General features: G+C 64.2%; 53 protein-coding genes (2 of these 53 running past the window's edge). 23 read left to right on the forward strand and 30 right to left on the reverse strand.

Features of this window, described 5'->3' with window-relative positions:
• The 6 genes from thiS to ispG form a co-directional block, all read left to right on the forward strand.
• Positions 1-61, forward strand: partial view of a sulfur carrier protein ThiS gene (thiS, locus tag IYY11_RS15920; RefSeq protein ID WP_312029741.1) — the 3' end only. 89 nt of this gene lie to the left of the window's left edge; the window shows 61 of its 150 coding nt (coding positions 90-150); its start codon lies off the left edge, out of view; the stop codon is at positions 59-61.
• A gap of 13 nt (positions 62-74) precedes the next feature.
• Positions 75-863 carry a thiazole synthase gene (locus tag IYY11_RS15925; protein ID WP_196404751.1) on the forward strand — a complete coding sequence of 263 codons (789 nt, stop codon included), beginning with the start codon at positions 75-77 and terminating at the stop codon, positions 861-863.
• Between the two features lie 9 nt (positions 864-872).
• Positions 873-2243, forward strand: coding sequence for a thiamine phosphate synthase (locus IYY11_RS15930; RefSeq protein ID WP_196404752.1), 1371 nt, complete (start codon positions 873-875; stop codon positions 2241-2243).
• Positions 2240-3091, forward strand: coding sequence for an SDR family oxidoreductase (locus IYY11_RS15935; protein ID WP_196404753.1), 852 nt, complete (start codon positions 2240-2242; stop codon positions 3089-3091). Before IYY11_RS15930 ends, IYY11_RS15935 begins: the two co-directional genes overlap by 4 nt.
• A 61-nt stretch (positions 3092-3152) precedes the next feature.
• Positions 3153-3563: a VOC family protein gene (locus IYY11_RS15940; protein ID WP_196404754.1), complete on the forward strand. Its 411-nt coding sequence runs from the start codon at positions 3153-3155 to the stop codon at positions 3561-3563.
• 83 nt (positions 3564-3646) lie between these two features.
• A complete protein-coding gene (ispG, locus tag IYY11_RS15945; RefSeq protein WP_196404755.1) occupies positions 3647-4945 on the forward strand; it encodes a flavodoxin-dependent (E)-4-hydroxy-3-methylbut-2-enyl-diphosphate synthase in 1299 nt (432 codons plus the stop codon).
• Positions 4946-5106: 161 nt separating this feature from the next.
• Here the strand turns inward: ispG and IYY11_RS15950 are convergent, their stop codons facing one another.
• Positions 5107-6033 (reverse strand): uracil-DNA glycosylase family protein, encoded by a 927-nt coding sequence (locus IYY11_RS15950; protein ID WP_246720026.1) that lies wholly within the window; start codon positions 6031-6033, stop codon positions 5107-5109.
• Positions 6034-6081: 48 nt separating this feature from the next.
• Here IYY11_RS15950 and IYY11_RS15955 point away from each other — a divergent pair, with 48 nt between their 5' ends.
• Together IYY11_RS15955 and IYY11_RS15960 are read left to right on the forward strand one after the other, a co-directional pair.
• Complete coding sequence (locus tag IYY11_RS15955; RefSeq protein ID WP_196404756.1) at positions 6082-7005, forward strand: response regulator; 924 nt, start codon at positions 6082-6084, stop codon at positions 7003-7005.
• Positions 7006-7018: 13 nt separating this feature from the next.
• Complete coding sequence (locus IYY11_RS15960; RefSeq protein WP_196404757.1) at positions 7019-9001, forward strand: PAS domain S-box protein; 1983 nt, start codon at positions 7019-7021, stop codon at positions 8999-9001.
• A gap of 18 nt (positions 9002-9019) precedes the next feature.
• Here the strand turns inward: IYY11_RS15960 and IYY11_RS15965 are convergent, their stop codons facing one another.
• From IYY11_RS15965 to IYY11_RS16010, 10 genes are all read right to left on the reverse strand, one after another.
• A complete protein-coding gene (locus tag IYY11_RS15965; protein WP_196404758.1) occupies positions 9020-9247 on the reverse strand; it encodes a YbdD/YjiX family protein in 228 nt (75 codons plus the stop codon).
• Positions 9213-11306, reverse strand: coding sequence for a carbon starvation CstA family protein (locus tag IYY11_RS15970; protein ID WP_196404759.1), 2094 nt, complete (start codon positions 11304-11306; stop codon positions 9213-9215). Before IYY11_RS15970 ends, IYY11_RS15965 begins: the two co-directional genes overlap by 35 nt.
• Positions 11307-11354: 48 nt before the next feature.
• Positions 11355-11786, reverse strand: a complete 432-nt coding sequence (locus IYY11_RS15975; RefSeq protein ID WP_196404760.1) for a DUF1810 domain-containing protein — start codon at positions 11784-11786, stop codon at positions 11355-11357.
• A 150-nt stretch (positions 11787-11936) separates the two neighbouring features.
• Positions 11937-15659, reverse strand: a complete 3723-nt coding sequence (gene metH / locus IYY11_RS15980; RefSeq protein ID WP_196404761.1) for a methionine synthase — start codon at positions 15657-15659, stop codon at positions 11937-11939.
• Complete coding sequence (metF, locus tag IYY11_RS15985) at positions 15656-16555, reverse strand: methylenetetrahydrofolate reductase [NAD(P)H] (RefSeq protein WP_196404762.1); 900 nt, start codon at positions 16553-16555, stop codon at positions 15656-15658. Before metF ends, metH begins: the two co-directional genes overlap by 4 nt.
• Entirely contained in the window at positions 16555-17565 is a 1011-nt protein-coding gene (locus IYY11_RS15990; RefSeq protein ID WP_196404763.1) for a metalloregulator ArsR/SmtB family transcription factor, read from the reverse strand. Before IYY11_RS15990 ends, metF begins: the two co-directional genes overlap by 1 nt.
• Positions 17566-18138: 573 nt before the next feature.
• Positions 18139-20100: an acyl CoA:acetate/3-ketoacid CoA transferase gene (locus tag IYY11_RS15995; RefSeq protein WP_196404764.1), complete on the reverse strand. Its 1962-nt coding sequence runs from the start codon at positions 20098-20100 to the stop codon at positions 18139-18141.
• A gap of 291 nt (positions 20101-20391) precedes the next feature.
• Entirely contained in the window at positions 20392-20766 is a 375-nt protein-coding gene (locus IYY11_RS16000; RefSeq protein WP_196404893.1) for a 6-pyruvoyl trahydropterin synthase family protein, read from the reverse strand.
• Positions 20767-20768: 2 nt separating this feature from the next.
• Positions 20769-21401, reverse strand: a complete 633-nt coding sequence (gene queE / locus IYY11_RS16005; protein ID WP_196404765.1) for a 7-carboxy-7-deazaguanine synthase — start codon at positions 21399-21401, stop codon at positions 20769-20771.
• A gap of 48 nt (positions 21402-21449) precedes the next feature.
• Positions 21450-21827, reverse strand: coding sequence for a cytochrome c (locus IYY11_RS16010; RefSeq protein WP_196404766.1), 378 nt, complete (start codon positions 21825-21827; stop codon positions 21450-21452).
• A 394-nt stretch (positions 21828-22221) separates the two neighbouring features.
• Here IYY11_RS16010 and IYY11_RS16015 point away from each other — a divergent pair, with 394 nt between their 5' ends.
• Positions 22222-23109 (forward strand): tetratricopeptide repeat protein, encoded by an 888-nt coding sequence (locus tag IYY11_RS16015; protein WP_196404767.1) that lies wholly within the window; start codon positions 22222-22224, stop codon positions 23107-23109.
• A gap of 10 nt (positions 23110-23119) precedes the next feature.
• On the opposite strand, the gene IYY11_RS16020 is transcribed toward IYY11_RS16015, so the two are convergent.
• Positions 23120-24007: an MBL fold metallo-hydrolase gene (locus tag IYY11_RS16020; protein ID WP_196404768.1), complete on the reverse strand. Its 888-nt coding sequence runs from the start codon at positions 24005-24007 to the stop codon at positions 23120-23122.
• A gap of 133 nt (positions 24008-24140) precedes the next feature.
• Here IYY11_RS16020 and IYY11_RS16025 point away from each other — a divergent pair, with 133 nt between their 5' ends.
• The gene (locus IYY11_RS16025; protein WP_196404769.1) at positions 24141-24956 is read left to right on the forward strand and encodes a sulfite exporter TauE/SafE family protein; all 816 of its coding nucleotides are present in this window, start codon (positions 24141-24143) and stop codon (positions 24954-24956) included.
• On the opposite strand, the gene xth is transcribed toward IYY11_RS16025, so the two are convergent.
• The 12 genes from xth to IYY11_RS16085 all read right to left on the reverse strand — a co-directional run bounded on the left by xth (position 24935) and on the right by IYY11_RS16085 (position 34168).
• Entirely contained in the window at positions 24935-25720 is a 786-nt protein-coding gene (gene xth / locus IYY11_RS16030) for an exodeoxyribonuclease III (protein ID WP_196404770.1), read from the reverse strand. The two genes, IYY11_RS16025 and xth, sit on opposite strands and share 22 nt — an antisense overlap.
• 24 nt (positions 25721-25744) lie before the next feature.
• Entirely contained in the window at positions 25745-26293 is a 549-nt protein-coding gene (locus IYY11_RS16035; RefSeq protein ID WP_196404771.1) for a cytochrome c, read from the reverse strand.
• Between the two features lie 69 nt (positions 26294-26362).
• The gene (locus IYY11_RS16040; protein WP_196404772.1) at positions 26363-27976 is read right to left on the reverse strand and encodes a sulfite exporter TauE/SafE family protein; all 1614 of its coding nucleotides are present in this window, start codon (positions 27974-27976) and stop codon (positions 26363-26365) included.
• Positions 27977-28117: 141 nt separating this feature from the next.
• Entirely contained in the window at positions 28118-28303 is a 186-nt protein-coding gene (locus IYY11_RS16045) for a DUF2892 domain-containing protein (RefSeq protein ID WP_018406346.1), read from the reverse strand.
• Positions 28304-28396: 93 nt separating this feature from the next.
• Positions 28397-28498 carry a cytochrome bd-I oxidase subunit CydX gene (gene cydX / locus IYY11_RS16050; RefSeq protein WP_018406347.1) on the reverse strand — a complete coding sequence of 34 codons (102 nt, stop codon included), beginning with the start codon at positions 28496-28498 and terminating at the stop codon, positions 28397-28399.
• A gap of 17 nt (positions 28499-28515) precedes the next feature.
• Complete coding sequence (gene cydB, locus IYY11_RS16055; protein ID WP_196404773.1) at positions 28516-29655, reverse strand: cytochrome d ubiquinol oxidase subunit II; 1140 nt, start codon at positions 29653-29655, stop codon at positions 28516-28518.
• Positions 29656-29669: 14 nt separating this feature from the next.
• On the reverse strand, positions 29670-31241 hold the full coding sequence (locus tag IYY11_RS16060) for a cytochrome ubiquinol oxidase subunit I (protein ID WP_196404774.1): 1572 nt from the start codon (positions 31239-31241) through the stop codon (positions 29670-29672).
• Positions 31242-31260: 19 nt separating this feature from the next.
• Positions 31261-31419: a cytochrome oxidase putative small subunit CydP gene (gene cydP, locus IYY11_RS16065; RefSeq protein ID WP_196404775.1), complete on the reverse strand. Its 159-nt coding sequence runs from the start codon at positions 31417-31419 to the stop codon at positions 31261-31263.
• 53 nt (positions 31420-31472) lie between these two features.
• Positions 31473-32756 carry an NAD(P)/FAD-dependent oxidoreductase gene (locus IYY11_RS16070; protein WP_196404776.1) on the reverse strand — a complete coding sequence of 428 codons (1284 nt, stop codon included), beginning with the start codon at positions 32754-32756 and terminating at the stop codon, positions 31473-31475.
• Positions 32757-32854: 98 nt separating this feature from the next.
• A complete protein-coding gene (locus IYY11_RS16075) occupies positions 32855-33544 on the reverse strand; it encodes a Crp/Fnr family transcriptional regulator (RefSeq protein WP_196404777.1) in 690 nt (229 codons plus the stop codon).
• A 67-nt stretch (positions 33545-33611) separates the two neighbouring features.
• On the reverse strand, positions 33612-33812 hold the full coding sequence (locus tag IYY11_RS16080; RefSeq protein WP_196404778.1) for a DUF2892 domain-containing protein: 201 nt from the start codon (positions 33810-33812) through the stop codon (positions 33612-33614).
• Positions 33809-34168: an ArsR/SmtB family transcription factor gene (locus IYY11_RS16085; RefSeq protein ID WP_196404779.1), complete on the reverse strand. Its 360-nt coding sequence runs from the start codon at positions 34166-34168 to the stop codon at positions 33809-33811. The genes IYY11_RS16080 and IYY11_RS16085 overlap by 4 nt, the downstream gene beginning before the upstream one ends.
• Before the next feature lie 161 nt (positions 34169-34329).
• Between IYY11_RS16085 and IYY11_RS16090 the strand changes: the two genes are divergently transcribed.
• The 5 genes from IYY11_RS16090 (at position 34330) to IYY11_RS16110 (ending at position 39596) form a co-directional block, all read left to right on the forward strand.
• Positions 34330-34566, forward strand: a complete 237-nt coding sequence (locus IYY11_RS16090; RefSeq protein ID WP_196404780.1) for a high-potential iron-sulfur protein — start codon at positions 34330-34332, stop codon at positions 34564-34566.
• A gap of 107 nt (positions 34567-34673) precedes the next feature.
• Positions 34674-35651 (forward strand): efflux RND transporter periplasmic adaptor subunit, encoded by a 978-nt coding sequence (locus tag IYY11_RS16095; RefSeq protein WP_196404781.1) that lies wholly within the window; start codon positions 34674-34676, stop codon positions 35649-35651.
• Complete coding sequence (locus IYY11_RS16100) at positions 35648-38884, forward strand: efflux RND transporter permease subunit (protein WP_196404782.1); 3237 nt, start codon at positions 35648-35650, stop codon at positions 38882-38884. The genes IYY11_RS16095 and IYY11_RS16100 overlap by 4 nt, the downstream gene beginning before the upstream one ends.
• Complete coding sequence (locus IYY11_RS16105; protein WP_196404783.1) at positions 38881-39234, forward strand: carboxymuconolactone decarboxylase family protein; 354 nt, start codon at positions 38881-38883, stop codon at positions 39232-39234. The genes IYY11_RS16100 and IYY11_RS16105 overlap by 4 nt, the downstream gene beginning before the upstream one ends.
• 17 nt (positions 39235-39251) lie before the next feature.
• The gene (locus tag IYY11_RS16110; protein ID WP_196404784.1) at positions 39252-39596 is read left to right on the forward strand and encodes a rhodanese-like domain-containing protein; all 345 of its coding nucleotides are present in this window, start codon (positions 39252-39254) and stop codon (positions 39594-39596) included.
• Between the two features lie 137 nt (positions 39597-39733).
• On the opposite strand, the gene IYY11_RS16115 is transcribed toward IYY11_RS16110, so the two are convergent.
• Positions 39734-40318, reverse strand: coding sequence for a carbonic anhydrase (locus tag IYY11_RS16115; protein ID WP_014891715.1), 585 nt, complete (start codon positions 40316-40318; stop codon positions 39734-39736).
• A gap of 210 nt (positions 40319-40528) precedes the next feature.
• On the opposite strand from IYY11_RS16115, the gene IYY11_RS16120 reads away from it, so the two are divergent.
• Positions 40529-41413: an alpha/beta fold hydrolase gene (locus IYY11_RS16120; protein WP_196404785.1), complete on the forward strand. Its 885-nt coding sequence runs from the start codon at positions 40529-40531 to the stop codon at positions 41411-41413.
• The gene (locus tag IYY11_RS16125) at positions 41410-42273 is read left to right on the forward strand and encodes a patatin-like phospholipase family protein (protein ID WP_196404786.1); all 864 of its coding nucleotides are present in this window, start codon (positions 41410-41412) and stop codon (positions 42271-42273) included. The genes IYY11_RS16120 and IYY11_RS16125 overlap by 4 nt, the downstream gene beginning before the upstream one ends.
• A 49-nt stretch (positions 42274-42322) precedes the next feature.
• On the opposite strand, the gene IYY11_RS16130 is transcribed toward IYY11_RS16125, so the two are convergent.
• A complete protein-coding gene (locus tag IYY11_RS16130; RefSeq protein WP_196404787.1) occupies positions 42323-42775 on the reverse strand; it encodes a nucleoside deaminase in 453 nt (150 codons plus the stop codon).
• 51 nt (positions 42776-42826) lie between these two features.
• On the opposite strand from IYY11_RS16130, the gene IYY11_RS23490 reads away from it, so the two are divergent.
• Both IYY11_RS23490 and rsmD read left to right on the forward strand, forming a co-directional pair.
• On the forward strand, positions 42827-44872 hold the full coding sequence (locus IYY11_RS23490) for a pseudouridine synthase (RefSeq protein ID WP_196404788.1): 2046 nt from the start codon (positions 42827-42829) through the stop codon (positions 44870-44872).
• A 3-nt stretch (positions 44873-44875) separates the two neighbouring features.
• On the forward strand, positions 44876-45433 hold the full coding sequence (gene rsmD / locus IYY11_RS16140; RefSeq protein WP_196404789.1) for a 16S rRNA (guanine(966)-N(2))-methyltransferase RsmD: 558 nt from the start codon (positions 44876-44878) through the stop codon (positions 45431-45433).
• A gap of 28 nt (positions 45434-45461) precedes the next feature.
• Here the strand turns inward: rsmD and IYY11_RS16145 are convergent, their stop codons facing one another.
• A complete protein-coding gene (locus IYY11_RS16145) occupies positions 45462-46061 on the reverse strand; it encodes a hypothetical protein (protein WP_246720027.1) in 600 nt (199 codons plus the stop codon).
• A 65-nt stretch (positions 46062-46126) separates the two neighbouring features.
• Entirely contained in the window at positions 46127-48808 is a 2682-nt protein-coding gene (gene mutS / locus IYY11_RS16150; RefSeq protein WP_196404791.1) for a DNA mismatch repair protein MutS, read from the reverse strand.
• Between the two features lie 122 nt (positions 48809-48930).
• On the opposite strand from mutS, the gene IYY11_RS16155 reads away from it, so the two are divergent.
• A complete protein-coding gene (locus IYY11_RS16155) occupies positions 48931-49947 on the forward strand; it encodes a DUF3616 domain-containing protein (protein WP_196404792.1) in 1017 nt (338 codons plus the stop codon).
• Positions 49948-50073: 126 nt separating this feature from the next.
• Here IYY11_RS16155 and IYY11_RS16160 read toward each other — a convergent pair whose 3' ends face one another.
• Entirely contained in the window at positions 50074-51000 is a 927-nt protein-coding gene (locus IYY11_RS16160) for a hypothetical protein (RefSeq protein ID WP_196404793.1), read from the reverse strand.
• Positions 51001-51290: 290 nt separating this feature from the next.
• On the opposite strand from IYY11_RS16160, the gene IYY11_RS16165 reads away from it, so the two are divergent.
• The 3 genes from IYY11_RS16165 to IYY11_RS16175 all read left to right on the forward strand — a co-directional run bounded on the left by IYY11_RS16165 (position 51291) and on the right by IYY11_RS16175 (position 55447).
• Positions 51291-53585: an NADP-dependent malic enzyme gene (locus IYY11_RS16165; RefSeq protein ID WP_196404794.1), complete on the forward strand. Its 2295-nt coding sequence runs from the start codon at positions 51291-51293 to the stop codon at positions 53583-53585.
• A gap of 145 nt (positions 53586-53730) precedes the next feature.
• Positions 53731-55035 carry a UDP-glucose/GDP-mannose dehydrogenase family protein gene (locus tag IYY11_RS16170; protein WP_196404795.1) on the forward strand — a complete coding sequence of 435 codons (1305 nt, stop codon included), beginning with the start codon at positions 53731-53733 and terminating at the stop codon, positions 55033-55035.
• A gap of 25 nt (positions 55036-55060) precedes the next feature.
• The gene (locus IYY11_RS16175; RefSeq protein ID WP_196404796.1) at positions 55061-55447 is read left to right on the forward strand and encodes a YybH family protein; all 387 of its coding nucleotides are present in this window, start codon (positions 55061-55063) and stop codon (positions 55445-55447) included.
• A 106-nt stretch (positions 55448-55553) separates the two neighbouring features.
• Here the strand turns inward: IYY11_RS16175 and hemA are convergent, their stop codons facing one another.
• Positions 55554-56459 carry the 3' portion of a 5-aminolevulinate synthase gene (gene hemA / locus IYY11_RS16180; protein ID WP_196404797.1) on the reverse strand. 381 nt of this gene lie beyond the right edge of the window, so the window shows 906 of its 1287 coding nt (coding positions 382-1287); the start codon falls outside the window, past its right edge; the stop codon is at positions 55554-55556.

Consider the following 56459-nt stretch of genomic DNA (forward strand, 5'->3'; position numbering starts at 1 on the left):
CGAGACGCGGCTTCGTGAAGGCGACGCCGTCGAGATCGTGACGCCGAGACAGGGCGGGTGAGCGAGTGTGACGCATGAATGACCCGGTGAGGCTTTACGACGGCGCGCTGTCCTCGCGGCTGCTGCTCGGAACGGCGCGCTATCCGTCGCCGGCCATTCTCGCCGAGGCCATTCGCGCGTCGGGCTGCGAGATCGTCACCGTCTCGTTGCGTCGCGAGGCTGGCGGGGCGCGCGCGGGCGAGGCCTTCTGGAGCCTCATCCGCGACGTCGGCGCGCGCGTGCTTCCCAACACCGCCGGCTGTCGCACCGCCAAGGAGGCGATCGCGACCGCGCAAATGGCGCGGGAAGTCTTTGCGACTGACTGGATCAAACTGGAAGTGATCGGGGAAGAGGACACGCTACAGCCTGACGTCTTCGGGCTCGTCGAGGCGGCGCGGGCGCTCGCGGACGAGGGCTTCAAGGTCTTCCCCTACACGACCGACGATCTCGTCGTGGCGGAAAAGCTGCTCGACGCCGGCTGCCGCGTGCTGATGCCCTGGGCGGCGCCCATCGGCTCCGGGCGCGGGGTCAACGACGCTTTCGCCTTGCGGGCGCTGCGCGCGCATTTTCCCGACACGCCCCTCGTCGTCGACGCGGGGCTTGGCGCGCCGTCCCACGCCGCGCTGGTGATGGAGATGGGCTATGACGCCGTGCTGCTCAACACCGCCGTTTCCCGCGCCGGCGATCCGGTCTTGATGGCGCGGGCCTTCGCCCTCGCCATCGAAGCCGGCCGCGCCGGTTTTCGCGCGCAGCCGATGACGCCGCGCGACATGGCGGAGCCTTCGACGCCCCTCATCGGCCGTCCCTTCGACAGACTGGCGTAGGAATAGCTGGTGGCGGCGCTGAGGCTCGATCCCTTCTATCTCATCGTCGACGACGCCGATTGGCTTTCCCGCCTGCTGCCGCAGGGCGTTAAGCTCGTGCAGCTGCGGGTGAAGGATCGCGCCGAGCCCGACGCGCGCGCGCAGATCGCGACCGCGCGGGAAATGTGCGCGCGACATGGCGCGCAGCTCGTCGTCAACGATTATTGGCGGCTTGCGATCGAGGAAGGCTGCGATTTCGTCCATCTCGGACAGGGCGATCTGGACGCGGCGGACATCCCGGCGCTGCGCCGCGCCGGCGTCAGGATCGGCGTTTCGACGCATGACCAAGCCGAGCTTGACCGGGCGCTGTCGCTTAGCGCGGATTATGTCGCGCTGGGGCCGATCTATCCTACGCTGCTGAAACAAATGGCTTTTGCGCCGCAGGGCCTCGCCCGGCTAGGCGCATGGAAGGCGCAGATCGGCGAGACGCCTCTTGTCGCCATCGGCGGACTGACCCCGGAACGCGCCATCGCCGCGCTCGCCGCGGGGGCGGACAGCGCCTGCGTCGTCACCGACATTTTGCGCAGCGCTGAACCAGAGGCGCGCGCGCGGGAATGGCTCTCCGCGACGCAGCCCTGGCGCGACGGCGAGGGCTTTTTCGCGCCCGACTACGACGGCGCGCGCGTGTGTCCATCGCCCAATCATGGCGCGCGGCTGCGGCCGATCTCGTCGCTGGTGCTTCATTACACTGGGATGCCGACGGCGGAATCGGCGCTCGCCCTGCTCTGCAATCCGCGCTCGGAGGTCTCTGCGCATTATGTCGTCAACGAAGATGGCGGCGTGCTGCAGCTCGTGCCGGAGTCGCGGCGCGCCTGGCATGCCGGGATAAGCTTCTGGGCTGGCGAGACCGACATGAACTCCGCCTCGATCGGAATCGAAATCGTTCATCCCGGCCACGACGACCCGCGTCCCTATCCGGCGGCGCAAATCGAGGCGACGGCCGCGCTCGCCAGGGACATGTGCCGGCGCCATGCGATACCGCCCGAACGCGTTCTGGCGCATTCCGACATCGCGCCTGGCCGCAAGCGGGACCCCGGCGAGTTCTTTCCCTGGGAGGAACTCGCCCGCCTCGGCGTCGGGCGGGTCGCCGATGAGAATCTCGGCGCTGGCGCGACGACGATCTCGCTCGGCGACGCGAGCGCCAAGGTCGCCTCGCTCCAGCGCGACCTCGCAGCCTACGGCTATCGCGTCGAGCAAACCGGCGTCTATGACGCGCAGACGGTCCAGGCGGTCGAGGCGTTCCAGCGCCACTTCCGCCCCGCGAACGTCGATGGCCGGGCCGACGGCGAAACGCGCGTGGCGCTCGCGAACCTCCTCGCGACATTGGGAGAACGCGTATGAAGGCCGTGGTCGTGACCGGCGCCTCGACCGGCATCGGCGCGGCCTGCGTCGATTTATTGGTCGAGAACGGGTTTCTGGTTTTCGCCTCAGTTCGCAAGGACTCTGACGCGGCCACGCTCACGGCGCGGCACGGCGCGTCCGTCATTCCGCTCCTCTTCGACGTGACCGACGCCCAATCCATCGCGGCCGCCGCGCGCGACGTCGAGACCCGGCTCGATGGCGAAACGCTCGCCGGGCTGGTCAACAACGCCGGCGTCGCCGTCCCTGGCCCGCTGCTGCATCTGCCGATCGACGACTTTCGGCGCCAGATGGACGTCAATCTGATCGGCCAGCTTCGAATCATCCAGGCCTTCGCGCCCCTGCTCGGCGCTGGCGCGCAGCGGCGCGGCGCGCCCGGCCGCATCGTCAATATGAGTTCGGTCGCCGGTCGCTTCGCCGCGCCTTATCTCGGCGCCTACGCCGCCTCGAAATTCGGGTTAGAGGGCATGTCGGACGCGCTGCGCCGCGAGCTGATGGTCTATGGCGTCGACGTCGTCCTGATCGAGCCGGGAATGATCGCCACGCCGATCTGGGACAAGGCCGAAGCGACTGATCTCGCGATGTTCGAGGGCACTGCCTATGCCGGTCCAGGCCGGAGGATGCTCAAATGGCTTGTCGAGGCAGGCCGCCGCGCGCCCGGTCCCGAGGTCGTCGCCAGCGCCGTGTTGCGGGCGCTGACGGCGCCGCGCCCGCCCCTCCGCATCCCGGTCGTAAAAAATCGCTTTACGGACTACACGCTACGCAGCCTATTGCCGGGGCGGTTCGTCGACTGGCTGACGGCGCGCCGGCTCGGCCTGCTGCCGAAATAGCAACCGCCCGGGACTGATTTTCCGATCGTCCGCAACGATGATGAGCTGAAAAGGAGAGGCTATGTCCAACGCCAATGACTGTGGCGCGCCGCCGAAACATGGCGCGGTCTGCTGGAACGAACTCAATGTCCACGATGTCGAGCGCGCCAAGAAGTTTTACGGCCAGACTCTCGGCTGGAGCTTCGAGGGAACGCCCATGGGGGGCTCCACATACTGGATCATCAGTTCGGAAGGCGCGCGGGTCGGCGGCATATTCGAGATGAATATCCCGGAACTGGCGAGCGTTCCGGAACATTGGCTGACCTATATCGGCGTCGATGACGTCGATGCCCGCCTGGAGAAGGCCAAGGCCGCCGGCGCGACGATCTGCAAGGACGCCTTCGAGATCCCCGGCGTCGGCCGCATGGCCGTGCTGCAACAGCCGGGCGGCGCCATCGTCGCCTGGATGACGCCGAAGCCGCCGGGCGCCTAGGCGCGGCACAGCGTGCGACGCTTGACCTTGCGGCCGTTACGGGCGACCTATCGGCCTCCGCAACGACCGCCGAAACGACCCCCATGAACGAAGCCGCATCAGAGACCCGTCTGCCCGACCCGGTCGCCGCCGAACCGGCGCCCCGCCACCGCACATGCGCCGTGGCTGTTGGCGCGGGCCCCGGCGCGGTGATCGTCGGCGGCGGCGCGCCGGTCGTCGTTCAGTCGATGACCAACACCGATACGGCGGACGTCGAAGCGACCGTCACGCAGGTTCTGGCGCTGGCGCAGCAGGGCTCGGAGCTGGTGCGCATCACCGTCGATCGCGACGAGGCGGCGGCCGCCGTGCCGCATATTTTCGAGAAGCTCGCGCAGAAGGGATGCCACGTCCCGCTGGTCGGCGATTTCCACTACATCGGCCACAAGCTGCTCGCCGATCATCCCGCCTGCGGCGAGGCGCTCGCCAAATACCGCATCAATCCGGGCAATGTCGGCTTCAAGGAAAAGAAGGACAAGCAGTTCGCCTCGATCGTCGAACTTGCCGCCAAGCACGGCAAGGCGGTGCGGATCGGCGCCAATTGGGGCTCGCTCGACCAGGAGCTGCTCACCTATCTGATGGACGTCAACGCCGCTTCCGACAGGCCGCTCGACGCCCGCGCCGTGATGCGCGAGGCGCTGACCCGTTCGGCGCTGATGTCGGCGAAGCGCGCCGAGGAGATCGGCCTCGCGAAGGACCGCATCGTCATTTCGGCGAAGGTCTCGGCGGTGCAGGATCTCATCGCCTGCTACCGGATGCTCGCGCAGCGCAGCGACTATGCGTTGCATCTCGGCCTCACCGAGGCCGGCATGGGCTCGAAAGGCGTCGTCGCCTCCTCGGCCGCGCTCGGCGTGCTGCTGCAGGACGGCATCGGCGATACGATCCGCGTGTCGCTGACGCCCGAGCCCGGCGGCGACCGCGCGCTCGAAGTGCGCGTCGCCCAGGAAATTCTGCAGACCATGGGCTTTCGCACCTTCGTGCCGCTCGTCGCGGCCTGCCCGGGCTGCGGGCGCACCACCTCGACGGTGTTTCAGGAACTCGCGCGCGACATCCAGGCGCATATCCGCGAGCGGATGGCGGCCTGGCGCGCGCAATATCCGGGCGTCGAGACGCTCAATGTGGCGGTGATGGGCTGTATCGTGAACGGTCCCGGCGAGTCGAAACACGCCGACATCGGCATTTCGCTGCCCGGAACGGGGGAGACTCCGTCCGCGCCGGTCTTCATCGATGGCAAGAAGGCGATGACTTTGCGCGGCGAAGGCATCGCCGAGGAATTCACCCGCATCGTCGATGATTACATCGTGCGCCGCTTTGGCGGCGGCGCGAAGGGCGAAGCGGCGGAGTAGGCTACGCCCCCACCCCAACCCTCCCCCGCTTCGCGGGAGAGGGAGCAGACTGCGCCTTCATCCCGATTTCGTACTGCGCGATCCTGTTCGCGCAATGCGGATCGTTAGGGTCCCCTCTCCCGCGGAGCGGGGGAGGGACAGGGAGGGGGCGAGACCACCAATCAGCATTGCTCTTGTTCCAGCGCCTCCGCGGCCCGTCGCAAATCGCGCCAGGCGGCGGGCTTCAGCGCCGCGCTTTTGAGCATCGCCTCGAGACTGGAAAAGACGAAGGCGCGCGCGACATGCGCGCCGCAGCGCGCTTCAAACGCCTTGCCGCGCAGCTTTCCCACCGGCTCGTTCGTTGTCAGCATGATCCGCGCCGGCGCTTCGCCAAAAATCAGCAGAACGTCCGGCCGCGCCAATTCGACCCGGCGGCGTGCGAAGGGCGCGAAGATCGCCGCTTCATGCGGGGACAGCGCGCGATCGCCAGGCGGGCGCCAGGGCGAAACATAGGCGAGAGCAGCGCCGGAGCGATCAAACCCGATCGCCGCCAGCATATTGTCGAGGAGCCTCGCCGAGAGCCCGCTGAACGCCTCGCCGCTTGTTTCTTCCGTCACGCCCGGCGCGGCGTCGAACGCCATGAGTCGCGCTCCGGGCGCGCCGGCGCCGAACAGAAAATGCTGCGCCATGTCGCGAAACGGCGCATGCGGAAAATCGGCCAGACGCGCGGCGAGCTCGTCAAGATCGCCCGCGCTGGAGGCCTCCTGCTCCGCGGCGCGAATGGCTTCATCAGGCGCGGCGATCGTCGGCATGGCGCGGGGCGGGCGTTCGACGGCCGTCGGCTGCGGCAAGGTTCGAAGCATCGCCGTCGATTCGGCTAGCTCGGTCAGCGACGCCGTGCGCGCGCGCGCGCTGTCCGCATAGCGGTCGTGCGGCGCCTCGTCGAGCGCGAGATCGACGCCGCTTTGAACGTACCAGTCGAGCAAAGCCCTGAGGGCGTTGGCATTTTCCGGAAAGGCGGCGCGCATGAGATTGAGAGTAAACGAAGCTGGCGCGAGATCAACCGATGCGGTGCGGAGCCGCACATTTTGCGGCGGCGATACGCGCAATCTATATTGCGCAAATCAAAGCTTTCTCTTGATGAAACCGATCGGCCGATGCTCGAGACCGTCGCCATTGCCGAAGACGAACAGGACTTGCGTGAGCTGCTCGCCGAATTCCTGTCGACGAACGGCTATCGCGTTCTCGCGGCGCCGAACGCCGCGGAATTCCGCGCCATGGTGGAATTCGAGGCGATCGATCTCGCCATTCTCGACATCAACATGCCGGGCGAAGACGGGCTGTCGCTTGCAAGATGGCTGAATGCGCGCGGCTCGACGGGCATCATCTTCGCAACAGCGGTCAATTCCGCGATCGACCGGATCGTTGGGCTCGAATCGGGCGCCGACGACTATGTCACCAAGCCGTATCACATGCGCGAAATGCTGGCGCGTATCCGTGGCCTGATGCGGCGCAGAAAGATGACGCGCGCCGCCCTCGCCGGCAAAAGGCTGGCGGCCATCGCGTCGATCGACGTCGTCGGCTACACGCGCTTGATCCATCACGACGAACATAACGGATTGGCGCTCATCGACCGGTTCTTTCGCGACGTCGTCACGCAATCGCTTCCTCGCCGCTCGGGAAGTTTATTCAAGATGCTCGGCGACGGCGCGCTGATCGATTTCGCCAGCGTGCACAACGCGATCGAATGGGCCGTCGAATGCCAGACGGAAACGCGCGCTTATGCGACGGCGCATGGGCACGCGCAAACGCTGCAGTTGCGCATTGGCGTGGCGGTTGGCGACGTGATCGTTCGAAACGGAGACCGCTTCGGCGAAGTCGTGGCGCTCGCCGCACGAATACAGGAAGCCGCGCCGGCCGGTTCGGTGATGATTTCGGATGTGGCGCACGCGATGACGCGCGGGAATATACGCAAGGACTTCGTGGCGCGACGGCACGCGCTCAAAAACATCGCCGAGCCGGCGCAGTTGTGGCTGCACGAGATCTCCAGCGCGGCGCTTACTGAGCGCGCATCAAATTGAGAAAGCGCCTCAAATGAATATCCAGCAAGGGGCGACGCAAGCGCCGGGGACCGGCGGCGCGCTGCTGCAGGCGTTGTTCGACGCGATGCCTGGCCGCGCCGCCTTTCTCGACGTGGAGCTACGCTATCGCTACGTCAATCGCGCGTTTCTCCTGGCGCTCGGAGCGACAGAGGATCGCGTCGTCGGCAAGTTCGTCGACGACGTTTTGGGCGCCCAAGCGGCCAGTCTTTACAAAGCAGCGATGCAAAATCTTTCGGCGAACGCGCCGCAACGCCTGCGCCGTTTCGTTGACGACGCGGACGGCGCCCCCGGTTGGATCGAAGAGGAGCTCAGGCCGTTCACGCCGGGCGGGGTCATGCAGGGCGTCGTCTGCGTCGCGCGCCCGCTGGCCGACGCCGAACAGCAGTGCGAAAGCGATCGGCTGGAACTACTGGAATCGCACAGGACGCGGGAGGCGATTCATGCGGCGGTGGTCGACTCCGCTCTCGATTGTATCGTCGTCATCGACGCGCAAGGCCGTGTCGTCGAGTTCAACCCCGCGGCTTCGGCGACATTCGGCTATTCGCGCGAGCACGCGATCGGCAAGACTGTCGCCGAACTGATCGTCCCCGTGGAAATGCGCGATCATCACAACAGCGGGCTTGAGCGCTTCCGAGCGGGCGGGCCGGCCTCCGTTATCGGGCGGCGCGTCGAATTGGAGGCGATGCGCGCCGACGGTTCGCGCATTCCCGTCGAATTGGCGATCACGGCGGTTGGCTCGGGCCCAAGCGCGCTCTTCACTGCGCATCTTCGCGACCTGCGTCCGGCGCGAGAAGCGCAGGCGCAAATCGAAGGCCAAAGAGAAGCGCTCTACCAAAACGAAAAGCTCGCAGCCCTTGGGTCGCTCCTCGCCGGAGTGGCGCATGAACTCAACAATCCGCTCTCCATCGTCATCGGACAGGCGCTCATGCTGCGCGAGGCGGCTCAGTCGCACGCGAGTTTCGACAAGCATTTTGAGGAATTTGCGGAACGCGGCGTGAAAATCGAGACAGCCGCCAACCGCTGCGCGCGAATCGTCAAGGTTTTCCTGGCCATGGCCCGTCAGCGCGAGGCAGAACGCGGAAGGGTGGAGATTCCCGATCTCGTCGACCGGGTGCTCGAACTCCTTTCGTATGGGCTGCGGACAGCCGGCATCGAGGTGACCAAAGACGTTCCAGCGGACCTGCCGCCGCTCTTGGCCGACAGCGACCAGTTGCATCAGGTGCTGCTCAATCTTGTGGTGAACGCCAAGCAGGCGCTCGAAGCGCAGCCGGCGCCCCGGCGGATTTCGATCGTCGCGCGCGCCGATCAAGCGGCCCAGACGCTCGATCTCCACATTTCCGACAATGGGCCGGGCGTTCCAGACGCTATCCGCAACCGCATTTTCGATCCTTTCTTCACGACGAAGCCGCAGGGAGTGGGAACCGGAATCGGACTCGCCGTTTCGCGCGGTCTCATCGAGTCGCACGCAGGCTCGCTCACTCTGGAGCCGCCGCAGCCGGGCGCGGGCGCTGTTTTCGCGATCAGGCTGCCGATCGAGGTGGGCATCGAAAGCGCCGCCGTTGACGAACATGCGGCGGCGGCGACGCAGCGACCGATCAAGCAGAGGCGTGCCTTAATCATCGACGACGAAGTCGAAATCGCAGGCCTGCTCGGCGAAATTTTGCGACGGCTCGGCTTCGACTGCGAGATCGCGACGAGCGGCGACCACGCGAAACAAGCGATCGCCGCGCGGCCGGCGGACCTCATTCTCTGCGACATTCGTATGCCCAACGGCGACGGCCCGGCTTTCTACGACTGGCTCAGCGTCGAACATCCGCAGATGACCAACCGCATCGCCTTTGTCACCGGCGACGTTTTGGGTCCCGGCGCAGATCGCTTCATCGCGCGTTCGGGCTGTCCAATCATCGAGAAACCCTTTACGCCGGAGGATATCCGCCTCGTCGCTGATTTGTTGTGCGACGACGCGGCGGCGTGAATCGGCTCGCGACGAATTTCAACAGCAGCGAAACGCGCGCTCGCCGCCCGCGCCAAAACGCGCATTCTCCCGCGAGCGGAAAAATTCGTCGCGCGTCATGATCGGCGCGTCTTCGTGCCGCGCGCGAAGATGCGCGACATAGGCGTCGTAATCGCCCTGCCCGACCATCAGCTTCGCGCCGTCGCGCAGCTTGCGCGCGAGACGATTGAGATCAAGCCCCGGCAGGCTGCAGATCGTGCAATTCATCCTCGGTCTCCCGCGTGGTGACATGTTGCGCGGCGCGCGCGGCGCGAATGGCTCGGATGGCGAAGCCGAGCATCGCCAGAACCAGCGTCACGTAAATCGCGCAAAGCGTGGCGTCGACATAGTCGTTGAAGATGACGCGCTGCATCTCTGCGAGAGTCTTCGCCGGCGCCAGCAGCTGATCCTTATCGGCGGCCGCTGCGAATTTTCTGGCGTGCGCCAGAAAGCCGATGCGCGGATCGTCGTGGAAGATTTTCTCGAAGGCCGCGGTCAGCGTGCAGATATAGAGCCACGCCGTCGGCGCGATGGCGACAATGGCGTAACGCTCGCGCTTCATCCGATAGAGCACGACGACGCACAGCGTCAGCGCGATCGCCGCGAGCATCTGATTGGCGATGCCGAACAGCGGCCACAGCGTGTTGATGCCGCCCAGCGGATCGATCACGCCCTGATAGAGGAAATAGCCCCAGCCGCTCACGGCGATGGCGGTGGCGGCGAGGTTCGGCGCCCAGGCGCGCGTATTGCCGAAGGCCGGGAAGAAGGCGCCGAAGAGATCCTGGATCATGAAGCGCGCGACGCGCGTGCCGGCGTCGATCGTGGTCAGGATGAACAGCGCCTCGAAGAGAATGGCGAAATGATACCAGAAGGCTTTCGCCGCCGAGCCGCCGATGGCGGAGGAGAGGATATGCGCCATGCCGACGGCGAGCGTCGGCGCGCCGCCGGTGCGCGACAATATGGTCTTCTCGCCGACTTCGGCGGCGACGCCCGAAAACGTCTCCGGGGTGACCGCGAAGCCCCATGAAGAGATCGCCGCCGCGGCGGAATCGGGCGTCGCGCCGATCAACGCCGGGGCGCTGTTCATGGCGAAATAGACGCCGGGCTCCAGCACGCTTGCGGCGATGAGCGCCATGACCGCGACGAAGGATTCCATCAGCATCGCGCCATAGCCAATGAAGCGCGTCTGCGTCTCGTCGGCGATCATCTTCGGCGTCGTGCCCGACGACACGAGCGCATGAAAGCCCGACACCGCGCCGCAGGCGATGGTGATGAACAGGAACGGGAAGACGCTGCCGGCGAAGACCGGACCCGTGCCGTCGATGAAGCGGCTGACCGCTGGCATCTGGAGATCGGGCCAGACGATGAAAATGCCGACCGCGAGCGACATGATTGTGCCGACCTTCAGGAAGGTCGACAGATAGTCGCGCGGCGCGAGCAACAGCCACACCGGCAAGACGGAGGCGACGAAGCCATAGCCGATCAGCATGAAGGCGAGGGTCTCGGCCTTGAAGGAAAAGAGCGGCGCAAGGAGCGCGCTCTCCGACACGGTGCGGCCGAAGGCGATGCTCAAGAGCAGCAGAACGAAGCCGATCGCCGACATTTCGCCGATGCGCCCGGGCCGCAGATAGCGACCATAGACGCCCATGAAGACGGCGATCGGCAGCGTCGCGAAAACGGTGAACGCGCCCCAGGGACTGTCCGCGAGCGCCTTGACGACGACGAGCGCCAGCACCGCCAGCAGAATGATCATGATGGTGAGAATGCCGACCATGGCGATGACGCCCGGCACGCGGCCCATCTCGGTCTTGATGAGATCGCCGAGCGAACGCCCGTCGCGGCGCGTCGAGATGAACAGGACGAGAAAATCCTGCACGGCGCCGGCGAAGATGACGCCGGTTAAGAGCCACAATGTTCCCGGTAGATAGCCCATCTGCGCCGCGAGCACGGGACCGACGAGCGGTCCTGCGCCGGCGATGGCCGCGAAATGGTGGCCAAACAGCACCCATTTGTCGGTCGGCACATAGTCGAGACCGTCATTGCGGCGAAGCGCGGGGGTGCGACGGCGCGCATCGAGCCCCAGCACCCGCTCGGCGATGAAGCGCGAATAGAAGCGATAGCCAATGGCGTAAGTTCCGATCGCCGCCGTGACGAGCCACATGGCGTTGACGTTCTCGCCGCGCGAGACCGCGAGCGTGTAAAGCGAGAACAGCACGAGGGCGAACACGAGCGCCCAGGGAAACAGCTTCAATGTCTGGCGGCTGTCGGCGATGTTGATGATCGACATTATGACCCCGAATAGCGCCGATTCTCGGCACGTCGAATTCAACGAAACTTATAATTTCGCGAGGGTCAAGGGATCGCGGCGGTCGGCGAAATATTTGTGCAGAGCCTCGCCGAAAAGCGGCTCTTGCGGCGCCGCCGCCGCAAACAAGGTCATCGACGAATGAAACTTCAAATCATCGGGAGAGCCCAAGATCTCATGCGCGCTGCGTCCCTCGATCTTGTTGACGAGTCCGACGCATTCCTTCAGCCGCGCGCACAATAAGGGATGATCGAGATAGGCCAGCGCCTCGGCGAGCGAATGGATGGCGTAGCGCTGCGCCATGGCGCTTGCGCCGAGCCCTTCGAGCTGCGGAAAAACGAACCACATCCAGTGGCTGCGCTTGCGGCCGGCGGCGAGCTCCGCCGTCGCGGCCGCATAGATCGGATCCTGCGCCGCGACGAAGCGGGCGAGATCGTAGGCATCGCCCGAAGCGCCCGTCATGACCAAATCCGCTGATCAACTCCGCTGTCCTTCCCGACGCGCGCAACGGCGTGATCGTGAATCCAGAGCAAGACCAACATTCTTGAATTGGCTCTGGATTCCCGGTCGGACCTGTGGTCCGCCGGGAACGACAGGGCAGTCGATTCGATATCACTCCGCCGCTTGCGCGGCGACGGGCGCGTAGTTGAGAATGGGCGCGAGCCAGCGTTCGACCTCGCGCGCCTCCATGCCCTTGCGGCGGGCGTAATCTTCGACCTGATCGCGCTCGATCTTGGCGACGCCGAAATAATGCGCGCTCGGATGCGCCAGATAGAGCCCGCTGACGGAAGCGGCCGGCGTCATGGCGTAACTTTCGGTCAGCTTCACGCCGGTGCGCCTTTCGACGTTGAGCAGATCGAAGATCGTCGCTTTTTCGGTGTGATCGGGCTGCGCCGGATAGCCGGGCGCCGGACGAATGCCGGCGTAGGGTTCGGTCGTCAGCGCTTCGGGCGCGAAATTCTCTTCCCGTGCATAGCCCCAAAACTCTTTGCGCACGCGCTCATGCATGCGCTCGGCGAAGGCTTCTGCGATGCGGTCGGCGAGCGCCTTGACCATGATCGAACCATAGTCGTCATTGGCGCGGGCGTAGCGGGCGGCGATTTTTTCTTCTTCCGCGCCGGCGGTGACGACGAAGGTGCCGACATAATCCGCCTTGCCGCTGTCCTTAGGCGCGACGAAGTCGGCGAGCGCGAGATTGGCCTTGCCGTCGCGTTTGGGCAATTGCTGGCGTAACATGTGCAGCGTCGCGATCCGCTCATTGCGCGACTCGCCATTGTAGAGCGCGATGTCATCGCCGATGGCGTTCGCCGGCCAAAAGCCGATGACGGCTTTGGGCGTGAACCAGCGCTCCTCGACAATCCGCTTCAGCATGGCGCGGGCGTCGTCGTACAGCGTGCGCGCCGCCTCGCCGCGCTCGGGATCGTCAAGCAGCGCCGGATAGCGCCCCTTGAATTCCCAGGTCTGGAAGAACGGCGTCCAGTCGATGTAGGGAACGAGCTCGCCGACGTCGTAGCTGGCGAAGGCGCGCGCGCCGCTGAAGGAGGGCTTCGGCGGTTGATAGGCGGCCCAGTCGATTTTATAGGCGTTGGCGCGCGCCTGCGCGAGCGGCACCCGCAGCTTGTCGGCCTGGGCGCGGGCATGCGCTTCCGCGAGGCGCTCATACTCAAGGCGGGTCTGCGCCACATAATCGGGGCGCGTCTTGTCGGAGACGAGCGCCTGCGCGACGCCGACGGCGCGGCTTGCGTCGGTGACATAGACCGCCTGGCCGCGTCGATAATTGGGACTGATCTTCACCGCCGTATGCACACGGCTCGTCGTCGCGCCGCCGATGAGGAGCGGCGTGTTGAGACCTTCGCGCTCAAGCTCCGAGGCGACGAAGCACATCTCATCGAGCGACGGCGTGATGAGGCCGGAAAGACCGATGAGATCGACCTTTTCCTTCTTGGCGACTTCGAGAATCTTCGCGCAGGGCGTCATGACGCCAAGGTCGATCACCTCGAAGTTGTTGCAGCCGAGCACGACGCCGACGATATTCTTGCCGATGTCGTGAACGTCGCCCTTCACCGTCGCCAGCAGGATTTTGCCGGCGGTGGAGCGCTCGCTCTTGTCGGCCTCCATGAAGGGCATGAGATAGGCGACCGCCTGTTTCATCACGCGCGCCGATTTGACGACCTGCGGCAGGAACATCTTGCCCGCGCCGAAGAGATCGCCGACGACATTCATGCCGGTCATCAGCGGGCCTTCGATCACGTCCAGCGGGCGCGTGGAGCGCTGACGCGCCTCTTCCACATCCGCTTCGACGTAATCGGTGACGCCGTTGACCAGCGCATATTCGAGACGCTTCTCGACGGTGTTGTCGCGCCAGGCGGCGTCTTTTTCCTGGGTTTTTCCGGCCGCGCCCTTGAACTTTTCAGCCAGTTCGACGAGGCGCTCGGTCGACTCCTTGCGGCGATTCAAGACGACGTCTTCGCAAAGCTCGCGCAGCTCGGGATCGATCTCGCCATAGACCGCAAGCTGGCCGGCGTTGACGATGCCCATGTCCATCCCCGCCTGAATGGCGTGATAGAGGAACACCGAATGCATCGCCTCGCGCACGGGTTCATTGCCGCGGAACGAGAAGGACAGGTTCGACACGCCGCCCGACACATGCACATGCGGCAGATCGCGTTTGATGACGCGCGTGGCTTCGATGAAATCGACGCCGTAATTCTCATGCTCTTCAATGCCGGTCGCGACGGCGAAAATATTGGGATCGAAGATGATGTCCTGGGGCGGAAAGCCGACGATCTCGGTCAAGATCTTATATGCCCGCGTGCAAATCTCGGTCTTGCGTTTGAGCGTGTCGGCCTGGCCCTTTTCATCGAAGGCCATGACGACGACGGCGGCGCCATAGCGACGCACCTTTTGCGCGTCGGCGATGAATTTCTCTTCGCCTTCCTTCATCGAGATCGAATTAACGACGCCCTTGCCCTGCAGACATTTGAGGCCGGCTTCAATCACCGCGAATTTGGAGGAATCGACCATCACCGGCACGCGGGCGATGTCGGGTTCGGCGGCGACGAGGTTGAGGAATTCGACCATGGCGCGTTCGGAATCGAGCAGGCCTTCGTCCATATTGATGTCGATGACCTGGGCGCCGTTCGCCACCTGATCGCGCGCAACGTCGAGCGCCGCGGCATAATCGCCATTGGTGATGAGCTTGCGGAACTTCGCCGAACCGGTGACATTGGTGCGCTCGCCGACGTTGACGAAGGGAATGTCCTTGGTCAGCGTGAAGGGCTCCAATCCAGAAAGACGCAGCATCGGCTCGATGGTCGGTATCGCGCGCGGGGCGACGCCTTTCACGGCGCCGGCGATCGCGGCGATATGGTCCGGCGTCGTGCCGCAGCAGCCGCCAAGCACATTGACAAGACCGGCGGTCGCGAATTCGCCGACGAGCTCCGCCATATATTCAGGGCTTTCGTCATAAAGCCCAAACTCGTTCGGCAGGCCGGCGTTGGGGAAGGCGCAGACGCGCGTATCGGCGATGCGGCCGATCTCGGCGATATGCTGACGCATCTCGCGGGCGCCGAGCGCGCAGTTGAAGCCGATCGAAAACGGCTTGGCGTGGGCGAGCGAATTCCAGAAGGCGACCGCCGTCTGACCGGACAGCGTCCGGCCCGAGAGATCGGTGATGGTGCCGGAAATCATGATCGGAAAGCGGGTTCCGACCTCGTCGAACGCGTCCTCGAGCGCATAGAGCGCCGCCTTGGCGTTGAGCGTATCGAAGACGGTTTCGACGAGCAGAATGTCGGCGCCGCCTTCGATGAGGCCGAGCGCGGCTTCCTTATAGGCGGCGCGCAGTTCGTCGAAGGTGACGGCGCGAAAGCCCGGATTGGATACGTCGGGCGAGATCGACGCGGTGCGATTGGTCGGGCCGAGCGAACCCGCCACGAAACGGCGCACGCCGGTCTTCGCCGCGACTTCGTCGGCGGCCGCGCGCGCCAGCCGGGCGCCCTCGCAATTGAGTTCGAACGCGAGATGCTCAAGCCCGTAATCGGCCTGAGCGATGGTCGTCGACGAAAACGTGTTGGTCTCGATGATGTCGGCGCCGGCTTCGAGATAGGCGACATGGATCGCCTTGATCGCGTCGGGTTGCGTCAGCGTCAGCAGGTCGTTGTTGCCGCGCAGATCCTTGGCGTGATCTGTGAAGCGCGCGCCGCGGAAATCGGTCTCCTCAAATTTGTGGCGCTGGATCATCGTGCCCATCGCGCCGTCGAGAATGAGAATCCGGCGCGAGGCCGCCTCGTCAAGAGCCTTCAAAATATTCGGGCCGTGAGATGTCTCGAAGGTCATGCAAGAGCCTTTTCGCGAAGAGGACGAACGCCGAGCAAATGGCAAATGGCGAAAACGAGGTCGGCGCGATTATTTGTGTAGAAGTGGAATTCATTGACGCCGGCGCGCGCCAGACTCATCACCTGTTCGACGGCGGTCGTCGCGGCGATGAGCGCGCGCGTCTCCGGGTCTTCGTCCAATCCGTCGAAGCGCTCGGCGAGCCAGCGCGGCACGCTCGCGCCGGCCTTTTGCGCGAAGCCGGCGACCTGCTTGAAATTGCGGATCGGCATGATGCCCGGCACGATCGGAATGGTGATTCCGCGCCCCCGCGCCTTGTCGAGAAACTTGAAGTAGACGTCATTGTCGAAGAAGAACTGCGTGATGGCGCGCGTCGCGCCGGCGTCGACCTTCGCCTGAAGCGCGTCGAGATCCTGTTCGATGGAGGCGCTTTCCGGATGGCCTTCGGGATAGGTCGACACTGAAATCTCAAAATCGCCGATCCGGCGAATGCCGCTCACGAGATCGGTCGAATTGGCGTAGCCTTTCGGATGCGCCTCAAAATGCGAGCCGACACCGGTCGGCGGATCGCCGCGCAGCGCCACGATATGGCGAACGCCGGCGTCCCAATAGTCGCGCAGGATCGCGTCGATGTCTTCGCACGCGGCGGAAACGCAAGTGAGATGCGCGGCTGGCTTCATTTCAGTCTCGCGCACAATGCGCGCGACGATCGAATGGGTGCGCTCGCGGGTGGTGCCGCCGGCCCCATAGGTGACGGAAACAAAATGCGGTTTGAGCGCCGCCAGGCGATTGATCGTCTGCCAGAGTTGCGTCTCCATCTCCGGCGTCTTGGGCGGGAAGAATTCATAGGAGATCGCAAACTGATTTGGCGAGGCCGTGGGATGAAGAGCGTTAAACATCAGGCTGTCTCATAAGATGCTGCGGGAATGGGATCGGCGATGACGCGCGGATCGCGCGCCAGCCACAAGGACACGGTGAGCTTGGCGCCTTCGTTCGCGTCGGGCGCCAGTTCGCGGCGCTGAACGACGTCAAGCCCCGCCTGCGTCAACAGCCCGGTGATTTCGGCGTCTGAAAAACCAAGACGGCGGTGCGCGTGCTTGTCGCGCAGCGCCTCTTCCTGATGCGGGGCGAAGTCGACGACAAGCAGACGGCCGCCAGGGGCGAGGACCCGCGCCGCCTCGCGCAAGGCGCGGCCCGGATCGTCGAGAAAATGCAGAACTTGATGCATGATCGCGAGGTCGATGGAGTTGCGCTCGATCGGCAGCGCATAGATGTCGCCCTGGCGCAGCTGGACATTGTCGAAGCCGGTCTCTTCGAGACGGCCGCGCGCGACGCCGAGCATGGCGGAAGAAAGATCGACGCCGACGGCGCGTTCCGCCTGCGGCGCGAACAGCTCGAGCATCCGGCCGGCGCCGGCCCCAAGATCGAGCAGGTTGCGCACTGGTCTGTCGCCGACGACCTGACGCATCGCGTCTTCGACGCGCTCCTCGGAAACGTGCAACGCGCGGATGCGATCCCATTCCTCGGCATGCGCAGCGAAATAGCGGGCGGCGTTCTCGGCGCGCGCGTGACGCACTTGGGCGAGTCTCGCGCGATCGCCGGCGAGAAGGGCGTCGTCAGCCTCGAGCCAACCGACGATGGCGCGCGCGAGGGCGCCGGCTGGCCCCGCCGGCGACAGCCGGAAGAACGCCCAGGCTCCTTCGCGGCGGCGCTCGATCAGGCCAGCCTCGACAAGGAGCTTGAGATGGCGCGAGACGCGCGGCTGAGACTGGCCCAGGATCGCCACGACCTCGCTGACCGTCAGCTCCGACTGGGCGAGCAACGCTAGAAGACGTAGGCGCGTCTCCTCTCCGGCGGCGTTCAGCGCCGCAAGCGTCGGGTCGAGGGCCAATTTGGCGACGGACTTCATGAGCGCTCCGTTAGACATAAAGATATCTATATACGTCAAATTGACCGGGCGCAACCATGGTCGGGGTTTTTTGACGGCGGAATGCTCTTGACCGAATCCCAAACCGGGTTCATCTTTTCGTTACATCGCACCTGTCGATCCGACAGCATGGTCGGCAGGCTCGCTCGGGCGGGACCTCGATGCGAACGCGATCCAGGATAGGCTCAGACACCCCCTGTTGGTGGGCCGAACCGAGCAACAACGTTGCGAGAGGAGCATGACGCCACCGGGTCAGACTATTTGACCGGCGTTTGGTTCCGGTCACTGGGCGATCAGGAGCAGCTGCCTGATCCGTCCATCCTCCGAGATAATCGACGACTTTCCGGGCGGCCGAAGGCAAAGGCCAAGCATCGGGCGCCCGCTCACAGACTGGACAATCCAGACTAGCTTCCAAGAGAAGCAAATGGCCCCGTGCGCTCTGCGCCACGGGGCCTGTTTTATTTTCCATCAGCTAAAAGTCAGGGCTTCGAGCGAAAGCCGAACGCGACGTTCGGCCCTTCGCCTTTCGAGGCTAGGAACCAGCGGCTGGTCCGGCTATGCCGGCGCCTTCTCTTCTTCCTTGCTGACGACCTCCAGGAAGGTCTCCGCCGCCTCGCGCCGCTCGAAGACATGCGGCTGCAGACCGCGTTTGGAGAGCGCCTCTTTCATTTTGAGCCGCGCGAAGGCGCTCGTCGCATAGCGGGTCGTGGTCAGATAATAGCGCTGGCTCATATAGTCGATCATTTCGGCGTAAGCGTCGTAGAGCGCCTCATTGATCTTCCAGCCATCGTGATTGACGACCGAGTTGACGCGCTTGCCCACCTTGTCAGACGCCTCGATCAGCGTCTTGCGCAGATCGTCGATGTCCTTCTTGGTTCGCGCGTGCCAGCCTTCGAGATTGACGAAAAGGATGTTGCGGTCCGCGTCGTAAGTGACGCGATCGGACATGTTGAGATTGATCAGGTCGGCGAGCAGTCCCATCGGCTCATCGATGAAGATGCGCTTATCCATCTCTTCAGCGTGTTCGATGATGGGCTTGAAGTCCATATGCGCCAGGATGTCTTTGTCGATATCGATCCCCGGCGCGACCTCGATCAGTTCAAGCCCCTTGTCGACGAGTTTGAACACGCAGCGCTCGGTCACGTAATAGACCGGTTGCTTGCGCTTTTGCGCGAATTTGCCGGAGAAGGTGATCTGTTCGACGGCGTTGAGGAACTTCTTGTTCCTGCCTTCCTGCAGAATGTTCACCTTGCCGTCGGCGATTTCGACGCGCAGTCCGCCGTTGGTGAAGGTGCCGGCGTAGACGACGAGACGGGCGTTCTGGCTGATGTTGATGAAGCCGCCGCAGCCGTTGAGGCGTCCGCCGAATTTCGACGTGTTGACGTTGCCCTGCAGGTCGCACTCGGCCATGCCGAGACAGGTCATGTCGAGACCGCCGCCGTCATAAAAGTCGAACTGCTGATTCTGCTGGATGATGGCGTCGGCGTTGGTCGCGGCGCCGAAGCTCGAACCGGAAGCGAGCACCCCGCCGATCGCGCCGGCTTCCGTCGTCAGCGTGATGTAAGGTGTCATCTTTTCTTCGTTGGCGACGGCGGCGATGCCTTCCGGCGCGCCGACGCCAAGATTGACGACGCCGTTCGGCGGCAGCTCGAAACTGGCGCGGCGCGCGATGACCTTGCGCTCATCCAGCGGCATCTTGGCGAACTTCTCGACCGGCACGCGGACTTCGCCCGAAAGCGCCGGATCGTGGATCACGCCGTAGTTCATGCGATGCATTTCCGGCGGATCGGCGACGACCACGGCCGAGACGAGAATGCCCGGGATATGCACGTCTTTCGGCTTGATCGAACCTTGTTCGACAATGCGCTCAACCTGCGCGATGACGAGCCCGCCACTGTTATGGGCGGCCATGGCCTGCGCGAGATTGTCGAGCACGAGCGCCTCGCGCTCCATCGAGATATTTCCGGAAGGGTCGGCCGAGGTGCCGCGAATGAAGGCGACGTCGATCTTGGTGGCGATATAGAACAGCCACTCCTCACCCATGATGTTATGGTATTTGACCATGTCCTCCTTGGTGCGGTCATTCACCTTGCCGCCGCCAAAGCGCGGATCGACATAGGTATAAAGGCCGACTTTGGAGAAGAGGCCCGGCTGGCCGGAGGCGCAGGCGCGGTAGAGCTGCGAGATGACGCCCTGCGGGAGATTGTATCCGCAGATCTTATTCTCCTGCGCCGCCTGGGCGACCTTCGGCATGCGGCCGAAATTGGCGGCGATGACCCGGCGCAGCAATCCTTCGTGATGAAAGCGCCCCGTGCCCAGGCCCTTGGAGTCGCCGGCGCCCGCGGTCATGATCAGCGTGAGGTCGCGCGGATGCTGGCTCTCGACGAAGCGCTTTTCCAATGCGGCGTGCAGAGCCTCGGGAATGCAGCTCTGGACGAAGCCGGTGGTGGTTACGACGTCATTGTCGCGAATGAGCGCAATCGCCTCGTCGGCGGTAATGACTTTGTTGTTCGCCATGTCCTCAGGGTTCCCTCGCTCCCCACTCTTTATTGGTTGCGGACTGTTGACGTCGCCGCTGTGGTGGGCGTTTTGCACAAAATGAGCGCTCAACCGTAGAGACCGGGCCGCTCTTGCGCAATAGCGGCGATGCGCCGCAGTTCGGCCGCAACCTCGCCCGCGCGCGGGGGATTGGCCGTTAGAGCGCTTCCCGGTCACATGAAATCATGTGATCGATAAGGAACCGCTCAAGATCAAAGTATTGGAGCAGGTTCTCATCGAAAAAGTCTGTCAACTTTTTCGGAACTTGCTCTAGTCGCCGCGGTAGACACACCCTTCAAAACAGCTGTCGCGAAAGACGCCAACTTCGGCAAGACCCGGCACTGTCGGCGAGAGGTCGCGCCAGATGTAGGCGCAGAGATTTTCGAGCGTCGGCTTCCCGAGGCCTTCGAGGTCGTTGAGAAACGAGTGATCGAGGCGTTCGCGCAGCTCCGCGAGCCTACGGCCAAGCTTGCCGAGGTCCATCACCCATTGCTCTTCGAGGGTGGGCGCGCCGCGCAGGGTCACGCGCACACGAAAGGAGTGGCCATGCAGATTGCGGTATTTGCCGCCCTCTGGCGCCTCCGGATCATAGAGCGCGTGCGCCGCCTCGAAATAAAACTCCCGAAAGACCTCGAAACTCGACACCGTCACTTCACCCCGATCGCCTTGTGGGTTTGCAAAGACAGACGCCAGCGCGGATGCGCCAGGCAGTAGCTGACCGCGGCATCCGTATTGCGCGAAACATCCGGCCCGTCCATGGGCTGCAGCAGAAAATGCGCGAAGTCGAGCCGCTCATAAGCGGCCGGGTCAACTCCCTGCTGGGGGAAGACCAGCTTCAATTCCGCGCCGCTTGTCTGGGCCAGCGGCGCGCCGCCCTTGGGCGACACGCAGATCCAGTCGATCCCGAAGATGACGGGCAGCGTGCCGTTCGTCTCGATGGCGATCTCGAAGCCTTGCCCATGCAGCGCCGCGACCAAGGCCTCATCGATCTGCAGCATCGGCTCGCCGCCGGTCAGCACCGTGAAGCGTCGTTCGCGGCCCTCTCCCCACAGCGTCGCCAAATGGTCCGCAAGCGCTGTGGCGTCGGCGAACTTTCCCCCGCCCTCGCCCTCGAAGCCGACGAAGTCCGTATCGCAGAATTGGCATTGGGCGGCGGCGCGATCCTCCTCGCGCCCGCTCCACAGATTGCAGCCGGCGAAACGGCAAAACACGGCGGCGCGGCCCGCGTTGACGCCCTCGCCCTGCAGCGTTTTGAAGGCTTCCTTGACGATGTAGGCCATTTGCCCGCTCTAGCGCGGACGCCGCGCGGCGTAAAGCGAGGCCGCCTCTTACCCGTTCTTGGGAAGCTCCTTGTCCTTACCGTCAGGTTCAGGCGCTGGCTGCGGGCGCGGGTCGAGGCTGCGGATATAGGAGACGATGTCGTCGATCTCCTTGCGCGACAGATGCATGTCGGGCATCGGCGGATGCGGATCCATCAGGAAATGGCCAAGCTTCTTCCTGTCGGTTCGGCGCTGGGAGATATCGAAGAAGGACGGCGCGTCGGCCGAGGCGCTGGTCTGATCCGACGTCACCACATGGCAGGTCGCGCACCATCGTTTCGCGACGATCGCGCCGCGCTGAGCGTCGCCCGCCGCGAGCGCCAAATTTGCGAAAGCGGCGCTTGCGCCGACGAGAGCCATTGCGAGCGTAAGGCGTCGAAGCTGCATGTGGTTTTCCTTAAGCGGGAGCCGTCGATTCGCTTCGCATGAAAGCACAAGCGCGGCTCGCTGGGTATCGGCGCCTCTCATGCGAGCTTGCGTCAGGACGACGCGTGGCCTCGAGCCGCTGCTGCATTTTTGCAACAGACATGTGTTCTGATTGCAACAGTACGGCGGATTAGCATCTTGCCCACGATTGTCGCTATGGCAGCCCCTTTTCAGACACAAAAGCTGAGCTAAGGTGACCGGGTCACAAGCTCATTCGAGATGCGGAGACAGGCGCCGAAAGATTTTCCTTTCGGCCGCAGGTTCCTTCTTTCCCTCTCGCTGATTAGCGGTGACGGCTGGCGTATGGCCTCAAAGGACGTCGGGCGTCTTCTGGGTTGAAGGAAGTCGAAACATTATGGTCGGAAGCGTTCATACGGGCGTGATTTCAGCCTTTAGGCGCAAGAGGCGCACGGCGTTGCCGATCTGCCTATTTGCGACGAGCCTTGGCATGCTGGTGACGGCTTTCGTCGCGCCGGCGCCGGCGCTTGACGCGCCTCGCACCGCCGCCAGGGCCGAGGCGCAACCTCTGCCGATGTTCAAGGATCCGCGCGAGGCGCTGCGCGCCGGAGTCGAGAGCTACCATGCCGGCGACGCCGCGACCTCGGTGACGGCGCTACGCTATGCCGCGGAAGGCGGTGAGCCGCTGGCGAAGTGGAAGCTTGGCAGGATGTACGCCGAAGGCGACGGCGTCGTTCGCGACGACGCCAAGGCATACGAATATTTCGCGCAAATCGTCGATCACTACGCCGACGACGAGCCCGATCCCCGCGAGCGATCGATGGCGGCGAGCGCCTTCGTCGCCGTGGGCGTTTACCTGCGTGACGGCGTTCCAAGCGCAAAGATCAAGCCCGATCTCGATCGCGCGTTCGATCTGTTCCGTTATGCGGCGACCTATTTCCGCAACGCCGACGCGCAATACAATCTGGCGCGCATGTATCTCGAAGGAGCGGGCGTGAAGAAGAACGTCCGCCAGGGCGTGAATTGGCTGGAGCTCGCGGCGCGCAAGGGCCATCCGCAGGCGCAGGCGATGCTCGGCCGGATGATGTTCACCGGCGAGGCGAGCGGCGAGCCGGAACGCGCGCGCGGATTGATGTATCTGACGCTGGCGCGCGACGCTGCGGGCGGCGCCACTCGCGACCAATGGATCACGGATTTGCATGCCGAAGCGCTGAATTCCGCCAGCGACGCCGACCGTAGCGCGGCCGTCACCATGCTGGAGGGCTATCTGCGCGAACGCAACTGACGTTCAGATTTCAACCGGCTTGGGCCGCAGCGCCTTTGAACTTCACCGGGATGCTCAAGAAGCGTGCGCCATCGCCGCGCGGCGGCGGAAACTTGCCGGCGCGAATGTTCACCTGAATTGAGGGGAGCAGCAGCCGCGGCGCGGCAAGCTCCTGGTCCCGCTTCTGTCGCCCGGCGACAAATTCCTCTTCACTGACGCCGTCCTTGATCTGCACATTCTTGGCGCGCTGCTCGGCGACCGTCGTCTCCCATGCGTAGACGTCTCTACCGGGCGCCTTGTAGTCATGACACATGAAGAGCCGGGTCTGCGGGGGCAGGGAAAGAATGCGGCGGATCGACCGGTAGAGCGCTTGCGCGTCGCCGCCGGGGAAATCCGCGCGCGCCGTCCCATAGTCGGGCATGAACAGCGTGTCGCCGACAAACACCGCGTCGCCGATCTTATAGGCGACGTCGGCCGGCGTGTGGCCGGGCGTGTAGATCGTTTCGCCCTCGAGTTCGCCGATGTTGAACCGCTCGCCATCCTTGAAGAGGTGGTCGAAGCATCCGCCGTCAGCCTTGACGTCCTCAGCCCCGAACACCGGCTTGAAGATCTTCTGGACCTTGTCGATGTGTTCGCCGATGCCGATCTTCGCGCCCGTCGCCGTTTTGACGATTTGGGCGGCGGAAAGATGGTCGGCGTGCGCATGGGTTTCGAGAACCCAATCGATTTTTAATCCTTCCCGCGCCGCCTCGGCGAGGATGGCGTCGATTGAATGCGAATCGGCGACGCCGCTCGCCGGATCATAATCGAGCACGGGATCGACGATCGCCGCCCGCTTCGTCGCGGGGTCGCTGACGATATAGCTGATCGTGTTGGTGGGCTCGTCAAAGAAGGCCCTGACGGACGGCGCCTGCGGCATCGATCTCTCCTTCTTGCAGCGCTCAAGCGCTTCTCTTCGTTCGCGCTTTCGCCTTTTCCTGCTTGCGCCGTCAGATATATATGCGTTATAGCTAAATAAGCAAGTGCTAATATTATACGCGCGAAGGAGCGACATGCTGACGGCTCTTCCTCTGGACGCCGTGCTGGGTCTGGTTTCCGGCGGTCTCGTCGGCTTTACGCTGGCGCTCGTCGGCGGCGGCGGCTCGGTGCTGGCCGTGCCGCTTCTCGTCTATCTTGTCGGCGTGCCCAATCCCCATATCGCGATCGGCTCGAGCGCCGCGGCCGTCGCCGTCAACGCCCTGATGAGTCTCGCCAATCATGCGCGCGCACGGACCATCAAATGGCGCTGCGCCTCTGTCTTCGCAGTGTTCGGGGTTGCTGGCGCATTCGGCGGATCGACGCTCGGCAAGATCATCGACGGCGAGAAGCTGCTGGCGCTGTTCGCGCTGCTGATGGTCGTCGTATCCTATCTGATGCTGCGGCGCCGGGGCGCGCTAGGCTATCCGGCAGTCAGGCTCAACCGCGAGAATTTCCCCCGGCTCGTCGGCGCCGGCGCCACGGCCGGCGCGCTGTCGGGCTTCTTCGGCATCGGCGGCGGCTTCCTGATCGTGCCGGGGCTGATGTTTGCGTCCGACATGCCGATCCTGAACGCCATCGGCTCGTCGCTCGTCGCCGTCGCCGCCTTCGCGGTGACAACTGCGGCGAACTACGCTTCTTCAGACCTCGTGGACTGGGAGCTTGCCGGGACGCTCGTGCTCGGCGGCGCGTTTGGCGGGCTGATCGGCGCCGCCGCGGCGCGACATCTGTCGAAGATGCGCGGCGCGCTCAGCGCCATCTTCGCGACGGTCATCTTCGCGGTGGCGCTTTATGTGCTCTGGCGCAGCGGCGGCGCGCTCGGGCTACTCGATCACGCGGCGAAATCGGCGTAGATCGCGACGTGATCGGAAGGTTTCTCGCCGGCCCGCATCGATTTGACGATCTCCACCCGCGCTAGCCGATCAGAAGCTTGCGGCGAGAGCAGAAGATGATCGATGCGAAGCCCCTTGTTCTTCTGCCAGGCGCCGGCCTGATAATCCCAGAACGTGTAGAGCCCGCCTTCATCCGACGTCGCCCGAAGCGCGTCCACGTAGCCGAGATTGACCAGGCGCTGATAGGCGGCGCGGGTCTGCGGCAGGAATAATGCGTCGCCGAGCCACGCGGACGCCTCATAGACGTCGCGCGCCTCCGGGATGACATTGTAGTCGCCGGCGAGCACCGTCGGCTCTTCGAGGCCAAGCAGCGCCTCCGCATGGCGCGTCAGCGTCTCCATGAAGGCGAGCTTGTAGAGATATTTCTGCGTGTGCGGCGGATTGCCGTTCGGCGCATAGATCGAAGCGACGCGCATGACGCCGCCGGCGCCGTCGGCGATGACCGCTTCAATGTAGCGCGACTGCGCCTCGCCGTCGAAGCCCGGCAGACCGAGAGTGACGTCCTGAAGCGGCGATTTGGAGAGGATCGCGACGCCGTTGAATCCCTTCTGCCCGTGGACCGCGACGTTATATCCCGCGTCCTCGATTTCGAGTCGCGGAAAAACATGGTCCTCGCACTTCGTTTCCTGCAGGCACAGCGCGTCCGGCGCGGCCTCGCGCAAAAAGGCGAGAAGCGGCGCGAGGCGTTGCCTGACAGAATTGACGTTCCAAGTCGCGATGCGCACCGTCGGCTCCCAACGCCGCGCGCGTCAATCGAGACGATAAGTGGCGTGGCAGGCGTTGCAGGCTTGCACGACTTGCGACAGTTCGGCAAGCGCCGGACGCATGTCGCCGCCGGGCCCGATCTTGGCCGCCTCCTGCGCGAATTTGCTCGCCTGCTCATGCATCGTCAGACCAAGCGCGCGCATTTCGTCGGGCATGTGATGCGCCATCATCGCCGGCATATCGCCGAGTTCGCCGCTCTTGGCGTTCGGCTTGCACGCCGCAGCGCCGGGCGACGCCATGCTGAGATGCGCGTTTGCAACCTTTGCGGCCGCCGCGCCGTCGCCCTTGCCCAAGGCCGCCAGGATCTCGGCGACCGCCTCGGCATGTCCGCGCATATTGGCGAGCATATGCGCGCGCATCGGCGCCGGAAGGTCGACCTCCTGGCGCGTGTCGCTCATCTTCGGCGACATTTTCATATGCTCTATGTTCATCTGCTTCATATGCCCGCTGTGATCGTCTGTGTCGTCGCCTGCGATAGCGGCGGCGGCGAACAACGAGAGCCCGCATGCCGCGGCGAAGAGAAATCTTCCCATTCTGGCCTCCCCTTCATGTGACAACGGCGAGCGTAGCGCGCCAGGCGCCGCCGCGCGCGGGACGAATCGTCACGGCTGGATGTTCGGCGGCAAATTGATGATCTGTCCTTGGCGCAGCTTCTTGCGATTCAGCGCCGGATTGGCGGCGGCGATGTCGCGCCAGCGCTTTTCGTCGCCATAGAGCCGCTTGGCGATCGCGCGCAGCGTGTCGCCGCGTCGTACCGTATAGGTCTTCTGCGCGGCGGCCGACGGCGGCGGGCGTGGCGTCGCTTGCGGCGCGCCCTGATCTGCCGAGGCGGGGGCGGATGGCAGAGATGGCGCGGCCGGCTTTGCGTCGACGACGACGAACTCCCCGCGCATCATGCCCATCCAGCAACTCCAGGGAATGACCCCCGTCTTTTCGGGCGTGAATTCGATCGTCTGCAGCCCCGGCTTGATATCGAATTCGAGCTTCAGGGAAGGCACGACGATACGATGGTTGCAGTTCGTCACTTGCGTCGCGTTGATCACCCATTTGACCGGAACGCCGCGCAGCAGCGTGAAGCGGGCGGGCGCAAAGCCAAGGCCATTGGCCTCCATCTCGATGGTTTGAGTCTTCGGCGCGGCAGGATCCTGCTGTGGCTGGGCGAGCTCAACGGGCGCCGGGCTTCGCCAGCTCGTCACTAGCGACGCGAGATCGGCGCCCGAGCCTGTAAGGATCAATCCGCGATTGATCATCACCGCGCCGAGCGCGACGACGATCACGCCGGACGCGGTCAGCAGACGATGCGTCACGGCGCCCGAGAGCACTGTCGTCAGCGCGCCGAAGGCGAGCATCACCGGCAAGGTTCCAAGGCCGAAGACGAAGAGCGTCTTCGCGCCTTCAACGGGGCTGCCGGTCCCGGCCGCCAACACATACATCGCCTGCAACGGTCCGCAGGCGATCATCAGACCGTTGAGAAGACCGATCACGAACGGTCGATGGCGCGCGCCGCCGGCCTCTCGATTGACCCAGTTCTGTAGCGGCCGAGGCAGTCCTAACCGAAAGCGGCGCAGCGGCGCGAACAGCCCGAGCATATTGAGCCCGAAGATGAGCAGGAAAGCGCCCGCCGCGACTCCGGCGACGCCGCGCAGCACGGGCGTGAAAGCGATGAAGGCGCCGAGCCAGCCGAAGGCGGCGCCGATCGCCGTGTAGGACAGCGTCTTTCCGGCGCCATAGGAGAGGTGCGAGACAAAGGACGAGCGTCCCGCCCGCGCATCGGCTGCGGCGTAACTCACGACAAAAGCGCCGCACATGCCCACGCAGTGGAAGCCTGTCAGGAGCCCCAAGAGAAACAGGAGTCCGAGACTCATATGCTGAGCGATGTCAGGCTCGCCCTCGGCGCTGATCCAGCGCGTATCGAAGAGAATCAAACCGGCGAGGGCGGCGAGGGCGGCGACGATGATCGCCAGTCTGACGAAAGGCGAACGCCGGCGCTGCGCCTCTTCGGTCAGAACGACGCGATAGCCGTTCTGCTCGACGCTGTTGCGAATCGCGCTGAAATTGGTCGCATCGGCGTCATAGTCGACGACGACCGTCTCGGTGGGATAGCTGGCAGAGACCCTGCGCACGCCGACGAGCTTCCTGATCGCCGCTTCGATGACATGCTCGCAGCCGTGGCAGTGCATGCCGCGGGCGTGAAAGGTGATCGCCGTTTCGTTCATCTAAGGTTTAACGCCTCGCCGCGCAGCATCGAACCAGGACCGACGCTTCGGCGTCGGCCGCACTGCTCATTCCGTCTTCACGCCGTGGCCGTGCGCGAGACGGAATTCCTTACAAAGTTGCTTGCCGAATTACTTGCCCACTTACTTGCCGAGCGTATCCATGCCCAGGAGCTTATAAGCGGGGCAAAAGTTGACGAAGGCCGTCGTCAGTGGAATGAGCCCGACGAGTCCCCATAGCGACTGCGGACCGATGAAGACCAGGCTGAGCAAGAGGAGTCCGGCGACGATGCGGATGATCCGATCGGTCCTTCCGATATTGGCTACCATGATTAATCTCCCTTCTCCCGCGGCGATCGTAATGTCAGGCTATCGCCTCGCATGAGATCGCACAGCGACTAAGTCTCGCTTGAGGCGCGGCTGCTATTTCTGCCTGTCGTCGTCGTCGAGTTCGAGCCACATGGCGTTGAGAATGGCAAAGGCGCAGGCGAGCCCAAGCCCCAATATCCATGAAAAATACCACATCGCACGCTTTCTCCCGCTCAATAATAGTAGTCGTCGCCGCGACGGATCGCCGCCTCGGTCACTGCGCCGCGCAGCACGTAATAGACCCAGCTGGTGTAGGCAAGGACGATCGGCAGAAAGACGATCACCGCGATGAGCATGAGCGAGAGCGTCCCTTTGCTCGACGACGCGTCCCAAACCGTCAGGCTTTGGCTCGGGTCAGTCGATGACGGCAGCAGGAAGGGGAACATGCTGAAGCCCGCCATCGCCGCGACGCCGGCAACCGCCAGGCTGCTGGCGAGAAGCGCGAGTCTTTTCGTCGACAAGGCGAAAGCGAGGGCGGCGACAAGCGCGCCCGTGTACGCCAGCGCGGGCGCAGCGATCATCCAGGGGTAGGCGCGGTAATTGTCGAGCCAGGCGCCGGCCTCCCGCGTCACCGTCTTCGACAATGGATTGGACGGCCCTGCGTGGTCGATGACGCCGACGATCCGATAACCTTCGACGCCGAGCATCGTCCACAATCCAGCGGCCGAAATGAGAAGAACAAGCAGGATCGCGGCGAGCGCGCCATATCGGCGGGCGCGGACGGCGACATCGCCCTCGCTCTTGACGCTGAGCCAGGCGGCGCCCTGCATTGCAAGCATCGTCACGCTGACGAGTCCGCAGAGCAGACCGAAGGGATTGAGGAGGCCGAGTAGGCCGCCCTCATAAGTCGCGCGCAGCGTCTGATCGAAATGAAAGGGAACGCCCTGCAGAAGATTGCCGAAGGCGACGCCGAAGATCAGCGCAGGGACAAATCCCGAAACGAAGAACAGCCAGTCCCAGGTCTCGCGCCAGCCGCGCGCTTCCCTCTTGCCGCGAAAGACGATGGCGACCGGCCGCAGGATGAAGCCGATGAGGACAAGCAGCATTGCGAGATAAAAGCCGGAGAAGGACACCGCATAGAGCGGCGGCCAAGCGGCGAAAACGGCGCCGCCTCCGAGAATGAACCAGACTTGATTGCCCTCCCAGACGGGTCCGATTGCGTTCAGCGTCACACGCCGCTGCGCGTCGTTGCGGGCGATGAAGGGATGCAGCATGGCGACGCCGATATCGAAACCGTCGAGGACGGCGAAGCCCGCGAGCAGGACGCCAAGCAGCGCCCACCAGATGAGACGAAGCGTCATATAGTCGAACATCGCTTTCGCCTTTCCTATTGGTTCTGCGCCGACGCCGGCGCGGGAAGCACGGGCGCGCCGGAGGGATGAGACTCATCCGACTGTGGGCCGATGCGGACATATTTGACGATCAGCGCGACATCGATGATAGCGAGCGCGCTGTAGAACAGCACGAAGGCGGCGAGGCTCGCCGCGACATTCGACGCGGGGATGTTGGAGACGCCGAGGAACGTCGGCATCGTCGCGTCGATGATCCACGGTTGCCGGCCATATTCGGCGACGATCCAGCCGAGTTCGGCGGCGACCCAGGGCAGCGGCAGGCTATACATGACCATGCGCAGGAACCACGGCTTCCCGCAGCGGCGCTTGCTCGACAGATAGAACGCGACGGCGAAAAGCGCGATGAAATAGAACCCCAGCGCCACCATGATGCGGAACGACCAGAACAGCACCGGCACGTCGGGAATCGTCGTAAGCGCAGCTTCATGTATCTGCGCGTCGGTCGCATTCTCGATGTCTGGGCGAATGCGCTTGACGAGCAGCGAATGGCCGACGTCGCGCATAGAGGCTTCGAGTTCCGGCGGAACCGCCGCGTTGGGATGGCCGCCTTCTTTCGCAAGCCACTGATAGCCGGCCATGCCATTGCGGATGCGCGTCTCCGCGCGCGCGACCAGCGCTTTCACGCCTTCGACCGGCTTATCGAGCGAGCGCGTCGCAATCAGACCCAGGAGATAGGGTATGCGAATTTCGTCTTTCGTCGTTTCACTCTTGAGATCGGGAAAACCGAAGACCGTAAAGGACGCCGGCGGCGTCTCCGTCTCCCACATCGCTTCGATCGCGGCGATCTTCATCTTCTGGTTCTCGCCCGCCGTATAGCCGCTCTCATCGCCGAGCACGACGACCGAAAGCGCGGAGGCGAGACCGAAGCTCGCCGCCACCGTCAGCGAGCGGCGAGCGATATCGACATGACGACGGTTCAAAATGAAATAGGCGGCGATCGACATGACAAACATCGCGCCCGTGACATAGCCGGCGCTGACCGTGTGCACGAATTTCGATTGCGCCACGGGATTGAACAACACTTCGGAGAAGGACGTGAGCTCCATGCGCATCGTCTGCGGATTGAACGCGGCGCCGACCGGGTTTTGCATCCAGGCGTTGGCGACGAGAATCCAGAGCGCCGAGAAATTGGCGCCGAGCGCGACCAGCCAGGTGACGACGAGATGCTGGACCTTGCTTAAGCGTTTCCAGCCGAAGAAGAACAGGCCGACGAAGGTCGCCTCAAGGAAGAAGGCCATCAGGCCTTCGATGGCGAGCGGCGCGCCGAAAATGTCGCCCACATAGTGCGAGTAATAGGCCCAGTTGGTGCCAAATTGAAATTCCATGGTGACGCCGGTGGCGACGCCCATGGCGAAGTTGATGCCAAACAGCGTGCCCCAGAACTGCGTCGCCTCTTTCCAGACTTTTCGTCCGGTCATCACATAGACGCTCTCCATGATCGCGAGCAGCAGCGCGAGGCCCAGAGTCAGCGGCACGAACAGGAAGTGATACATCGCCGTCAGCGCAAACTGCAGGCGCGAGAGCGTGACGACGTCGAATTCGAACATTTTGAACTCCTGATCGATGTCAGCGCGGCGCAGTGGCGGACAGCGTTTCCGCCATCTGCGCCGGCGTCACCCTAATGCGATGCGCGGGGCCGAAGAACGCGATGTAAAGCGCAACGAGCGCCAGCAGTTTGAACCCAAGCGCGATGGCGATCTCGCGTCCTAATGGCCTTGTGCGCATCGACTCGTCCCCTAGCGTTGCATGCCCTAGCGTTGCATGGCTGCGGCGCCGCCTTATGACAGTGCGCGGCGCAGCCGTTCGATGCCGAGCAGTTTCATGATGTACCGCTCATAGACAGGCTCGCTCTGTCCCTTGCGGACCTTGCGCAGGAAGTATTTCTCATAGGCGATCTTCGCGAGATGCACCCACCGCCCCTCGCTCGACCAGTTGACGTTACGCGGCGGAATCTGCGGCTTTGCGACGAAGGCGACGCCCTTGTCGCCGAAATCCGCCAAGCAAACCGCATTCCACGTGCCTTCTTCTTTTGCATCGCGCCCAGCGATCAGCGCGGCGATATTATGCGCCGTCGCCGTCACCATCGACTCGATCATGTAGCCGGTCTTCGGCGTGCCTGTCGGCACCGGCGTCGCCTCGACCGGGGGGATCGCAACGCAGACGCCGACGCCGAAGACATTGCGATATTTCGGATTGCGCTGGTTCTTGTCGATGATGACGAAGCCGCGCGGATTGACCAGTCCCTCGACGCCCATCAGCGCATCGACGCCTTTGAAGGCGGGCATCACCATGGCGAATTTGAACGGCACTTCGTGCTCTTTCTTGACCTGTCCCTGGTCGTCGAGCTCGGCGCATTTGAGAAGGCCAGGTTCGATGGCGGTCGTCTTGGCGTTGACGATCCATTTGATGTCGCGATCGCGGAACGCCGATTCGAGCATTCCCTTCGTATCGCCGACGCCGCCCAAACCCAGATGGCCGACATAGGGCTCGGACGTGATGTAGGTCATCGGCACCTTGTCGCGGATGCCGCGCCGACGCAGATCGGTGGAAAGGATCATGGCGTATTCATACGCCGGACCAAAACAGGAGACGCCGGGCGCCGCGCCGACGATGATCGGACCGGGATCCTTGCAGAAATCCTCATAGGCCTTGGACGCCGTCTCGGCATGCTGCAACGTGCAAACTGAATGCGTGTGTCCGCCATGTGGTCCAAGCCCCGGCACTTCCTCGAAAGCGAGCTTGGGGCCCGTCGCGATAACGAGATAGTCGTAGGCGACGCTCTCGCCATTCTGCAGTTCGAGACGGTTTTCGTCGGGCAGAACGCGCTTCGCGCCAACGGGAATGAAATTGATCTTCTTCTTCTTGAAGACCGGCGCGAGCGGCACCTTGAGGTCTTCCGGCTTGCGCCATTGCACCGCGAGCCACGGGTTGGACGGCGTGAACTGGAAATTCTCGAGTTCTGAAATGACCGTAACCTGATGTTGCTTTCCTAGTCCCTCGCGGAGTTCGATCGCGGCGGCGACGCCGCCGATCCCCGCGCCCATGACGACGATATGAGCCATTTCACTCCCCCCTTTGCGCTTGGCGCGCATTAAGTTTCGCGCTGACGGTTGCGCTCATTGGCGACGACATGCGCGCTTGGCGCGCGCCTGTCCGCGACTTAGTCACGCTGTGCGTCGCAGAGCGAACGCAATGCCGCGAGATTGACGATCTCGGCGCCGCCGCGCGACAATTTCACCCAGCCTGAACGCTCGAACGATTTCAGCGTACGGCCGACGACTTCACGCGCGGTGCCGAGATCCGCGGCGAGCGCCTGCTGCGTCGCCGCGATCTTGTCGCCGGCGCCGCGCAGCGCGAGAAGACGTTCGGCCAAGCGAACATTGATGCGCGTGCAGACAATCTCCTCGATGCGCGACATCAGCGAGGCAAGACGCTTGCCGTAGCCGTCGAACACCAGCGCACGGAAACCTTCCGACGCGTTCATCAACGCGCTAAAACGATCGGCGGGCACAACAAAGGCGATGACGTCAGTTTCCGCGACCCCCTCGGCCGCGTAGGCGTCGTCCGAAAGCAGCGAGGCTGTCGTCAGAACGCAGGTTTCGTTCGCGCCGACCCGGTAAAGCACGATTTCCCGGCCCGATTCGGTCACCCGCTGCACCCGCACGGAGCCCGAGACGATCAGCGGAAAATGGACGCATTGATCGCCCGGCCGAAACAGCACGGCGCCGCGCGGAATTTGCTTGCGCACCGCGGAGTCCCGCAGAAGCGTCTTCGTCGCCGCGTCGAGGCTGCGCAAGGAAGGCGTTTCGTCGATCCAATCGGACGGCATCGTCTGCCCTTCGTCGCTCACGATCCAAAGTCTTCACTTAAGCGCGCTGCGAACGATTAACGCACCCATGCTGAACGTCGATGACGCCCTAGAAGGCGGCGCCTGATTTGGCGCCGTACCGCTTCAGCGCCATCGCCAATGGGCAGAGGCCCGTGAAGGCCGCCTGCAACAGGTTGACGCCGACGAAAGCGGTGAGCAAGAGCCACCACGGACTGAACAACTGCGCCAAAAGCAGGCTCAGGAGAACCATGGTCCCGGCGAAAGCCATAACAATGCGATCAATGCTCATCGCGTGAGTTCCTTCGATTTGGCGCGCGCGCGTGGTTTGGCCGGCTTGCCACACTGCCCGGCGCAGAACATTTCATAGAGCAGTCCGATGATCCGCGAGACATTGCCGTCGGCCAGGGAATAGTAAATCGTCTGCGATTCGCGGCGGGTCTTGACGAGCTTGTCTTCGCGCAACCGCGCCAGATGCTGCGAGAGCGACGATTGGCTCAGTCCAATCGCCTCCTGCAGCTTTGTCACTGACAGCTCGCCACCGTGCAGCTGACAAAGCACCATCAACCGATGGCGGTTTGCCAGCGCCTTGAGAAAGCTTTCGGCCTCCGCAGCCTTTGGCGCGAGCGCGAGCAGATTTACATTCATGATCGCTAAATTACGATTATCGAATATACTTGTCAAGCGCGCGCATCGGCGCCGCCGAAGAGCGTTTATGTCGCATTCAAGCCGACAGGAATGCGGTATATTACATACTTCTAATTTAATGAAATCGTCCGAGAACGGACGAATTGCGAAGGGAGAGTGAAATGGCTGAATGTCTCGCGCCGACGCGCCGCTCCTTGATGTTGCTGTTGGGCGCGGCCGCCGCTGGACTGAGCACAACGAGCGCGCAAGCGAAGTCGAGCAAATTGGCGGCCGCCTATCGCGGCGCCCCGAACGGGCGGCAAAGTTGCGCGAACTGCTCCTGGTTCAACGCCCCGTCAGGCTGCGGCGTGGTGAGTGGGCCCGTCAGCGCGCGTGGCTGGTGCAATCTTTGGGGCTGACGCGGCCGCATGGAATTCGGCGGCTGCGCGCCGCTCTCTCCTTCCCGAACTTAAATTCGCTATTGCTAATTTAAGTTGTGTGCATATAACTGGGCTGCATGAGATCAATGTGCCGCTTCCATTTTGCGCCGACGGCGCTCCTCGCCGCGCTTGCCTTGTCCTCGGGCGTCAAGGCCGGAGAGGTCACGATCCGGGTCGCCCCCGTCGAGGACCTTAAAGCCGTCGTCGCCTCGGTCGAGCCGGCGCATCAATTGACGGCGCGGGCGCGCATCGGCGGCACCGTGAGCGCGCTCAAGATCAAAGAGGGCGATGACGTCGCCGGCGGCGCGGAGATCGCGTCGGTCGTCGATCAGAAGCTTTTTCTGCAGATGCAGGCCCTCGATCAGCGCATCCGCTCTCAGCAGGCGCAGCGCGAGAAGGCGCAGGGCGATTTCGATCGCGCGCAGGAACTGTTTCGGCGCGGCGTCTATACCAAGGCGCTCTTTGATCAGGCGAAGACGGCGCTCGACGTCGCCGACCGCAACCTCTCGGCCCTGCGCTCCGATCGCAGCGTTATCGAGCAGCAGGCGGCGGAAGGCTCGGTGCGCGCGCCGGGACCAGGGCGCATCCTCACCATTCCGGTTTCCGTGGGGCGCGTCGTCATGCCCGGCGAAACCATCGCGACGATCGCCGAAGACAAATATATCCTGCGTCTGCAATTGCCTGAGCGCCACGCGCGCTTCATGCGGGCCGGCGACAAGGTCGAGATCGGCGCGCGCGGCCTGCACGAAGAGGCGGGCGGCGGGCGCAAGCAGGGTCGCGTGCGCATCGTCTATCCCGAAATTCAGGGCGGCCGCGTCATCGCCGACGTCGACGTCGTCGGGCTCGGCGACTATTTCGTCGGCGAACGGGCGCGGGTTTATGTCACGACGGGCAAGCGCGACACGATCATCCTCCCGCGCAGCGCGGTCTATCGACGCGCCGGCGTGGATTTCGTCCGACTCGCCTCCGGCGAAGAAGTCGTCATTCAGCTTGGCGAAGCGCACGGCGACGGCGTCGAGATTCTTTCCGGCCTCCATGACGGCGACCTGGTGTCGACGCCATGAGCGCAGAGTTTCGCCCCGGCATTTCCGGAACGCTGACCCGCACCTTCATCAATTCGCCGCTGACGCCGCTGCTGTTGATCGCCTCGATCCTCGTCGGGCTGATCGCGCTGCGCTCGCTGCCACGCGAGGAGGAGCCGCAGATCTCGGTGCCGATGGTCGACATCATGGTGTCGGCCAACGGCTATAAGGCTGAAGACGCGATCGAACTCATCACCCGCCCGCTCGAGGACATTATCAAGGGCGTCAACGGCGTCGAGCATGTCTATTCGCAGACGCGCGACGACAATGTCGTCGTCACGGCGCGCTTTTATGTCGGCACGCCGCAGGACAACGCCGTGCTGCGCATTCACGACAAGATACGCGCCAATATCGGCGAATTGCCGAAGGGCATTCCCGAGCCGCTGATCGTCGGCCGCGGCATAGACGACGTGGCGATCGTCGTGCTGACGCTGTCGGCGAAGCCGGAGCGCGCCGATCGATGGACCGACAACGGCCTCTATCAGGTCGCCGAGGAATTGCAGCACGACCTCACCAAGGTCAATGACGTCGGCTTAAGTTACATCGTCGGCGGCAGTCCCAATCAGATCCGCGTCGAACCCGATCCGGAGCGCCTGTCGCAATCTGGGGTGACGCTCAATCAGCTCATCGACAAGCTGACCAACGCCAACCGCTCCTTTCTCGTCGGCGCGTTTCGCGAGGCCAATCGCGCCGTGCCGGTCGTCGCCGGCCAAACCCTGCAGGGCGTTCCCGATGTCGGCCAGCTGCTGCTCACCACGAGAGACGGCCGACCCGTCTATGTGAAGGACGTCGCCGATGTGCGCGTCGGCGCGGCGGAGCCCGACCGGCTCAGCTGGACAATGACCCGCAACGCCGCCGGCGGTCTCGATAAACGCCCCGCCGTCAGCATCGCCATCGCCAAGCGCAAGGGCGCCAACGCCGTGATCGTCGCCGACGAGATCATGCATCGGTTAGAGGCGGTCAAGGGCCGCATCGTGCCCAACGACATCGAGATCGCGGTGACGCGCGACTATGGCGAGACGGCGACCGAAAAGGCCAATGAGCTGCTTTTCCATCTGGCGCTGGCGACCGTTTCGATCGTCGCGCTCATCGTGGTGATGGTCGGCTGGCGCGAGGGCGTCGTCGTCTTCGTCATCATCCCGACGACCATTCTGCTCACGCTCTTCGCCTCATGGCTGATGGGCTACACGATCAATCGCGTCAGCCTTTTCGCGCTCATCTTCTCGATCGGCATTCTGGTGGACGACGCCATCGTCGTCGTCGAGAACATCGTGCGCCATTGGCAAATGCGCGACTCCCGCAGCCTGATCGACACGGCTGTGGAAGCCGTGGCGGAGGTCGGCAATCCGACCATCGTCGCGACGCTGACGATCGTCGCCGCGCTGCTGCCGATGATGTTCGTCTCGGGTCTGATGGGTCCCTATATGAGCCCCATTCCCGCGAACGCTTCGCTCGCGATGATCTTCTCGTTCTTCGTCGCCATGACCATCACGCCCTGGCTTTTGCTCAAGGTCGCCGGCAAGCGTTTCGCGCAGGAGCGCAGCGACGGCGTCGATCATGCGCATGAACGCGGCCCCATGGGCAATTTCTATGTGCGCGTCGCGACGCCCTTGCTGCAGGGCCGAAAGCGCTCGCAATGGTTTCTTGCGGCCGTCGGTCTCGCCACGCTTCTCTCCATGGGGCTTTTCGTGACGAAAACCGTCCGCGTGAAGCTGCTGCCTTTCGACAACAAGTCGGAGATCGCCGTCGTCGTCGATCTGCCGCGCGGCGCTTCGCTCGAAGAAACGGATCGGGTGCTGACGGCGGCGGCCGAGCGTCTCAAAGACATTCCTGAGCTGACTTCCGTTCAGTCCTATGCGGGCGCGGCCGCGCCTTTCAACTTCAATGGCCTCGTGCGGCATTATTATATGCGCAAGGCGCCGGAGATGGGCGATCTGGCGATCAATCTGCAGCCAAAGAGCGAGCGCAGCCGCGCGAGCCATGCGATCGCGCTCGATATTCGCAAGCGGCTCGAAGGCCTGCCCGCGCCGGAGCATACCGCGATCAAGGTCGTCGAAGTGCCGCCGGGCCCGCCCGTGCTGTCGACGCTGCTCGCCGAAGTCTATGGGCCCGACGCGCCGTCGCGGCGCGATCTCGCGGCGAAAGTGCGCAAGGCTTTTGACGCGGTCGATTTCGTCGTCGATACGGACGACAGCTTCGGCCAGCGCGCCGAGCGCCTGCGCTTCGAGATCGATCAGGAAGCGCTGGAATATCACGGCGTCGAAGAACGCGCCGTCTACGACACGATCGGCGCCCTGGTCGGCGGCGTAAAAATCGGCTTTTCGCAAAAGGGCGGCGGCGCCAAGCCCATCGATATTTCCGTCGCCTTGCCGCGCGGGGCGATGACGCCCAGCGAACGCATCCTGTCGACGCCGCTCCCTGCCGGCGGCACCGCGCGTCAGGGGGCCAATGTCGAACTCGGCGATGTCGTCAAGGCGACGCGCGAACTCGGCTCCTATCCGATCTTCCGACATAACGGCCGCTTCGCCGAAATGGTCAGCGCCGAGGTCGCCGGACGTTTCGAAGCGCCGATCTATGGGATGCTCGCGGTCGAAGACGCGATCGACAAGATCGATTGGGGCGCCTCAGGTTCGCCGACGATCAAATATCACGGCCAGCCGCTCGATGATTCCAAGCCCACGCTGCTTTGGGACGGCGAGTGGGAGGTGACCTATGTCACCTTCCGCGACATGGGCGCGGCCTTCATCGTGGCGCTGCTCGGCATCTATCTTCTCGTCGTCGCGCAGTTCGGATCGTTCAAGCTGCCGCTGGTCATCCTGGCGCCGGTGCCGTTGACGCTCGTCGGCATCGTCATCGGCCATATCCTGTTCAACGCCGCCTTTACCGCCACCTCGATGATCGGCTTCATCGCGCTTGCCGGCATCGTCGTGCGCAATTCGATCCTGCTCGTCGACTTCATCCGGCATTTGCGCGCCGGCGGCATGAGCTTGCGCGCGGCGCTGATCGAGGCGGGCGCCGTCCGCTTCAAGCCGATCTTTCTCACCGCCGCCGCGGCGATCATCGGCGCGGCCTTTATCCTCACCGATCCGATCTTTCAGGGCCTCGCCATTTCGCTGGTCTTTGGCCTCGCCTCGTCGACGGCGCTGACCTTGCTTGTCATCCCCGCGATCTATGTCGTCTTGCGCGACGACGAAATCCCAAGGAGTGCGTCATGATCGAAGACTGGGCGGCGCTCGCCAAGAAGCTCGCCGCCGACATAAGAGAATTGCGCGTCGGCTCGCCTGAGGTGATGAAGGCCTTTTCGGCAATGGCGATCTCGGCGGGCGCGCAAGGCGCGCTCGACCCCAAGACAAAGGAACTGATCGCGCTTGCGGTCAGCGTCGCGGTGCGCTGCGACGATTGCATCGCTTTCCACGCCAAGGCCGCGTCACAGCGCGGCGCGACGCGCGAGGAGGTGATGGAGACGCTCGCCATGAGCATCTACATGGGCGCCGGACCGTCGGTGATGTATGCGAGCCACGCGCTCGCCGCCTTCACCCAGTTCGACGCCGAAAAGCAGGCCTGAAAAGAAAGGAACGAACAATGGCTCTGGGCTCTCTCTTGTCGAAACTCGCGGGCGGCGGCGGCGCGGCGCCGACGATCGAGCATGAGGATTTCTGCCGCGTCGTCGCGGACAAATCCTGCGCCATCGTCGATGTGCGCGAACCGCATGAATATGGCGCCGGGCATGTGCCGGGGGCCAAGAACATGCCGCTCTCGAGCTTCGATCCGACAAAGCTTCCGAAGGGCGACGTTGTCCTCATTTGCCAGGCGGGCGGGCGTTCGGCCAAGGCGCTGGCCCAGGCGCAGGGCGCCGGACGAAAGGATCTTCGCCACTATGCGCCGGGCACCGGCGGCTGGCGCGCGCGCGGTGGCGCGGTGGAATAACGAGCCGCGCGATCAGCGTTGTTGTCGCGTTCTGTCATCCCCGACGCGCATGGCGCGATCGGGGATCCAGAATAGAACTAATTGCGACAGTCGCGATCGCTTCGCCAAGCGAACGTCGCGAGCTACGCCAATGCGCGTTACGCCGCCTTGCCGAGTTTGGTCGCTTCGGACACCTCGTTGATCTTGCCGGTCTTCACATCATAGATGTAGCCGTAGATCGGGATGTTTTTCGGCACCAGCGGATGCGAACGGATGCGCGCGACATCCTGCGCGACGCTTTCCTCCTGATTCTCGATCGTGTGCCACTTGATGAAGTGGCCGGCCGCGCAACCGCCGCCATGTTGCGGGTTCGACCAGTTCTCGCCGTCGAAACTCGCCGTCGCGAGATTGTCATCCAGCAAGTCGCTCATGATCTCGTCGCAGAAGAGCTCCATGCCGCAATTGGTGTGGTGAATGACAAACCACTCCTTGGTGCCGAGCAGCTTATGAGAAATGACGAGCGAGCGAATCGCGTCATCTGACGCGCGGCCGCCGGCGTTGCGAATCACATGCGCGTCGCCTTCCGACAGGCCGGCGTATTTCGCGGGATCGAGACGCGCGTCCATGCAGGTCAGGATCGCGAAACCGCGCGCCGGCGGCAGCGCAAGTTCGCTCTTGCTTCCGAAATTGGCGGCGTAAGCATTGTTCGCGGTCACGACCTCGTTGACGATCTGGCTTGCCATGTCTCTCTCCCGTGTTGCCGTGTTGCTCTTGAAGTTTTTTTGACCTTTCTCAACATTGAAGCGCTTCAGCTTCCTTTTCAAGCAGACAAGACGCACGATCTTCGTGACATAGTCGCTTGACGATCAGCGATATATATTTCGGGAGCGTCGGCGCTGATACTGTATAACGTTCGCGCAGCTGCGCAGGTCTAAGGGAGATGAGTGTAACGCATGTCCGATTCCGCAGAGTTTTTTCCTGGTTTCGCTTCGCATTGGATCGATGCGCCGGCTGGAAAGATATTCGCCCGCGTCCACGGCGAAGGCCCGCCCCTGGTTCTGTTGCACGGGTTCGGCGAGACGCATGTCGCCTGGCGCGAAATTGCGCCTGCGCTCGCAAAGCGCTTCAGCGTCGTCGCGATGGATCTGCGCGGCTATGGCTGGTCGGCGGTTCCGGCGAGCGAGAAGGGCGAGAACTATAGCAAACGGGAAATGGCCGCCGACGTCGTCACGGTCATGGAGTCGCTCGGCCATGTGCGCTTCGCGCTCGTCGGTCACGACAGGGGCGCGCGAGTCGGCCAGCGGCTTGCGCTCGATCAGCCGGGCCGGATCGATAAGATTGCGCTCATCAATATCGCGCCGACCAACGATGAGTTCGGCGACGCGGATTTGCAGCGCGTCGGACGCGCGCGATTCCTCGCGGCTGACGCGCCCAAGCCCGAAGAGCTGATCGGCCTCGATCCGATCGGCTTTCTCGACGATGCGCTGATGAACGCAACGAAAGCGAAATCGCTGGAGCCGTTCGGCGCGGATGCGCTCGCGGCCTATCGCCAGGCCTTCAACGACCCGGCGCGCATTCACGCTTTCTGCGAGGACTTCCGCGCCGGCGCGACCATCGATCGCGAGCACCTTGCGGCCGATAAGGCGGAGGGCAAGAAGCTCGTCATGCCGACGCTCATCGTCGCCGGCGATGCGACCTTCCCGGCGAACGGCCCCTCGCTCGTCGCCGCGTGGGGCGAATGGGGCGATGATGTCGCCGAGGCCCGCGTCGACTCCGGCCTCTATCCAATGGAGGAGGCGCCGGCGGGGACGCTTGCCGCCCTGGAGAAATTCCTGTGAGCCTCTATCGCGGCAAGACCGTCGCGCTCGCCCTTGGCGGCGGCGGCGCGCGCGGGCTTGCGCATATCTGCGTGCTCGAAGCGCTCGACGAACTGGGCGTGCGGCCGGTGGCCATCGCCGGCGCCTCGATCGGCGCCATCGTCGGCGCCGCTTATGCTGCGGGCTTCTCGGGCGCGGAGCTGCGCGCCCACACTCAGGCCATTCTCAAGAGCCGCATCGGACTCGCGCGCCGGCTGCTTCATGCGCGGGCGCGGGGGCGAAAGCGGCTGCTGTCCCGCGTCGCGCATCCGCTGCTATTCGACGGCGAGCGCTTTCTTCACGCGTTCTGGCCCAAAGGCATGCCGGAACGCTTCGAAGATCTAAACATTCCGCTGCAGGTCGTCGCGACCGATTTTCGCCGCCGCATCGAAGCGGTTTTCGCCACGGGTCCGCTGGGCCCCGCCGTGGCTGGGTCGATGGCGATCCCGGGCATCGTGCGCGCCGCCACGAGCGATCACGGCTATTTCGTCGATGGCGGATTGGTCAATCCTCTTCCCTATGACCATCTTTGGGGCCTTGCCGACATCGTCATCGCCGTCGACGTCTCCGGCAATTTCGGCGTCGAGACCGGCAAGGGGCCGCCGTCCGCCTTCGAGACGATGATCGTCGCGAGCCAGATCATGATGAACGCAATCAGCTCGCGCATGATCGCCGAGCGGCCGCCCGACGTGCTCATCCGGCCGGAAGTGCATCAGTATCTCGCGCTGGACCTCTTCAAGGCGTCGCGCATTTTCGCCGCCGGCGACGCCTGCCGCGACACGCTGCGCCAGGGACTGGCGCAGGCGGCGCTGCGGTTAGAGGCTCGGAGCAGGATCGGTTGACGCGGATCGCAGATGGATCCGCCTCAAACGTGAATTCTGCTCCCTCCCTCTAGCGCCGGGCCTGAAAGAAGTCGCGAAGAAGCTGCGCCGCCTCGCTTTCGCGAATGCCGCCATAGACTTCAGGCCGATGATGGCAGGTCGGCTGCGCGAAAAACCGCGGCCCGTGCTCGACGGCGCCGCCCTTTGGATCGCTCGCCGCATAATAGAGCCGGCGAATGCGCGCGAAGGAAATCGCGGCCGCGCACATGGCGCAAGGCTCGAGCGTCACATAGAGATCGCAGTCGACGAGGCGCTCCGAGCCGATCGCGGCGCAGGCTTGGCGAATCACAAGCATTTCGGCGTGCGCCGTCGGATCGCGATCGCGCAGCGTGCGGTTGCCGGCGGCGGCGATGATTTCGCCATTGTGCTTAAGCGCTGCGCCGACCGGGACTTCGCCCGCCGCCGCCGCCGCGCGCGCCTCACCGAAGGCGGCGCTGTAAGGGTCCTCGCCACTCATTTGCATCTCTTAAGCGATCGCGCTTCAAAGCGCGCTTGGCGCCTGCTATCAGAACCCATGACCGAAAAGAACCGAAATACCCGCGCCGGCTCCCCCGGCGGCGATCGGCCCTTGCGCCGGCCCGCCAAGAAGACGTCCGCGCCGCACGCCGCCGCACGCCAAGACGCAAGGCCAGCAAAGCCCGGCTTCGACAAACCGCGCTCGGACAAGCCTCGCATGGGCGAACCGCGCTCGGACAAGCCGAGCATGGACAAACCGCGCTCGGACAAGCCTCGGTTTGACAGGCCTCGCTTGGACAGGCCCGCCGCGCCACGCGCCCAAGGCGAACGCGACAAGCGTCCTGACAAGCCCCCCGCCAAGCAGCGCGCCGCTGCGCCCGCGCCCCGCGAAAAAGCCTTCGAAGGCGAGCGGATCGCCAAAGTCATGGCGCGCGCGGGCGTGTGTTCGCGCCGCGACGCCGAGTTCTGGATCGCGGAAGGTCGCGTCGCCGTCAACGGGCGCGTGCAGACGAGTCCCGCGTTCAATGTGCGCGACAACGACAACATCACGATCGACGGCGCGCCAATGCAGGCGCGCGAGCGCACGCGGCTCTTTCTGTTCCATAAGCCCACCGGCTATGTCACCACGGCGCGCGACGAAGAAGGCCGCGCCACGGTGTTCTCTTATCTTGAGGAACGCCATCCGGACTTGCCGCGGCTCGTCAGCGTCGGCCGGCTCGACATCAATACCGAAGGTCTGCTGCTGCTCACCAATGACGGCGGCCTCGCGCGCACGCTCGAATTGCCCGCGACCGGTTGGACGCGGCGCTATCGCGTGCGGGCGCATGGGGCGATCGATCAGGCGCAACTCGATTCCTTGGGCGACGGCGTGACGATCGACGGCGTCCATTATGCGCCGATAGAGGCGCGGCTCGAACGCGAGCAAGGCGCCAACGTCTGGATCGCGATGAACCTCACGGAAGGCAAGAACCGCGAGATCAAGCGCGTCATGGCGCATCTCGGGCTCGACGTGACGCGGCTCATTCGCGTGTCATACGGGCCCTTCCAGCTCGCCGATCTCGCGGAAGGCGCCGTCGAAGAAGTGCGACTGAAAACGCTGCGCGAGCAGTTGGGCAAATCTCTTGCCGAACTCGCCGGCGTCGATTTCGCCGCGCCGCTGCGGGAGATGGCGCCGGCGGAACAGCAGGAGATTCGTCAGCGCGCCGAGAAGCGTCCGCGCAAACATGTCTCCACGCTGCGCAAAGAGCAGGACGAGCAACGCGACGCCGGACCGCGGGCGCGCGTTTCGCGCGGCGCAGTCGCCGACCGCAAGGGCCGCGCCGTCGCCGTCGAGCGGGTGACTCCGACGAGGGCTCCGACGAGGCGGCGCGACGAGACGGCGCCGCCGCCGTCGCGCAACGCCCGGCGCTTCGAGGCGATGCGCGCCGATGGCGCGCCGCACCAGCCGAAGGCGCGAACCGAACGCCCCTCGCGCGACAGCAGCCCGCGCGGCGAGCGTTTCCCGCGCGAGGACGGGCGCCGCCGCGACGAGCGAGCCGCCCCCGAACAGCGCCGTGCGCCGCGCTTCGATGATCAGCGCGGGGCGCGTCCACCGACGCGAGCGCCGCGCGAGCGGAGCGCCGAGGGGCGCGACGAACGTCCGCGCACGCAGAGATTCGAGAAGCGGCCGGACGACCGCGCGAGCGGTCAGAGAAATTATCGCACGGCTAATCGCGATGACGCGCGATTCGACAAGCGTCCGCCGCGTCGCGACGGGGACGAGGCGCGACGGGACACGCGCGGCGCCAGCGCGACGCGCCAGGAACGGCCGCGGACATTCGACAAGCGCCCGCCCCGCAGCGGCGAGCGCGACTTTTCGGCGGGCGACCGCGCCCCCCGCGAGCGCAAATTCGATCAGCCCCGCTCGGGCGGAGACGCGCGGCCCTCGCGCAGCGGCGGCCCGTCTCGGGGCCCGCACAAAGGTCCACGCAGCGGACCTGGCACAGGTCCCGCGGGCGGCCGAGGCGCGCCGCGCAAAGGGCCGCCCAAAGGACCCTTCAAGGGACCGCGCAAAGGACCGCCCAAGGGACCCTTCAAGGGGCCACGCAAGCCGCGCGGCGCTTAGACCATGCGCATCGTCGGCGGCGCGTTGCGCGGTCGGGCGCTTTCGGGACCGCGTTCGCAGGCGATTCGACCAACGTCCGAACGGCTGCGCGAATCGGTTTTCGACATTCTCGCGCATCGCTTCGGCGATCCGATTGCGGGCGCGACTGTCGTCGATCTCTTCGCCGGCGCCGGCGCGCTTGGACTCGAGGCCGTGTCGCGCGGCGCGGCGCGGGCGCTTTTCGTCGATGACGGCGCCGAGGCGCGCGCGCTGCTGCGCGCCAATATCGAAGCGCTGGGACTTGGCGGCGTCACGCGCATCTTTCGCCGGGACGCCACGAAGCTCGGCGCCGCGCCGGCAGGCGAAACATTTTCGCTCGCCTTCCTTGACCCGCCTTACGGCAAGGATCTCGCGACGCCAGCGCTCACCGAGCTTGTCGATGGCGGCTGGCTTACGCCGGACGCCATCGTCGTCGTCGAAGAAAGCGCCAAGGCGCACATCGACCTGCCGCCGAATTTGCGGCGCGAAGACGAACGCCGCTACGGCGACACGCAATTCGTCTTCGCGCGCTATCTTGCGTGAGCTGCGGCGGACGCCGCCGCAACGTGTCCTACTCAAAGGCGACTTGGACTTTCGTCACCGCGCGATCGAAAAGGCCGGTCGGCAGATAGCACAGCGGATTCGTGGCGAGCGGCGCTTCCTTGCAGTGCTCGTGATCGCTTGTCCAGGCATAGCCTGACTGCGCCATGCACCCCAAAATATATTTGCGGATCAGGTGATCTGGGTCCAAGCGGCGATTTTCGGGATAGGCCGACTCGCCGTCCAATTCGCAGGCGGACGTTTTAATCTGCTGCGCTTTGAAGAAGGACGAACTGGAGCCGATCAATCCGGCTTCAGCGCCAACCACCATGATCAGTCCTCCGACAAAGGCCATGACAGCCGTGACCTTACTGACCTTAAACTGTCCGTCGAGCAATGAGAGCACGCCGCCCGCCGCCAAAGCGACGCCGACGAAAATCAACACGAGAATCATGACCCGTTCTCCAACGTCAGAGTATTTGGCTGCGCCGTCAATGAGAAACGGACATGCGTAGCGAAGGCCGCAGGCGGCGCCGGTGTATAGTCCCGATCCTTGCGCCTTCGTTCGACACGTCTTGGCGTCGACGGAAAAGACGCAACAGGGCTCGATGGATTTGAGTGTGTGCGCCAAACGCCCAGCGGTCTGCGACTTAGTCACGAGCCTTGAAGTTTGGCTTCAAGCCGCAAAAAACGCTTTCAGAGTTTTTTCTTCAATTCGTAGAGCGCGGCGAGCGCTTCGCGCGGCGTCATCTGGTCCGGATCAATCTCTTGAAGCGCGTCGCGCAACGCGTCCTTCGGCGCCGACGCCTCGGTGAGGCGTGCGAAGAGCGGCAGATCGTCGATCAAGGTTTCGACCGGCGCGCGTCGGTCGGCCGCTTCCAACTCTGCGAGAATCGCATGCGCGCGCGCGACGACGCTCGCCGGCAGGCCCGCGAGCTGCGCGACATGCACGCCATAGGAGCGGTCGGCCGCGCCTTTGATCACCTCATGCAGAAACACCACGTCGCCGGCGTGATCGGTCACCTTCATCGTCAGATTGACGAGGCGCGGCAACCGCTTTGCAAGCTGCGTCAATTCGTGGAAATGGGTGGCGAAGATCGCGCGCGAGCGATTCACTTCGTGCAGATGTTCGATCGTCGCCCAGGCGATCGAAAGTCCGTCGAATGTCGCCGTGCCACGACCAATTTCATCGAGAATGACGAGCGAACGCGGGCTCGCGCCGTTCAAGATCGCCGCGGTTTCGACCATCTCGACCATGAAAGTCGAGCGCCCGCGGGCGAGATCGTCAGACGCGCCAACGCGCGAGAACAGCCTGTCGATGACGCCGATGCGGGCGGACCGCGCAGGAACGTAGGAGCCCGTCTGCGCCAGGAGCGCGATGAGCGCGTTCTGGCGCAGATAGGTCGACTTGCCGGCCATGTTCGGCCCGGTGACGACAGCGATTCGGCCACCCTCCGTTCCGCAAAGATCACAGTCGTTCGCGGCGAAAGCCTTGCCTTGCGACTGCAGCGAAGCTTCGACGACGGGATGACGCCCGCCGACAATCTCGAAATCGAGCGAGGCGTCGATCAGCGGGCGCGTCCAGCCGCGCTTCTCTGCGACTTCGGCGAGCGCGGCATAAAGATCGAGCCGCGCGAAGGCCTCGGCGAGGCGCCGCAAGCCTTCCGCGCGCGCGCAGACGCCCGCGACCAACGCGTCGAATATCGCCAGTTCCCGCGCCAGCGCGCGATCGGCCGCCGAAGCGATCTTTGCCTCGAGTTCAACGAGTTCGCGCGTCGAGAAACGCATCGCGTCGGCCATCGTCTGACGATGCGTGAAGGTCGCGTCGAACGGCGGCCGCAGCAGCCTTTCGCCATGAGCCTGCGAGACCTCGAGAAAAAAGCCGAGAAAATTATTGTGCTTGATCTTAAGCTTCGTTTCGGTGAGCTGCGCGTAGCGTCCCTGCAGCTCGGCGATCACCTTGCGGCTTGCGTCGCGAAGCCGTCTCGCCTCATCCAGCTCGGAGTCGCGTCCTTCGCGAATGAAATCGCCGTTACGCTTATCGAGCGGCAGGCTGTCTTTCAAAGCTGCGGTGATGTCGTCAGCGAGCGCGATGTCCCCTTCAGAAAAAATCTGAGCTTCCGCCGCGATCTCCGACGGGGGATCAAGGGACGCAAAAAGCGTCGCAATGTCTTGCGCAGCGTCGAGCGCGACGCCGACGCTTGCAAGATCGCGCGGACCGCCGCGCTCCAGCGACAGACGCGACAAGGCGCGAGAAAGATCCGGCGTGCGCGCGAGCTTGGCGCGCAGCGCGGCGCGCAGATCGGACTTTTCGAGAAAGAAGGCGACGCCGTCGAGACGCGCTGCGATCGATCGCGCGTCGGTCAAGGGCGCCGCGATCCGATCGGCCAAGAGTCTCGCGCCGCCGGGCGTGACGGTGAGATCGACGACCGAAAGCAGCGAGCCCTCGCGCGCGCCGGACAGCGTGCGCGTCAGCTCGAGATTGGCCCGCGTCGCGCCGTCGATTTCAAGCGTCGTCAGCGCGCGCAGACTGGTCGGACGGGAAAGCGCCGGGCGCTGTCCCTTTTGCGTGCGCTCGACATAGAAGATCGCCGTTGCGGCGGCGGCGAGTTCGCAGTCGCTGAAGGCGCCGAAGCCGTCGAGCGTCGCGACGGTATAGAACGCCATGAGGCGTCGCGCCGCGTCAGCGCCGTCGCCAATGTCGCGGCCGATCGGCGCGATGGGCGCGCCGGCGCCCTCGAAGAGCGTCGACAGAGACGCGTCGCGGCACAGCGCGTCGACAGCGACGATTTCGCGGGGCTCCAGGCGCGCGATCTCGGCGCCGAGCGCACTCTCTTCGCGCTCACAGACCGTAAAGGCGCCGGTCGAAATATCGACGCTCGCCAGGCCGTATCGCCAGCGCCCGTCCTCCCCCCGCAAGCGCGCGATCGCCAAAAAGGCGTTGTGCCTCGTGGGATCAAGCAGCGCGTCTTCGGTGATCGTGCCGGGCGTGACCAGCCGCACGACGTCGCGCCGCACCACCGATTTTGGCCCGCGTTTTTTGGCTTCCGCCGGGTCTTCGATCTGCTCGCAGACGGCGACGCGATGTCCGAGCGCAATGAGTTTTTGCAGATAGTCGTTGGCGCGCTCGACCGGCACGCCGCACATCGGAATGTCTTCGCCAAGGTGCCTGCCGCGCTTTGTCAGCATGATGCCAAGCGCCCGCGACGCGGTCTGCGCGTCTTCAAAAAAAAGCTCGTAGAAATCGCCCATGCGATAGAAGAGCAGGCAATCGGCGTTCGCCGCCTTGATCTCGATATATTGCGCGATCATCGGGGTTACGCGCGTCTGCGCCTGGTCATCGCGGTTTTGAGCAGGAACGGGCGCTGCGTGTTTCATGCCAGCCAGTGTAACGACGTCGCGGCGCAAGCGCCACGCGCGGCATGCGCTTGCATGTGGACGACGCGTCCGCCCGGGCCTAGATTCGCCGCTTGCTTGCCGGATTGCGATTGGAGACTTCGATGATCGCCGCCATTTGCCGTCCTATCACATTCGCCGCAGCCGCCGCTTGGCTGTGTTCGGCCGCTTTCGCCGCGGAGCGTGTCGCGCCGGAATCGCCAACGCCATGGCAGGTCGACAAGCATTACTTCGGCGCGAAAAAGGCGAATGAAGCCTTCAGCGGCTTTGCCTGCGGAACGAGCGGCATGTGTGTGCTGGCCGTCGATGAAGGCCGACAGGGCGCCTTCATGCGCATCAAGGGCGATCGACTTGTTTATGTCGGCGAGCCCTTCGACTTCAGCGGCGTGGAGAAGGAGCTCGACGCCGAAGCTGCCGCCGTCGACGACGGCTATTTTTACGTGGCCGGATCTCACGCCGCAAAGCGCGAAACATGCTGCGACAATTCTGACAGCCGACGAGTCTACCGGCTGACGGCCGACGAGAATGGCCATCTCGAAACAATGGCGCACAGCGAGCGGCTGTGGGACGCGATGCGCAGCCTGCCTGAACTTGCGCCCTATGCCGTTCCCGGCGACTGCCGTTGCGACAGGGCTCCGGGCCACAACCGCGTCGACATCGAGGGCATGGCGGCGGCGAACGGGCGGCTCTATTTCGCCTTGCGCGCGCCGAATGTGGAAGGAAACGGTTACATCGTCAGCGTCGACGCGAGGGCTCTTTTCGAGAGCGGCGATCTTAAACCCTCTCTCGCAACGGTTCGGCTGGGCGCCAACAAGGGGTTTCGGGATCTTATAATCGCCGACGGCGAAGCGCTCGCGCTCGTTGGACCCAGCGACGGTCTATCGTCAGCGGACTATTCGATCGTCGCCCTGCGTGGATTGACGGCCGGTGCAGCGGTGCAACCAAGAAAACTCGCAACGCTCGATCTGCAGAATGCGCCGCTCGGGAAGAAAGGCGCACTCATCAAGCCCGAAGCCATCGCCCTGCTTGAACTCAACCCAAGTCGCTATCGCTTGCTCGTGCTTTCGGACGGCGGCAAAGATGGCGCGCCGCTGGTCTTCGACATTCCCCGCGCGCCATAAGAAAGCCCCGGAAGAACATCTCCCGGGGCTTTCGCGGGTTAGCGCCACAGCGCCAGCAGGATGATGATCGGTATCGGAATCCCGAGCATCCACAGCAAGACAGACCGGAACATTTCCTACCTCCATTTAGAAGCGAGAGAACGCCGCGACGCCGACGTTTTCATCACGATGGCGTCCGCCGAGCGTTGCGCCGTACCACGCCGCCACCGCGCCGAGCAGCATTGTCGCTGCGGACAGGAACGCGAGCAGGATGCCGGTCTTGCGCGCGGTCTCGGCCGTCTCCTTCGCCTTCGCCTGGTCTTCACGCAGGCGTTCGGCGCTCAGATCCACGCGCCGTTCGGCTTCCTGCGGCGCCAGGCCGGAGCGCGAAGCAAGAACATTGACGAGATAGGCGTGATCTTCTCCGGAGATTTCGCCGGTCGCCAAGCCGCGCTCGACGATGCGCTTCACGATCGCGCGCGGATATTCTGCCGGCATCGTCACGCCCCGTGCGTTCACGTCGCCATCGCCGCGCAACAGAAAATCGACCCGCTCCTCGACTGGAGTCACCGTGGTCGCAAGCGTCGACGTCTCGCTTCTCGCGCCTTCCGAAGACGCCGCTGCGGCAACGCCCGTCTTGGCGAGCTGGAAGATAGAAGCGCCTGCGATCAGCGCGAACACCACGATAGCGGCGGCCCAGAGCACGAGGCCATGGACCCCGTCGCGGACTTCTACCTCTTCTTGCGAAACATCTCCGGCGCGCCGGCGAAGCCTTCCCGTGACGTAGCCGCCGACCGCAAAGCTCGAAACGGTGATCCAAAGCACCCAGAGCGTCAACGCGATCAGATGAACAACCAAGGACGCGCCGCCATAAGGCGATGTCATCGACAGGCCGATCGCCGAACCGAAGGCCCCCATGATGAAGGAAATTGCGCCGGCGATCGTTGCGCCGGCGATGATAGCGGCCCAATCGGTATTGGTCGACCGGCCAGACATGTCTTCGGCGGCCGCCACAGCGGCGGCTTCGCCGCGCGACGGCCTGACGTCGAGCCCCGTTTGCACGTAGTCAGTCATCTGCCGTCTCCTCAGCGCAGGCCAAGAAATGATAGAATCGCCAGGACGACGACGATCAGTCCGACGAGATAAATGATGCCACTCATTGAAACCTCCGCTTCGACCGCTGTGCTGTCCGAAATCCTGACCTAAGCCGCAGCGTGGACAGCCGCGCATGCCCTAAAACTCTGACGCTTCGTCATTGTTCCGTGACGCTTGGCGCGGCCGCCTTTACCGGCAAAGCGCTTGTGAACGCAGCCACGCTCCGGGTATGGTCGCCGTGTTGCGTCGCAACAAGCAAAGGGGCGGAGATGGCCGACGACATGGCGGAAAATCGGGCGGAAGGAGAGCAGCGCGCGGCGATATCGGACAAGGAGGCGCTGCTGTTTCATTCGCGCGGCCGGCCCGGCAAGCTCGCGGTCGTCGCCTCGAAGCCGATGGCGACTCAGCGCGACCTGTCGCTCGCCTATTCGCCGGGCGTCGCCGTGCCGGTGCTCGCCATCGCCAAGGATCCTTCGGCGGCGTTCGATTACACGACCCGCGGCAACATGGTCGCCGTCATCACCAACGGCACCGCGATCCTCGGGCTCGGCGATCTCGGCGCGCTGGCGGCGAAGCCGGTGATGGAAGGCAAGGCCGCGCTGTTCAAGCGGTTCGCGGACATCGATTCCATTGATCTCGAGATCGATACGAAGGACGTGGATGCGTTCGTCAACGCCGTGCGGTATCTCGGCCCCTCGTTCGGCGGCATCAATCTCGAAGACATCAAGGCGCCGGAGTGTTTCGTCATCGAGGAGCGGCTGCGCGACCTCATGGACATTCCGGTCTTCCATGACGATCAGCACGGCACGGCGATCATCTCCGCCGCCGGCATGCTCAACGCGCTGCTGCTGACGGGCCGCGACATCGGATCGGCGAAACTCGTCTGCAATGGCGCCGGCGCCGCCGGCATCGCCTGTCTCGATCTCGCGAAAGCGATGGGTTTCGATCCGCGCAACGTCATTCTGTGCGACACCAAGGGCGTCGTCTATCGCGGCCGCCAGGAGGGCATGAACCAGTGGAAGAGCGCGCACGCCGTCGACACCACGGCGCGAACGCTCGCCGAGGCGCTCGAAGGAGCCGACATCTTCTACGGCCTCTCCGTCAAGGGGGCCCTGACGCCGAACATGCTGCGCAGCATGGCGGACAACCCGATCGTCTTCGCCATGGCCAATCCCGACCCGGAGATCACGCCGGAAGAAGCGCGCGCCACGCGCGCCGACGTGATCATCGCCACGGGCCGTTCCGACTATCCCAACCAGATCAATAACGTCCTGGGCTTTCCGTATATTTTCCGGGGCGCGCTCGATGTGCGCGCCAAGACGATCAACATGGAGATGAAGATCGCTGCGACGAAGGCGCTCGCCGATCTCGCGCGCGAGGACGTGCCGGACGAAGTCGCCAACGCCTACCGAGGCGCGCGGCCGCGTTTCGGCCGTGACTATATTATCCCGGCGCCGTTCGACCCGCGCCTCATCTCCATCATTCCGCCCGCCGTGGCGCTCGCGGCGATGGACACCGGCGTCGCGCGCCGCCCCATCGTCGACATGAAAGCCTATCGCGCTGAGCTCTCGGCGCGCCGCGATCCGATCGCGGGTCTGATGCAGACGGTCCACGAACGCGTGCGGCGTGATCCCAAGCGCGTCGTCTTCGCCGAGGGCGAGGAGGAGCAGGTCATCCGGGCCGCCCTATCCTTCGTTCATCAGGGTTTCGGACGCGCCGTGCTCGTCGGCCGAGAGGATCGCGTCAAGGAAGCGGCGGCGAACGCCGGCCTTGAGCTTCCCGCAGAGATCGAAATCCACAACGCCAGACTCTCGAGCCGCAACTCGGTCTATGCGCAGTTCCTGTTCGAGCGCCTGCAGCGCAAGGGCTATCTGATGCGCGACTGCCAGCGGCTGATCAATCAGGACCGCAATCATTTCGCCGCCGCGATGGTGGCGCAGGGCGACGCCGACGCCATGGTGACGGGCGTCACGCGCAATTTCTCCCACGCGCTTGAAGACGTGCGCCGCGTGATCGACCACAAGCCGGGCCACCGCGTCATCGGCGCGTCGATCATTCTCGCCAATGGCCGGGTCGTCGTCGTCGCCGATACGGCCATCACCGAAATGCCCGACGCCCACGAGCTGGCTGAAATCGCCATCGAGGCGGCCGGCGTGGCGCGCCGCATCGGACTCGTGCCGCGGGTCGCCATGCTGGCCTTTTCGACATTCGGCTATCCGCCCGGCGAGCGCACGGCGCGCGTGCACCAGGCGGTCAACGTTCTCGACCAACGGCGCGTCGATTTCGAATATGAGGGCGAGATGGGCGCTGACATTGCGCTCAATAAGGATTTGATGAGCGCCTATCCGTTTTCGCGACTCACCGATACGGCGAATGTCCTTGTCATGCCAGCGTTTCATTCGGCGGCTATTTCGACAAAAATGTTACAGGAACTGGGCGGCGCGACCGTTCTCGGTCCGCTGATCGTCGGACTCGACAAACCGATTCAAATCGTCCAACTCGGCGCGACGGACACGGAGATCGTCAATATGGCGGCGCTCGCCGCCTTTGGCGTCGGCGGATGACCCATCCCTTGATGGGTAGAGTCGCGCGGCAGGCGCGGGCGGGCTGAACCGCGCGTCCCGCACTCTGCTCCCCTCCACCCGCGCGGCTTCCCCGCGCGACCTCCCCTTGGGAGGCGATCGCACATGAAGCGAGAGACTGACGCTGATGAACATTACAATGATTGGTTCTGGCTATGTGGGTCTGGTTTCGGGCGCCTGTTTCGCCGACTTCGGCCATAACGTCATTTGCGTCGACGCCGACGCGAACAAGATCGAGCGCCTGAAGGCGGGTGAGATTCCGATCTTCGAACCCGGCCTCGACGAACTCGTCGCCAATAACGTCGAACAGAACCGGCTCTCCTTCACCACCGAACTCGAACCGGCGGTCAAAGGCGCGGACGCGGTTTTCATTGCGGTCGGCACGCCGTCGCGGCGCGGCGATGGCCATGCGGATCTGTCCTTCGTCTACGCCGTCGCACAGACCATCGCCAAAGCGCTCAAAGGATTCACGGTCGTCGTCAATAAATCGACTGTCCCCGTCGGCACCGGCGACGAAGTCGAGCGCATCATCCGCGAGGTCAATCCGGACGCCGACTTCACCGTCGTCTCCAATCCCGAATTCTTGCGCGAAGGCGCGGCGATCGAGGATTTCAAACGCCCCGATCGCGTCGTCATCGGCATCGAAGATCCGCGCGCGCGCGAAGTGATGGAGGAAATCTATCGTCCGCTGTCGCTGAACGCGCCGCCGCTGGTCTTCGTTGGCCGCCGCACGTCGGAACTCACCAAATACGCGGCGAACGCTTTTCTCGCGACGAAGATCACCTTCATCAACGAAATCGCCGATCTGTGCGAGAAGGTCGGCGCCGACGTGCAGGAGGTCGCGCGCGGCATCGGACTCGACAAGCGCATCGGCGGGAAATTCCTGCACGCGGGCCCCGGCTATGGCGGCTCCTGCTTTCCGAAGGACACGCTGGCGCTGATCAAGACGGGACAGGACGAGGGCGCTGCGCTGCGCATCGTCGAGACGGTCGTCGCGGTGAACGACGCGCGCAAGCGGGCGATGGCGCGCAAGGTGATCAACGCGCTCGGCGGCTCGGTGCGCGGCAAGAAGATCGCGCTTCTGGGATTGGCCTTCAAGCCCAACACCGACGACATGCGCGACGCGCCCTCGCTCGCCATCGTCGCCTCGCTCGCCGGCGACGGGGCGCAGGTGCACGCCTATGACCCCGAGAGCATGGCGCAGGCGCGTCCGCTGATGCCGGAGGTCACCTTCCACGACAACGCCTATTCGGCGCTGGAAGGCGCCGACGCGCTCGCCATCGTCACCGAATGGGACGCCTTCCGCGCGCTCGATCTCGATCGGGTCAGGAGCCTCTTGAAGCAGCCGATCATCGTCGATCTGCGCAACGTCTATCGGCCGGGCGACGTGCGCAAGCGCGGCTTCACCTATGTGAGCGTCGGACGGACGTGAGAGGGCTTACGCGGAGGATTGTGTCGTGACGGACGACGAAAGAGCCATTCGCGAATTGGTCGAAGCCTGGATGGCCTGCAGCAAAGCGGGCGACCTTTCAGCGCTGCTCGATCTGATGACGGATGACGTGATTTTTTTGACGCCCGGGGGAAAGCCCTTCGGCAAGGAGGCTTTCGCAGCCGCGTCGAAAAACATGAAGAACGTCGCAATCGAGGGGCGCAGCGACATCCAGGAGCTCTGCATTTTTGGCGCCTGGGCCTATATGCGCAGTTACATCGAGATGACGGCGACGCCTCTGGGCGGCGCGCCGGTGCGTCGGAGCGGATATGCGCTGACGATTCTGCGTAAGGAAGCCGACGGAAAATGGCGGCTGGCCCGAGACGCAAATCTTTTGGCTGCGGAAAAATCCTGAACCGAAAAGTCTTTCACCGTCGACTCGCGCAGCTACCGCGCCGCGCCCTCACAAAGAAAAAAGCGCCGGCCATGGGCCGGCGCTTTTTTGTATTCGCGAGCGACGCCTACTGCGCCGCGAGTTTGATTTCGGGATAGCTGCACTTTCCGTCGCTCTTCTCCTCGACATGGAGATGCGACGGCGGCTCGACGAAGGGAATGCCGAGCGTGCGCCAGACGTCGACGAGAGACTCGACGAGGTTCGCGATATGCGCCTGCGTGTGGCAGGGCGTCGGCGTGACGCGCAGCCGCTCGCTTCCCTTCGCCACCGTCGGATAGTTGATCGGCTGAATGTAGATCGAGTGGCGATCGAGCAGCAGATCGCTCGCCGCCTTGCACAGCTCGGCGTCGCGCACCATCACCGGCACGATATGCGAGCCATTTTCCATGACGGGCAGGCCGGCGGCGGCGAGGGCGTGCTTGGTGATATGCGAGGCGCGCTGATGCGCCGCGCGCAAATCCGGCCGGCGCTTGAGCAGCCGGACGGCGGCGCAGGCCGCGGCGGCGACCGCCGGCGGCAGCGCCGTCGTGAAGATGAAGGAGGCCGCGTAGGACCGGATCGCGTCAATGATGACGGCGTCGCCGGCGATATAGCCGCCCATCGTGCCGAAGCCCTTGGCGAGCGTGCCCTCGATCACATGGACGCGCGCCATAACGCCTTCGCGTTCGCAAACGCCGCCGCCGCGCGCGCCATACATGCCGACCGCATGCACCTCGTCGACATAGGTCATCGCGCCATAGCGCTCGGCGAGCGCGACGATGTCGGCGACCGGCGCGATATTGCCGTTCATCGAATAGAGACTTTCGAAGACGACGAGCTTGGGCCGATCGCCCGCTTCGATCAGCAGCTCTTCGAGATGCGCAAGATCATTATGGCGAAAGATCTTCTTCTCGGCGCGCGAACGCTTCACGCCTTCGATCATCGAATTATGGTTCGAGGCGTCGGACAGAATGACGCAATTGGGCAGCAGGTC

The sequence above is a fragment of the Methylocystis sp. H62 genome (assembly GCF_015709515.1).
Lineage (GTDB): Bacteria > Pseudomonadota > Alphaproteobacteria > Rhizobiales > Beijerinckiaceae > Methylocystis.

Bases quoted from the DNA above. Each gene is read 5' to 3' on its own strand.
- IYY11_RS15925 (WP_196404751.1), top strand. From the start codon at position 75: ATGAATGACCCGGTGAGGCTTTACGACGGCGCGCTGTCCTCGCGGCTG.
- IYY11_RS15935 (WP_196404753.1), top strand. From the start codon at position 2,240: ATGAAGGCCGTGGTCGTGACCGGCGCCTCGACCGGCATCGGCGCGGCC.
- IYY11_RS15940 (WP_196404754.1), top strand. From the start codon at position 3,153: ATGTCCAACGCCAATGACTGTGGCGCGCCGCCGAAACATGGCGCGGTC.
- ispG (WP_196404755.1), top strand. From the start codon at position 3,647: ATGAACGAAGCCGCATCAGAGACCCGTCTGCCCGACCCGGTCGCCGCC.
- IYY11_RS15955 (WP_196404756.1), top strand. From the start codon at position 6,082: ATGCTCGAGACCGTCGCCATTGCCGAAGACGAACAGGACTTGCGTGAG.
- IYY11_RS15960 (WP_196404757.1), top strand. From the start codon at position 7,019: ATGAATATCCAGCAAGGGGCGACGCAAGCGCCGGGGACCGGCGGCGCG.
- IYY11_RS15965 (WP_196404758.1), bottom strand. From the start codon at position 9,247: ATGAATTGCACGATCTGCAGCCTGCCGGGGCTTGATCTCAATCGTCTC.
- IYY11_RS15970 (WP_196404759.1), bottom strand. From the start codon at position 11,306: ATGTCGATCATCAACATCGCCGACAGCCGCCAGACATTGAAGCTGTTT.
- IYY11_RS15975 (WP_196404760.1), bottom strand. From the start codon at position 11,786: ATGACGGGCGCTTCGGGCGATGCCTACGATCTCGCCCGCTTCGTCGCG.
- metH (WP_196404761.1), bottom strand. From the start codon at position 15,659: ATGACCTTCGAGACATCTCACGGCCCGAATATTTTGAAGGCTCTTGAC.
- metF (WP_196404762.1), bottom strand. From the start codon at position 16,555: ATGTTTAACGCTCTTCATCCCACGGCCTCGCCAAATCAGTTTGCGATC.
- IYY11_RS15990 (WP_196404763.1), bottom strand. From the start codon at position 17,565: ATGAAGTCCGTCGCCAAATTGGCCCTCGACCCGACGCTTGCGGCGCTG.
- IYY11_RS15995 (WP_196404764.1), bottom strand. From the start codon at position 20,100: ATGGCGAACAACAAAGTCATTACCGCCGACGAGGCGATTGCGCTCATT.
- queE (WP_196404765.1), bottom strand. From the start codon at position 21,401: ATGGCCTACATCGTCAAGGAAGCCTTCAAAACGCTGCAGGGCGAGGGC.
- IYY11_RS16010 (WP_196404766.1), bottom strand. From the start codon at position 21,827: ATGCAGCTTCGACGCCTTACGCTCGCAATGGCTCTCGTCGGCGCAAGC.
- IYY11_RS16015 (WP_196404767.1), top strand. From the start codon at position 22,222: ATGGTCGGAAGCGTTCATACGGGCGTGATTTCAGCCTTTAGGCGCAAG.
- IYY11_RS16020 (WP_196404768.1), bottom strand. From the start codon at position 24,007: ATGCCGCAGGCGCCGTCCGTCAGGGCCTTCTTTGACGAGCCCACCAAC.
- IYY11_RS16025 (WP_196404769.1), top strand. From the start codon at position 24,141: ATGCTGACGGCTCTTCCTCTGGACGCCGTGCTGGGTCTGGTTTCCGGC.
- IYY11_RS16035 (WP_196404771.1), bottom strand. From the start codon at position 26,293: ATGGGAAGATTTCTCTTCGCCGCGGCATGCGGGCTCTCGTTGTTCGCC.
- IYY11_RS16040 (WP_196404772.1), bottom strand. From the start codon at position 27,976: ATGAACGAAACGGCGATCACCTTTCACGCCCGCGGCATGCACTGCCAC.
- IYY11_RS16045 (WP_018406346.1), bottom strand. From the start codon at position 28,303: ATGGTAGCCAATATCGGAAGGACCGATCGGATCATCCGCATCGTCGCC.
- cydX (WP_018406347.1), bottom strand. From the start codon at position 28,498: ATGTGGTATTTTTCATGGATATTGGGGCTTGGGCTCGCCTGCGCCTTT.
- cydB (WP_196404773.1), bottom strand. From the start codon at position 29,655: ATGTTCGACTATATGACGCTTCGTCTCATCTGGTGGGCGCTGCTTGGC.
- IYY11_RS16060 (WP_196404774.1), bottom strand. From the start codon at position 31,241: ATGTTCGAATTCGACGTCGTCACGCTCTCGCGCCTGCAGTTTGCGCTG.
- cydP (WP_196404775.1), bottom strand. From the start codon at position 31,419: ATGCGCACAAGGCCATTAGGACGCGAGATCGCCATCGCGCTTGGGTTC.
- IYY11_RS16070 (WP_196404776.1), bottom strand. From the start codon at position 32,756: ATGGCTCATATCGTCGTCATGGGCGCGGGGATCGGCGGCGTCGCCGCC.
- IYY11_RS16080 (WP_196404778.1), bottom strand. From the start codon at position 33,812: ATGAGCATTGATCGCATTGTTATGGCTTTCGCCGGGACCATGGTTCTC.
- IYY11_RS16085 (WP_196404779.1), bottom strand. From the start codon at position 34,168: ATGAATGTAAATCTGCTCGCGCTCGCGCCAAAGGCTGCGGAGGCCGAA.
- IYY11_RS16090 (WP_196404780.1), top strand. From the start codon at position 34,330: ATGGCTGAATGTCTCGCGCCGACGCGCCGCTCCTTGATGTTGCTGTTG.
- IYY11_RS16095 (WP_196404781.1), top strand. From the start codon at position 34,674: ATGTGCCGCTTCCATTTTGCGCCGACGGCGCTCCTCGCCGCGCTTGCC.
- IYY11_RS16100 (WP_196404782.1), top strand. From the start codon at position 35,648: ATGAGCGCAGAGTTTCGCCCCGGCATTTCCGGAACGCTGACCCGCACC.
- IYY11_RS16105 (WP_196404783.1), top strand. From the start codon at position 38,881: ATGATCGAAGACTGGGCGGCGCTCGCCAAGAAGCTCGCCGCCGACATA.
- IYY11_RS16110 (WP_196404784.1), top strand. From the start codon at position 39,252: ATGGCTCTGGGCTCTCTCTTGTCGAAACTCGCGGGCGGCGGCGGCGCG.
- IYY11_RS16115 (WP_014891715.1), bottom strand. From the start codon at position 40,318: ATGGCAAGCCAGATCGTCAACGAGGTCGTGACCGCGAACAATGCTTAC.
- IYY11_RS16120 (WP_196404785.1), top strand. From the start codon at position 40,529: ATGTCCGATTCCGCAGAGTTTTTTCCTGGTTTCGCTTCGCATTGGATC.
- IYY11_RS16130 (WP_196404787.1), bottom strand. From the start codon at position 42,775: ATGCAAATGAGTGGCGAGGACCCTTACAGCGCCGCCTTCGGTGAGGCG.
- IYY11_RS23490 (WP_196404788.1), top strand. From the start codon at position 42,827: ATGACCGAAAAGAACCGAAATACCCGCGCCGGCTCCCCCGGCGGCGAT.
- rsmD (WP_196404789.1), top strand. From the start codon at position 44,876: ATGCGCATCGTCGGCGGCGCGTTGCGCGGTCGGGCGCTTTCGGGACCG.
- mutS (WP_196404791.1), bottom strand. From the start codon at position 48,808: ATGAAACACGCAGCGCCCGTTCCTGCTCAAAACCGCGATGACCAGGCG.
- IYY11_RS16155 (WP_196404792.1), top strand. From the start codon at position 48,931: ATGATCGCCGCCATTTGCCGTCCTATCACATTCGCCGCAGCCGCCGCT.
- IYY11_RS16160 (WP_196404793.1), bottom strand. From the start codon at position 51,000: ATGACTGACTACGTGCAAACGGGGCTCGACGTCAGGCCGTCGCGCGGC.
- IYY11_RS16165 (WP_196404794.1), top strand. From the start codon at position 51,291: ATGGCCGACGACATGGCGGAAAATCGGGCGGAAGGAGAGCAGCGCGCG.
- IYY11_RS16170 (WP_196404795.1), top strand. From the start codon at position 53,731: ATGAACATTACAATGATTGGTTCTGGCTATGTGGGTCTGGTTTCGGGC.